The sequence below is a fragment of the Pseudoalteromonas sp. 10-33 genome (genome assembly GCF_001469195.1).
GTDB lineage: Bacteria > Pseudomonadota > Gammaproteobacteria > Enterobacterales > Alteromonadaceae > Pseudoalteromonas.
This window is the reverse complement of sequence record NZ_LOFI01000011.1, coordinates 1-46,205: the sequence shown is the minus strand read 5'-3', so window position 1 is coordinate 46,205 and position 46,205 is coordinate 1. Positions and strand designations below refer to the sequence as shown.

40 protein-coding genes, 2 tRNA genes, 1 other RNA gene and 2 pseudogenes are annotated in these 46,205 nt (G+C 40.4%); 32 read left to right on the top strand and 13 right to left on the bottom strand.

The window, feature by feature from the left end; all coding sequences use genetic code 11:
• Both ATS76_RS07860 and ATS76_RS07855 read left to right on the top strand, forming a co-directional pair.
• Window positions 1–1,181 (top strand): efflux RND transporter periplasmic adaptor subunit (locus ATS76_RS07860; RefSeq protein WP_082664332.1); only part of this gene is annotated, 1,181 nt, incomplete at its 5' end.
• Complete coding sequence (locus tag ATS76_RS07855; protein ID WP_058551694.1) at window positions 1,178–4,261, top strand: efflux RND transporter permease subunit; 3,084 nt, start codon at window positions 1,178–1,180, stop codon at window positions 4,259–4,261. The genes ATS76_RS07860 and ATS76_RS07855, both read left to right, overlap by 4 nt.
• A 156-nt stretch (window positions 4,262–4,417) precedes the next feature.
• Here the strand turns inward: ATS76_RS07855 and ssrS are convergent.
• Window positions 4,418–4,600, bottom strand: a non-coding RNA gene (gene ssrS / locus ATS76_RS19000) — 6S RNA.
• Window positions 4,601–4,793: 193 nt separating this feature from the next.
• Here ssrS and ATS76_RS07850 point away from each other — a divergent pair.
• Genes ATS76_RS07850 through ATS76_RS07835 form a run of 4 tightly spaced genes read left to right on the top strand, consistent with a single transcriptional unit; the run spans window position 4,794 to window position 9,079 of the window.
• Window positions 4,794–5,357 (top strand): UPF0149 family protein, encoded by a 564-nt coding sequence (locus ATS76_RS07850; RefSeq protein WP_058551693.1) that lies wholly within the window; start codon window positions 4,794–4,796, stop codon window positions 5,355–5,357.
• Between the two features lie 34 nt (window positions 5,358–5,391).
• Entirely contained in the window at window positions 5,392–6,714 is a 1,323-nt protein-coding gene (gene pepP, locus ATS76_RS07845) for a Xaa-Pro aminopeptidase (protein ID WP_058551692.1), read from the top strand.
• A 14-nt stretch (window positions 6,715–6,728) separates the two neighbouring features.
• Entirely contained in the window at window positions 6,729–7,916 is a 1,188-nt protein-coding gene (gene ubiH / locus ATS76_RS07840) for a 2-octaprenyl-6-methoxyphenyl hydroxylase (protein ID WP_058551696.1), read from the top strand.
• Window positions 7,913–9,079 carry an FAD-dependent monooxygenase gene (locus ATS76_RS07835; protein WP_058551691.1) on the top strand — a complete coding sequence of 389 codons (1,167 nt, stop codon included), beginning with the start codon at window positions 7,913–7,915 and terminating at the stop codon, window positions 9,077–9,079. The genes ubiH and ATS76_RS07835 overlap by 4 nt, the downstream gene beginning before the upstream one ends.
• Before the next feature lie 280 nt (window positions 9,080–9,359).
• On the opposite strand, the gene ATS76_RS07830 is transcribed toward ATS76_RS07835, so the two are convergent.
• Window positions 9,360–10,559 (bottom strand): alpha/beta hydrolase-fold protein, encoded by a 1,200-nt coding sequence (locus ATS76_RS07830; RefSeq protein WP_058551690.1) that lies wholly within the window; start codon window positions 10,557–10,559, stop codon window positions 9,360–9,362.
• A 367-nt stretch (window positions 10,560–10,926) separates the two neighbouring features.
• Here ATS76_RS07830 and rpsF point away from each other — a divergent pair, with 367 nt between their 5' ends.
• The 9 genes from rpsF to alr all read left to right on the top strand — a co-directional run bounded on the left by rpsF (window position 10,927) and on the right by alr (window position 17,122).
• The gene (gene rpsF / locus ATS76_RS07825; RefSeq protein WP_006793724.1) at window positions 10,927–11,268 is read left to right on the top strand and encodes a 30S ribosomal protein S6; all 342 of its coding nucleotides are present in this window, start codon (window positions 10,927–10,929) and stop codon (window positions 11,266–11,268) included.
• Window positions 11,269–11,312: 44 nt separating this feature from the next.
• Complete coding sequence (gene priB / locus ATS76_RS07820; protein ID WP_006793722.1) at window positions 11,313–11,630, top strand: primosomal replication protein N; 318 nt, start codon at window positions 11,313–11,315, stop codon at window positions 11,628–11,630.
• Between the two features lie 12 nt (window positions 11,631–11,642).
• A complete protein-coding gene (rpsR, locus tag ATS76_RS07815; RefSeq protein WP_006793721.1) occupies window positions 11,643–11,870 on the top strand; it encodes a 30S ribosomal protein S18 in 228 nt (75 codons plus the stop codon).
• A gap of 35 nt (window positions 11,871–11,905) precedes the next feature.
• Window positions 11,906–12,358, top strand: a complete 453-nt coding sequence (gene rplI / locus ATS76_RS07810) for a 50S ribosomal protein L9 (RefSeq protein ID WP_006793720.1) — start codon at window positions 11,906–11,908, stop codon at window positions 12,356–12,358.
• A 229-nt stretch (window positions 12,359–12,587) separates the two neighbouring features.
• A complete protein-coding gene (locus tag ATS76_RS07805; RefSeq protein WP_039038449.1) occupies window positions 12,588–13,136 on the top strand; it encodes an RNA polymerase sigma factor in 549 nt (182 codons plus the stop codon).
• A complete protein-coding gene (locus tag ATS76_RS07800) occupies window positions 13,123–13,608 on the top strand; it encodes a hypothetical protein (protein ID WP_058551689.1) in 486 nt (161 codons plus the stop codon). Before ATS76_RS07805 ends, ATS76_RS07800 begins: the two co-directional genes overlap by 14 nt.
• 9 nt (window positions 13,609–13,617) lie before the next feature.
• Window positions 13,618–14,553: a DUF4097 family beta strand repeat-containing protein gene (locus tag ATS76_RS07795; RefSeq protein WP_006793717.1), complete on the top strand. Its 936-nt coding sequence runs from the start codon at window positions 13,618–13,620 to the stop codon at window positions 14,551–14,553.
• A gap of 110 nt (window positions 14,554–14,663) precedes the next feature.
• A complete protein-coding gene (gene dnaB, locus ATS76_RS07790; protein WP_006793716.1) occupies window positions 14,664–16,043 on the top strand; it encodes a replicative DNA helicase in 1,380 nt (459 codons plus the stop codon).
• Window positions 16,043–17,122, top strand: a complete 1,080-nt coding sequence (gene alr / locus ATS76_RS07785) for an alanine racemase (RefSeq protein WP_006793715.1) — start codon at window positions 16,043–16,045, stop codon at window positions 17,120–17,122. Before dnaB ends, alr begins: the two co-directional genes overlap by 1 nt.
• 14 nt (window positions 17,123–17,136) lie before the next feature.
• Here alr and ATS76_RS07780 read toward each other — a convergent pair whose 3' ends face one another.
• The gene (locus ATS76_RS07780; protein ID WP_006793714.1) at window positions 17,137–17,376 is read right to left on the bottom strand and encodes a DUF2960 domain-containing protein; all 240 of its coding nucleotides are present in this window, start codon (window positions 17,374–17,376) and stop codon (window positions 17,137–17,139) included.
• A gap of 108 nt (window positions 17,377–17,484) precedes the next feature.
• Between ATS76_RS07780 and ATS76_RS07775 the strand changes: the two genes are divergently transcribed.
• Genes ATS76_RS07775 through ATS76_RS07765 form a run of 3 tightly spaced genes read left to right on the top strand, consistent with a single transcriptional unit; the run spans window position 17,485 to window position 19,204 of the window.
• Window positions 17,485–17,736, top strand: a complete 252-nt coding sequence (locus ATS76_RS07775) for a YkoF family thiamine/hydroxymethylpyrimidine-binding protein (RefSeq protein WP_006793713.1) — start codon at window positions 17,485–17,487, stop codon at window positions 17,734–17,736.
• A gap of 34 nt (window positions 17,737–17,770) precedes the next feature.
• The gene (gene pnuC / locus ATS76_RS07770) at window positions 17,771–18,394 is read left to right on the top strand and encodes a nicotinamide riboside transporter PnuC (protein WP_008131932.1); all 624 of its coding nucleotides are present in this window, start codon (window positions 17,771–17,773) and stop codon (window positions 18,392–18,394) included.
• A gap of 3 nt (window positions 18,395–18,397) precedes the next feature.
• Complete coding sequence (locus tag ATS76_RS07765) at window positions 18,398–19,204, top strand: phosphotransferase (RefSeq protein WP_058551688.1); 807 nt, start codon at window positions 18,398–18,400, stop codon at window positions 19,202–19,204.
• Here ATS76_RS07765 and ATS76_RS07760 read toward each other — a convergent pair.
• Window positions 19,201–19,383, bottom strand: coding sequence for a hypothetical protein (locus tag ATS76_RS07760; RefSeq protein WP_006793710.1), 183 nt, complete (start codon window positions 19,381–19,383; stop codon window positions 19,201–19,203). The two genes, ATS76_RS07765 and ATS76_RS07760, sit on opposite strands and share 4 nt — an antisense overlap.
• A gap of 247 nt (window positions 19,384–19,630) precedes the next feature.
• Here ATS76_RS07760 and ATS76_RS07755 point away from each other — a divergent pair.
• The 3 genes from ATS76_RS07755 to ATS76_RS07745 all read left to right on the top strand — a co-directional run bounded on the left by ATS76_RS07755 (window position 19,631) and on the right by ATS76_RS07745 (window position 23,603).
• Window positions 19,631–19,705, top strand: a tRNA-Arg gene (locus ATS76_RS07755).
• A gap of 213 nt (window positions 19,706–19,918) precedes the next feature.
• Window positions 19,919–22,135, top strand: coding sequence for an EAL domain-containing protein (locus ATS76_RS07750; RefSeq protein ID WP_058551687.1), 2,217 nt, complete (start codon window positions 19,919–19,921; stop codon window positions 22,133–22,135).
• 199 nt (window positions 22,136–22,334) lie between these two features.
• Window positions 22,335–23,603, top strand: coding sequence for an HD-GYP domain-containing protein (locus ATS76_RS07745; RefSeq protein ID WP_058551686.1), 1,269 nt, complete (start codon window positions 22,335–22,337; stop codon window positions 23,601–23,603).
• Here the strand turns inward: ATS76_RS07745 and ATS76_RS07740 are convergent.
• Entirely contained in the window at window positions 23,563–23,886 is a 324-nt protein-coding gene (locus ATS76_RS07740) for a hypothetical protein (RefSeq protein ID WP_082653626.1), read from the bottom strand. The two genes, ATS76_RS07745 and ATS76_RS07740, sit on opposite strands and share 41 nt — an antisense overlap.
• Before the next feature lie 284 nt (window positions 23,887–24,170).
• Here ATS76_RS07740 and ATS76_RS07735 point away from each other — a divergent pair, with 284 nt between their 5' ends.
• Window positions 24,171–25,448, top strand: a complete 1,278-nt coding sequence (locus tag ATS76_RS07735) for an outer membrane protein transport protein (RefSeq protein WP_058551685.1) — start codon at window positions 24,171–24,173, stop codon at window positions 25,446–25,448.
• Between the two features lie 111 nt (window positions 25,449–25,559).
• Here ATS76_RS07735 and ATS76_RS07730 read toward each other — a convergent pair whose 3' ends face one another.
• The 3 genes from ATS76_RS07730 to pepA all read right to left on the bottom strand — a co-directional run bounded on the left by ATS76_RS07730 (window position 25,560) and on the right by pepA (window position 30,576).
• Entirely contained in the window at window positions 25,560–28,415 is a 2,856-nt protein-coding gene (locus ATS76_RS07730; RefSeq protein ID WP_058551684.1) for a valine--tRNA ligase, read from the bottom strand.
• Window positions 28,416–28,468: 53 nt separating this feature from the next.
• Entirely contained in the window at window positions 28,469–28,915 is a 447-nt protein-coding gene (locus tag ATS76_RS07725; protein WP_058551683.1) for a DNA polymerase III subunit chi, read from the bottom strand.
• A gap of 149 nt (window positions 28,916–29,064) precedes the next feature.
• Window positions 29,065–30,576, bottom strand: coding sequence for a leucyl aminopeptidase (pepA, locus tag ATS76_RS07720; protein WP_058551682.1), 1,512 nt, complete (start codon window positions 30,574–30,576; stop codon window positions 29,065–29,067).
• Between the two features lie 309 nt (window positions 30,577–30,885).
• On the opposite strand from pepA, the gene lptF reads away from it, so the two are divergent.
• Both lptF and lptG read left to right on the top strand, forming a co-directional pair.
• Window positions 30,886–31,998, top strand: a complete 1,113-nt coding sequence (gene lptF / locus ATS76_RS07715) for an LPS export ABC transporter permease LptF (RefSeq protein ID WP_058405109.1) — start codon at window positions 30,886–30,888, stop codon at window positions 31,996–31,998.
• Window positions 31,995–33,062, top strand: a complete 1,068-nt coding sequence (gene lptG, locus ATS76_RS07710) for an LPS export ABC transporter permease LptG (RefSeq protein WP_058405108.1) — start codon at window positions 31,995–31,997, stop codon at window positions 33,060–33,062. Before lptF ends, lptG begins: the two co-directional genes overlap by 4 nt.
• A gap of 82 nt (window positions 33,063–33,144) precedes the next feature.
• Here lptG and ATS76_RS07705 read toward each other — a convergent pair whose 3' ends face one another.
• The gene (locus ATS76_RS07705) at window positions 33,145–33,645 is read right to left on the bottom strand and encodes an RDD family protein (RefSeq protein WP_058551681.1); all 501 of its coding nucleotides are present in this window, start codon (window positions 33,643–33,645) and stop codon (window positions 33,145–33,147) included.
• A gap of 326 nt (window positions 33,646–33,971) precedes the next feature.
• Between ATS76_RS07705 and ATS76_RS07700 the strand changes: the two genes are divergently transcribed.
• Window positions 33,972–34,056 (top strand) — tRNA-Leu (locus ATS76_RS07700).
• 223 nt (window positions 34,057–34,279) lie between these two features.
• Here the strand turns inward: ATS76_RS07700 and ATS76_RS07695 are convergent.
• Together ATS76_RS07695 and ATS76_RS07690 are read right to left on the bottom strand one after the other, a co-directional pair.
• On the bottom strand, window positions 34,280–36,184 hold the full coding sequence (locus ATS76_RS07695) for an EAL domain-containing protein (protein ID WP_058551680.1): 1,905 nt from the start codon (window positions 36,182–36,184) through the stop codon (window positions 34,280–34,282).
• Window positions 36,185–36,196: 12 nt separating this feature from the next.
• Window positions 36,197–37,327 carry an FIST signal transduction protein gene (locus ATS76_RS07690; RefSeq protein WP_058551679.1) on the bottom strand — a complete coding sequence of 377 codons (1,131 nt, stop codon included), beginning with the start codon at window positions 37,325–37,327 and terminating at the stop codon, window positions 36,197–36,199.
• 268 nt (window positions 37,328–37,595) lie between these two features.
• Here ATS76_RS07690 and ATS76_RS07685 point away from each other — a divergent pair, with 268 nt between their 5' ends.
• The 3 genes and pseudogenes from ATS76_RS07685 to ATS76_RS18990 all read left to right on the top strand — a co-directional run bounded on the left by ATS76_RS07685 (window position 37,596) and on the right by ATS76_RS18990 (window position 40,638).
• Window positions 37,596–38,597, top strand: a complete 1,002-nt coding sequence (locus tag ATS76_RS07685) for a fatty acid desaturase (protein WP_058551678.1) — start codon at window positions 37,596–37,598, stop codon at window positions 38,595–38,597.
• Between the two features lie 229 nt (window positions 38,598–38,826).
• Window positions 38,827–40,131, top strand: a complete 1,305-nt coding sequence (locus ATS76_RS07680) for a M20 family metallopeptidase (RefSeq protein WP_058551677.1) — start codon at window positions 38,827–38,829, stop codon at window positions 40,129–40,131.
• Between the two features lie 93 nt (window positions 40,132–40,224).
• A pseudogene (locus ATS76_RS18990) lies at window positions 40,225–40,638 on the top strand (GFA family protein).
• Between the two features lie 90 nt (window positions 40,639–40,728).
• On the opposite strand, the gene ATS76_RS07670 reads toward ATS76_RS18990, so the two are convergent.
• Window positions 40,729–42,789, bottom strand: a complete 2,061-nt coding sequence (locus ATS76_RS07670; RefSeq protein ID WP_058551675.1) for a TonB-dependent receptor — start codon at window positions 42,787–42,789, stop codon at window positions 40,729–40,731.
• Between the two features lie 99 nt (window positions 42,790–42,888).
• Complete coding sequence (locus ATS76_RS07665; protein ID WP_058551695.1) at window positions 42,889–43,572, bottom strand: substrate-binding periplasmic protein; 684 nt, start codon at window positions 43,570–43,572, stop codon at window positions 42,889–42,891.
• A gap of 118 nt (window positions 43,573–43,690) precedes the next feature.
• On the opposite strand from ATS76_RS07665, the gene ATS76_RS07660 reads away from it, so the two are divergent.
• From ATS76_RS07660 to ATS76_RS07645, 4 genes and pseudogenes are all read left to right on the top strand, one after another.
• Entirely contained in the window at window positions 43,691–43,939 is a 249-nt protein-coding gene (locus tag ATS76_RS07660) for a TIGR03643 family protein (protein WP_058551674.1), read from the top strand.
• A gap of 81 nt (window positions 43,940–44,020) precedes the next feature.
• A pseudogene (locus ATS76_RS07655) lies at window positions 44,021–44,385 on the top strand (hypothetical protein).
• An 18-nt stretch (window positions 44,386–44,403) separates the two neighbouring features.
• Window positions 44,404–45,483, top strand: coding sequence for an endonuclease/exonuclease/phosphatase family protein (locus ATS76_RS07650; RefSeq protein ID WP_058551673.1), 1,080 nt, complete (start codon window positions 44,404–44,406; stop codon window positions 45,481–45,483).
• Window positions 45,484–45,982: 499 nt separating this feature from the next.
• A partial coding sequence (locus ATS76_RS07645) for an IS3 family transposase (protein WP_058551672.1) occupies window positions 45,983–46,205 on the top strand: 223 nt, incomplete at its 3' end.

Sequence of the window (46,205 nt, the reverse complement as noted above, 5' to 3'; positions counted from 1 at the left end):
AAAAAATAATTGTTCCTGCCGCTATTATCATAGCTACACTTTTTTTAGTGATGTTTATTAAAGGCAATCCACCAACCGCATCACGTTTTTCAGCGCCACCGAAAGCAAAAATTAATGTTGCAGTAAAGCCATTACAGTTAATTGACTACCCAGTTGAAATTGATAGTTTTGGTACGGTTAAACCGCGGACTCAGAGTATGTTAGTGGCTCAAGTTTCTGGTCAAATTATCGATATAAATGAGCAGTTTCGCGAAGGTGGCTTTTTTGCCAAAGATGATGTGCTATTGCAACTAGATGATCGCGATTTAAAAGCGGAAGTTAAATCTGCACAAGCTAACTTATTAAATGCAGAGCAAAGTTTGTTAGAAGAGCAAGCTCGTGGTCGCCAAGCATTGACCGACTGGCAGCGCTTAGGGAATGAGTCTGAACCAAGCATATTAGTGCTTAGAAAGCCGCAGCTAGCAGCAGCCCAAGCACAGGTTTTATCAGCTCAAGCACAGCTAGAAAAAGCACAACTCAATCTTGAGCGCACTAAAATTAAAGCGCCCTATGCTGGACGAGTATTAAACCGCAGTGTCGACCTAGGTCAGGTGGTGTCTAATAACATGCAGTTAGCGACTATTTATGCCACTGACAGTGTTGAAATACGCTTACCAATCAAAAATAAAGATCTGCCTTTTATTAATTTACCAGAGCAATATCGAGATGGTGCCAAAAATCAGCGTGGCTCAGCGGTTAACTTCACTTCTGATTTAATTGGCGAGCAACAATGGCAAGGCCAACTTATTCGTACTGAGGGCGCAATAGATGAAAGCGCCCAGCAATTATATGTAGTGGCTAAAATTAACGACCCTTATAAATCAACCAGTGATAATCAATACCCAGTAAAAATAGGCCAATACGTTAAAGCTAAAATTAATGGCAAAGTCGCCTCTCAGGTACTCGTTATTCCTAATAGTGCGATATATCAAGGCAGTTATGTTTATGTAGTAGAAAATGACGTATTACAGCGCAGAAATATCACATTAGCGTGGCAAAATGCACAGCAAGGCATTGTAAAAAAAGGTTTAGAAGCTGGTAGCCAGTTAGTGTTAACACCGCTTGGGCAGGTAAGTTCAGGTACACCTGTACAGGTAATGGGTGCTACTCCTAAGGCACAAAAACGAGGAGAGCAGCCATGATCGCTTGGTTTACTCGTAACCATGTGGCTGCCAATTTACTGCTCATTAGTATTGTGTTGGGTGGATTATTCAGCCTTTCTTCTAAATTGCCTTTAGAAGTATTCCCTTCGTTTGTTTCTGATCGGATTAATATTAGCGTGAGCTTACGTGGTTCAACCCCTGAAGATGCTGAAAAAGGGGTCACCATACGTATAGAAGAAGCATTACAAGATCTCGAAGGTATTAAACAAATATCAAGTCGCTCTTCAGAGGGATCATCACAAGTCAGTGTCGAAGTTGATACCGGCTACGATGAGCGTGAACTGTTAGCGGATATAAAAAGCCGTGTTGATGCCATTAATACCTTTCCAGCCGATGCAGAAAAACCAGTAATAGGGTTAATCCAGCGTAAGCGTGAAGTAATTGCTGTTACAGTTTCAAGCGACTACAACGAAAAAGAAACCTTAGAATACGCAGAGCAAGTACGTGATCAATTGCTGCGAATTCCGGCTATTACCCAAGTTGAACTAAGCGGCGTACGCAACTACGAGCTGGCAATTGAAGTAAGCCAAGATACGCTGCGCCAATACGATTTAACCCTGGCACAAGTATCTAGCGCTATTGCTAATTCAAGCTCAGATATTTCTGCCGGTAATCTCAAAACAGAGGGCGGTGATGTACTTATTCGCTCAAAAGGGCAAGCCTATCGAAAAGATGAATTTGCCAACATAGTGATAAAAAACCAGGCTGATGGCACCATTATTCGTTTAAGTGATATCGCAACCATTAACGATGACTTTGAAGAAACCCCCGTGCGCACCCGCTTTAATGGTAAGCAAGCGGCTTTTATCGATGTGTATCGTATTGGTCCGCAAAGTGCGATAGAAGTGGCTGATGCAGTTAAGAATTATATTACCAGTGAGCAAGCTAATTTACCGCAAGGGTTTTACCTGAGCTATTGGGATGATGACTCTGAGGTAGTAAAGAGTCGTATTGCAACACTGACTAGTAATGCCTTACAAGGTGGTATTTTAGTACTGGGATTGCTGACTTTATTTTTAAGACCAGCCATTGCGTTTTGGGTGTTTATTGGTATCCCGGTTTCGTTTATGGGTGCATTTATGGCAATGGCGGCATTTGGTGTCACCATTAATGTTATTAGCTTATTCGGTTTTATACTCGTGCTGGGGATTGTGGTGGACGATGCCATTGTCACTGGGGAAAACGTGTATACCCACTTGAAAACAGCTAAATCCGGTGAAGAGGCTGCCATAAAAGGGACTCAAGAAGTCGCTACGCCCGTTACTTTTGGTGTACTTACAACCGTAGCTGCTTTTTTACCCTTAGGTTTTATAGAAGGCGCTCGTGGCGCTATTTTTGCGCAAATTCCGGTGGTGGTTATTCCTGTTTTACTATTCTCTCTTATAGAGTCTAAATTTGTCTTACCTGCGCATTTAAAATATATCAAACTGCGTCAACAAAAAGGCGAAGGCTCTAAATTGGAACAACTTCAACAGCGTTTTGCAGATGGTTTTGAACACGCCATTTTAAAATATTATCAACCGGTATTGGGTTTAGCACTGCGTAATAAATTGGCTACAGTCAGTTTATTTATGGGCGTATTTTTAATTATTTTAACTATGATCACCAGTGGTTGGACTAAGTTTATTTTCTTCCCACGTATCCCAAGTGAAACTGTACGCGTTAATTTAACTTTTCCTGCAGGCACCCCGTTTGAAGTTACCAATAAATACATTATTGATATGTCAGATAAAGCCAGAGAGCTTCAGCGTAAGTATCAAGATGAAGAAACAGGGCAAAGTATTATCCTTAACATTTTAGCCAGCACTGGTGGAAGAGGAGGGGCTGCTAACTCGGGTAGTGTGCGCTTTGAAATCACCCCAGCAGAACAGCGAGAGTCAGATATCGGCTCGCGTGAATTGGTAAAAGAGTGGCGGCAACTTATAGGCATAGTGCCAGGAGCTGAAAGCTTAACATTCAGAGCTGAGATAGGCCGAAGCTCAAACCCTATAGATGTTCAATTATCGGGTAATTCTATTAGCACACTTCAAACTGTTGCTGAGCAAATTAAACAACGTTTAGCGACGTACCCCAGTGTATTTGATATTGCCGATAGCATGTCTGACGGTAAGGAAGAGCTGCAAATAGAGTTAACAGAGCAAGGATTAGCCCTTGGGCTAAATAGGGTTGATGTATCAAGGCAAGTGCGTAACTCATTTTTTGGTGTACAAGTGCAACGCATTCAACGCGGGCGCGATGATGTGCGCGTTATGGTGCGCTTACCTATAGATGAAAGACGCTCAGTTGCTGATTTAAAAGATATATTAATACAAACGCCTAATGGTGGGCGAGTGCCGTTATCGCACGTAGCCACTTTAGTACCGGGTCAAAGCCCATCAACTATTACCCGTATTGATCGTTACCGTACGCTTAATGTATCGGCAGATGTAGAAAAAACCGATACCAATATGACTGTTTTACAAGCCGATTTAAAGGCTTATTTAGATGAGTTAGTTCAACAGTACCCAGGTGTTAGCCACTCGCTTGAAGGCGAAGCGAAAGAGCAGCGCGAATCGTTTGGTTCGTTACTGTGGGGAATGATCTTTGTCTTCTTTGTCATTTATGGATTACTCGCCATTCCCTTTAAATCATACTTACAACCGCTGGTGGTGATGAGTATTATTCCTTTTGGCATGATAGGCGCGGTAATCGGTCATTGGATAATGGAGATGGAGCTTACCATAATGAGCTTACTAGGCATGCTTGCGTTAATTGGTGTGGTTGTGAATGACTCGTTAGTACTGGTTGATTTTATTAATAAGAAGCGCAGTGAAGGGCTCGATTTAATGGAAGCGGTTAAAACTGCTGGCGTAGCGCGTTTTCGACCGGTTATGCTCACTAGTTTAACCACTTTTATTGGTTTAATGCCATTGCTGTTTGAAAAGGCAACTCAGGCGCAGTTTTTAATACCTATGGCGGTAAGCTTAGGGTTTGGGATTATTTTTGCGACCTTTATTACTTTATTGCTAGTCCCAGTCAATTACATGTTGATGGAACGTTTTCAGGGCTGGTTTAAATAATATTAAAACGGGTTAATACAAAAGCTGTAGGTATTTAATTGCCTGCAGCTTTTTTTGTTTTTAGCTGTACAAAATTGAGAGTTTTTTTCGTTAGATGGATAAGCGTAGGTAGATGAAGAAGTTTGAATGTTCGTGTGAGAACGCAGTTAGATAATGATGTTCCCCAAGATACGGTACTCGGTTTCAGTCCTGAAACCAGAAGGTTTCAGGGCGGGAATCTGCGGTTTACCGTAGGCTTCTCGGTACATGCCAAGCTTGCACAATAGTAGACGAACAGAAACCCTGGTATAAAATTTATCGGCTCAGGGACTTAACCCAGCTCCAGTATCCCAGGGAACAAATTAAGTATATAAGACATAGTCCAATCCTTAAACCCAAAACGTAAAATATTAAGCTATTCGCTTAGTTTTTCTGCATCTTTAACTTACTGTTTACTTTATTGCGTGGTTTTTGAGCTTGATCATACAATTAATTGGAGTTGCTTTTTATCGAGTGGTAGCATTGCTTTAACTAGCAAAGTGAAGACTTGATTATGAACGATTTACCAGATTACGAAAAAGCCCAACTACTTTTAGAAAAAAACGAAATATTTGTCTCTCCTGCCGAAGCGCATGGTGTTATTAGTGGTTTATTAGCATGCGGTCTAAGCATTGATGACAAAGAGTACCTAGGTCTTTTAAGCGATGTATTTAACGATGGTGAATCGTTCAGTAACGGTTTAAAAACGTTTTTTGGCACTATTTATAAGCAAGTTGTTGCAAGCTTTAATGATGAAGAGTTTCAGTTTGATTTATTTTTACCAAGTGATGACGAAACACTCATCGATCAGGCTAATGGCCTCGTATCATGGGTATCGGGATTTATGCTTGGTTTTGGTTTAAAGCAAAAAGACTACGGTAAGCTGTCGGCCGACGTGAAAGAAGTTATTAGCGACTTTAGCGAAATAACACGCCTAGATACGACTTTCGAAGAAACTGAAGAAGATGCTAACGCACTGCACGAAGTGATTGAATACGTACGTGTATCGGCACTACTTTGTTTTGCTGAGCTGGGTAAAGAGCAAAGCAGCCAAAATGATAAAAAAACGCTTCACTAAACTTAATTAAAAAAGTACTACGGGTTAGCTAATAATGGTTGAAATACAAAAGTCAGAGTTTAAAGCACGCAGAGAGCGCCTACTTGCACAAATGGATGATAACAGCATTGCGCTGATCCCGGCTGCTAGTGAAGTCACGCGAAGCCGTGATACTGACTATGCTTTTAGACAAGACAGCGACTTTTTTTATTTAACCGGTTTTAACGAGCCCGATGCTGTACTCGTGCTTTGTAATAACAGCGATACACCCAGTACCCTTTTTTGCCTTGATAAAGACAAATTAGCTGAAATTTGGCATGGCCGCCGTGTTGGTTTTGATAAAGCTAAAAGCGACTATTTATTTGACAAAGCCTACCCATTAAGTGATTTAGAAGAGCAGCTGCTTGAACTGCTAAATGCTAAAAATGCGATTTATTTTGCACAAGGAGCTTATGCTTCATTTGATAGTAAAGTGTTTTCGTTATTAGGTACATTGCGAAGTGGTGCTCGAAAAGGCCTTAAAGCACCCAGTACGTTAAAAGAAATACGCGGCCTTATTCATGAAATGCGTTTGTTTAAATCGCCGGGCGAAATAGAGGTAATGCGAGAAGCCTGTGAGATTAGCGCCCGTGGACACATGCGTGCTATGCGTTTCTCACATGCAGGGGCAACTGAATTTCAATTAGAAGCAGAGCTTCATCATCATTACGCAATGAACGGTGCGCCCCATCCAGCTTACGGCACAATAGTAGGAAGCGGTGATAACGCTAACATTTTGCACTACACGCAAAATAGCGATGTGCTTAAAAATGGCGACCTAGTATTAATTGACTCAGGTTGTGAGCTACAAGGCTATGCCGCCGATATTACGCGTACTTTTCCCGTAAATGGCAAGTTTAACGAACAGCAAGCCGCGCTTTATAACATTGTACTTAAAGCACAAGAAGTGGCTTTTGAAGAAATTAAACCCGGCGGGTTTATGTCGCATGCCAATAAATTAGCAATGGAAATATTAACCCAAGGTTTGCTTGATTTAGGTATTTTAACCGGCGACTTTGATGAACTAATGGCGCAGCAGGCATGTAAAGACTATTACATGCATGGCCTTGGGCATTGGCTGGGGTTAGATGTGCACGACGTAGGCGACTATAAAATAAATAATGTTGAGCGAGCATTTGAACCCGGGATGGTTTTAACTATAGAGCCTGGGCTTTACATTAGCGAAGATTCAAACGCGCCACAAAAATACAAAGGTATTGGTATTCGTATTGAAGATAACTTACTCGTTACCGAGTCGGGCTTCGACAACTTAACCATTAGCGTGCCTAAAACAATCAGTGAAATAGAAGCGCTAATGCAAAGCGCTAAAAACGCATAAGCTTGGAGAGTAAAGTGGCTAAGCAGTTTGATGTTGTAGTAATTGGTGGTGGTTTAGTCGGCGCGAGTTGTGCACTGAGTATAAGTAAAAAAAATCCCAGCTTAAATATTGCAGTGATTGAAGCAAATCAGGTAACCACCGATTATCACCCAAGCTTTGATGACAGAAGCATCGCACTTGCCCAGCAATCGGTAGAGTATTTACAAAGCCTCAATTTATTTGAAATAAATGCTCCCTATGCAGCGGCCATAAAAAACGTCAGCGTGTCTGATAAAGGGCATTTTGGTAAAACCCATATACAGTGTGATGAATTTGCTAAACCCTCTTTAGGGTATGTTGTTGAGGTTAATCCGTTTGGGCGCGCGCTTTATCAGCGATTAGTGCAATCAAACATGAGTTTATTTTGCCCCGATAGCGTAACCGATATAAAACAAACGTTGTATAGCAACGTACTGACTTTGCAAAGTGGCGAACAACTTAACGCTAAGCTAATTATTGTAGCCGATGGCGCGCAATCTCCCACACGCCAACTAATGGGCCTTAATTTTAATACCCAGCCTTATGAGCAAGGCGCTATTATCGCCAATATAGAAGTAGCTGCAGGACATAATAACCATGCCTTTGAGCGCTTTACCCAGCATGGCCCAATGGCACTATTGCCAATGAGTAACAACCGTTATTCATTAGTATGGTGTATGGAAAAAAGCCAAACCGATTCGTATATGGCTTTAAATGAAATCGAGTTCTTAAGTGCATTACAATCAGCCTTTGGTTACCGCGCAGGGCAATTTGTTAAAGTAGGCATGCGCGCAAGCTACCCGCTGGTTTATGGGCAAGCCGAATCGCTAATAGCTCATCGAACGGTGGTTATTGGTAATGCTGCCCATGCTATTCATCCTATTGCGGGGCAAGGCTTTAATTTAGGCCTGCGTGATGTACAAGTACTGAGTGACTTAATTGCCAATAGCCCTAATGAGTTAGGGAGCTATGCGTTTACACGCGAGTACGAACAGTTGCGCCGCCAAGATATAAATACGGTGATGACCTTAACTGATGCATTAGTGAGGTTATTTTCAAATTCATCTCGAGTATTAGCGCTAGGTCGCAGTATTGGTTTGTTTTCGATGGATTTATTTCCCGCATTAAAAGCCCCATTAGCAAAACAGCTAATGGGGCAAGTTAAACAAGGTTCACGTTTATGAAGCAAACACAGGTTTGTATTGTTGGTGGTGGTTGCGTAGGGCTAACGTTAGCTCTGGGTTTAGCTAAGGCTAATATTAGTGTAGTGGTACTCGATGCGGCATCAACACAAGCCCCTCCAAATAATGAATACGGATTACGCGTAAGCGCATTGAGTATTGCAAGCCAAACATTATTAGAGCAGCTAAACGTATGGCCACACATAATCGCAGAGCGAGCGTGTGCCTATACGCATATGGATGTTCATGATGCGGACAGCTTTGGTAGAATAACCTTTAATAACGAACAACTTGAGCTTGATCATTTAGGGCATATAGTTGAAAACGACATTATTCGCTTTGCACTTATAAAAGCGCTTGAGCAGCAAAGTAGTGCAACGCTAATGTTTGATACCGAGTATCAGCAAATACACCAGGGTGAATCAGATGTATTTATAACCCTTAAAAGCGGCGAGCCTATTATTGCTAAGCTGCTGGTGGCGGCTGATGGCGCAAATTCAGCTATTCGCAAACAATTTAATATGGCGCTCAGCTTTAAAGATTACGACCACCATGCGTTAGTCGCAACAGTTAAAACTAAAGAGTCACACGACAATACTGCTCGCCAAGTGTTTTTACCAACGGGGCCGCTAGCGTTTTTACCATTGAGCGATGAGCATACCCATTCAATTGTATGGTCTACCAGCCCCAACCATTGTGATGATTTGTTAGCAATGGACGACACCGCCTTTAATAAAGCGGTAATGGCTGCAATAGATGGGCAATGCGGTTTATGTGAAGTGCAAAGTAAACGCGTAGCATTTCCACTTAAAATGCGTTACGCCCAGCAATGGGTGAGCGGCAAGGTGGTATTAATGGGTGATGCAGCGCACACCATTCACCCATTGGCAGGGCTGGGTATGAACCTAGGCCTAAAAGACGCCGCGTATTTAATTGAGCTGCTGACAAGTGATAGTAAAGAATTTGCCAGCACCCGCACGCTTCGTGATTACGAGCGTACCCGCAAGCTCGACGCACAAAAACACATAGCCATGATGCAGGGGCTTAAAGAGTTATTTGAAGGTGCTAACCCGGTTAAAAAGCTAATACGCGGAGTTGGGCTGTCACTCGTTGATAACCTAGGCCCAATAAAAAACCTATTCGCCAAAGAGGCGATTGGTAAATAAATAGGTTGTGAAGAGCGAAGCGAAACCAAACGAGAAAGTAAGTGGTCAGTTTTTAGCAGTCAGCTTTCAATAAAACCCGATGTTTAGTTTAAACATCGGGTTTTTATTTTTAAGCGGCTTTAAATAAATTAAAAGCTGCGCTTTTCACGCGAGCAAGCTCGGCGTCTACAATAAATCTTAATACCGAGTTTGGTTCTAACTGTAGGCGTTTAGCTTGCTGACGCGCGAGCATCGCTCATAATTACTATCGTTAGTTAAAAAGCGCTTTGCGTTAAATCAGTTACAAATTGGCTTGTGCTTCATTCACCATATCTTGCAGTGCATCGATTAAGAGTGGGTCACGCGAGTTTTGTTTAGCAAGCTTTAGTGCATGTTTCATGCTAGTAACGGCTTCCTTAAACTGCTTATTTGCAGTATAGCCTTGCGATAACCGCATGTGGGAGTAAGCGGCATTAGGGTAATCGCGAGTAAAGTGTATAAGGGTAGTTATCGCTTTTTTTGTGTTGCCAAATTTTTGCTGGCTATGGGCAAACTCTACGTACACATCTTGTGGAATTTTAAGCTCAAATCCGTACTTATCACTCAGTGCTTGATAGTAACCTGTAATAAGCGATACATCAGCGAATTTTCCGTGCTCGTCAGTTACTTTAAATATCAGGTCGCTAAATAGGTGAATAAGGCTATCGCTAAGGGCTGGAAGTATAGTGCCCATATGACTAAAAGTAGGGTAATGCTTATATTCCCATTTAAGCTGTGTGGGCATTTGTTGTTCTAAATTGACTAACGTATTTAATGCGCCTGTATAAAAACGCGCGCCTTCACTCGCTACACTAATAAATAACGCTTGGGCGCCTTTAGGCTGTTTAGTGTATTTAAGAATGTTATTTTTTAACTCTTCATCACTCCACCAACTGTTTGGGCTTATAGCGATGTAGTTGTTAAATAATTCAGGCTGATTAACTAAAGTATAAAGCGCTAATGTACCTGCATTAGAGTGACCAATTAAAGTGCTGTAGCCGTTAGTTGAGTAATTACTGTTTATGTAGGGCATGAGTTCGTCAGACACAAACTTTAAAAAGTTGTCGGTTTGCCCAGCCTCCGGCCATTTATTTTTAACAAAGGTTTGAAACTCAGTTTTAGGCTCACCTTCTACTTTAGGTAAGTAATCACGAACGCGGTTAGTTGTATCAATAGCAACAAGCATGGCATTAGGTATTTGCTCGTAATCAACAAGGGATTTTATAACGCCAGACGCCGTATGAAAGTGCTCAACACCATCAAGTAAATAAATAACATAAAGTGGTTGGTCGTCTTTTACAGTGTCAGGTATAAAAATTCTGATTGGTCTATCTTCGTTAAGTATTTTTGATTGTAGAACAACTTTTTTACCAACGGTTATATCGGTTGTAGCGGTGTTTGAATAGCTAAAAAAAGAGGTGCTAAAAGTAAGTATCAAGGCAAGCGATAATAAGAGTTTCATAAATATCCTTATTTAATAATGTGTTGCTTAATAATTGCACGGCTTTAGATTTGAGTAAATGTTTATGTTTAAGATGAAAGCGTAAAGTTTAAGTTATTAAAGCTGCGTTTTCATGCGAGTAAGCTCGGCGTCTACTAACAAACCCCAAAACACTTAGCTTTATTGCAGCAGTTGATATAAAACGGGCGGATAGTAATGCCATGTTAGTGGCTTTAACACTTATCTATTAAAGCTTAAAAAACCTGCTTGCTTAATTATCCTACTAAGCGTAAAATGCGCGCTCATTTCGGCTTTTAAACTATTAATTCCTTGCCTTAAACCGACCGGCCGAAACGGTAGAAGGCTCTATTAACCGTAAGGAATATCCATGCGTCATTACGAAATCGTATTCATGGTTCACCCAGATCAGAGTGAGCAAGTTGCTGGTATGATCGAACGTTATACTGGTTCTATCACTGAAGCTGGTGGTTCAATCCACCGTCTTGAAGATTGGGGCCGTCGTCAATTGGCTTACCCAATTAACAAGCTTCATAAAGCTCATTATGTTCTTATGAACGTTGAAGCACCTACTGAAGTAATCAGCGAGCTAGAAACTACTTTCCGCTACAACGATGCAGTGCTTCGTAACTTAGTTATCCGCACTAAATCTGCAGTAACTGAAGCGTCTCCTCTTGCAAGAGAAGAGAAGAAAGAAGCACCAGCTGCTTAATTGTTTTGAGTCCAAGCATGGCGTTTAACTGGCGGTAAATATAAATGGTTAGCCCTTTTATGAATCAGCTGGTTTTATCTGGGGTAGTTTGTAAAACACCCAAGTTAAGCCAAAGCCCTGCTGGCATCCCGCATTGCATTTTTGTTTTAGAACATAAATCGATGCAAACCGAAGCAGACCTTAACCGTAATAGTTATGTAAAGCTTCAGGTTGTTGCCAGTGGAAAGCAAATGCAACAACAGACTCAACATTTGCACGTTGGGCAGGCATTGCAAGTGAGTGGTTTTTTAAATCGCCACGAAGGTCGTAACGGCCTTAGCCAATTGGTTTTGCATGCTCAGCATATAGAAAGAATTATTTGAGGAATTAATCTCATGGCACGTTATTTCAGACGTCGTAAGTTCTGCCGCTTTAAAGCGGAAGGCGTACAACAAATCGATTACAAAGATCTAGCTACTCTTAGAAACTATGTTACAGAAAGTGGCAAAATCGTACCTAGCCGTATTACAGGTACTAGCGCTAAATTCCAGCGCCAGCTAGCAACTGCTATTAAGCGTGCTCGCTACTTAGCCCTTCTTCCATACACTGACTTACATAAGTAAGCAGCGGATTAACAGTTTTTAAAAGGTGTAGAAACATGCAAGTTATTCTACTAGATAAGATCGCTAACCTAGGTAGCCTAGGTGAACAGGTTGTAGTTAAATCTGGTTTCGCACGTAACTTCCTTTTCCCTCAAGGTAAGGCAGTTCCTGCGACTAAAGCTAACATTGAAACGTTTGACGCTCGTCGCGCAGAACTTGAAGCGAAAATCGCTGAACAGTTAGTTGCTGCACAAGCACGCGCTGAAAAACTAGAAGCATTAGCAGAAGTTACTTTAGTATCTAAAGCTGGTGACGAAGGTAAGTTATTCGGTTCAATCGGTACTCGTGACATCGCTGACGCTATCTCAGCTGTTGGTGTTGAAGTTGCTAAGTCAGAAGTTCGTTTGCCTCTAGGTACTATCCGTGAGACTGGTGAATTTGACGTATCAATTTCTGTTCACACAGACGTAACGGCTACTATCAAAGTAATCGTAATCGCTGAAGCTTAATTTTTAATTAAGCGACAAAAGCCGTGCTTTTAGCACGGCTTTTTTGTGCCTAAAATTCAGTTTTTTTTATTAATGTGGTACTGCCTCCTAATACTCTTCTTACTTAGAATTTAAATTCTTTAAATTTATTTTCATTTCATTCAAACCTTTTACCGCTGTTATTGCGTCTAACTTATCAATACACTGGAAATGGTACCAATACCATAATAATTAAAAGGTGATATCACGGATGTTACACGTTAAACCCGATCAACCCGCTGAATGCGAAAATGCATTGATTGAGCGCGTAAAGTCGGGTGATCAAAGTGCATACACAATGCTTTACCAATTGCATATTAAACGCGTTTACGGTTTGTGCTTGCGCTTATTAGCTGATCAGTCACACGCTGAGGATGCTGCGCAAGAAGTGTTTGTTCAGGTGTGGCACAAAATAGCAATGTTTGATGGTCGTTCGCAGTTTTCTACTTGGTTATACAGTGTGGCGAGTAATATTGCGATTAACTACTTACGTAAACAAAAGAGCTGGGTACAAAAAGTCGTTAGCATTGAACAAGGCGGTATGGATGAGCAATCGGCTAAAGACTGTAAAGGCTTAAACGGCTTAGATAAGCTAATTGTTAGGTTACCTGAGCGTGCACGCATGGTGTTTGTATTGTTTGCGGTAGAAGGTTATCGACATGAAGAAATAGCAGAGCAGTTGGGTATTGCCGTTGGATCAAGCAAGTCACAATATCATCGAGCAAGGCAGTTATTACAAGAGTGGTATGAAAATGAATAAACCAAACTTTGACGACTTTTTAGATAAATCATTAAACACGCTTGATAAAGAGATAACGCCACAAAAAGATCTGTGGGCAGGTATAGAAAGAGCCATTGTAAATACCAATGAGCCTGAGCAATCAGCCGTTACTTTATGGCCAAAGTTAAGCGCAATGGCGGCATGTATCGTCGCTGCACTAGTGGCGCTCAATATGTTTGTAATCAACCCTAAACCACAACCGGTTGTGGCCATAAGTGACTATTTTGCACAGCAAAAGCAAAGCTTACTGGTGCAGTATAAAAATCAAGACGCCTTAACCGATAATTGGCAAACACAATTACAAGAGCTTGAGGAGGCAGAGTATGCCATTAAGCAAGCACTTAAAAACGAACCCCAAAACCAGGCATTGCTAACAATGTTAGCGCAGATTTATCAACAACAACTTGATTTGATTAATAAGGTGCATGCACCTCGTTGGCAAAGTATTTAGGAGAAAAACATGAAAGCAATTTTACTAGGATTAAGCTTATTTCCACTTGCTGTACTTGCAGGAGAAAAAATTGATAAACAAATAGAGGTGCCAAAAGAGGGTACTGTTTTTATTGAGAATCAGCGTGGTGATGTAAGTATTGCTGGTTGGGATAAAAGCGAGTTTAAAGTAGTGGGCGAGCTTGACGATAAGGCAGAAGGTTTTGAGCTCGAAACAAGAGGCGACAATACATATTTTGTTGTGAAAATGCCACGTAAAATGGGCTGGGGCAGTAATGGCGATGGCTCTAAACTAACTATTTTTATGCCGCATAGCAGCGCATTAGACTTTCGTGGTGTTAATGTATCGGTAATAGCTAAAGCACTTAAAAATGGTGCAGAAGTAAATGTGGTTAATGGTGAAATTACCGCACAAAATTTAGCAGGTAATATTAAGCTAACCAGCGTTAACGGTGATGTGAATGCACAAAGCCTGAGCGGTAATATTCAATTTGAAACGGTAAATGGCGAAATAAATGATGAACAGTCTAGTGGTGAGTTACGCTTTAGCGCTGTGAATGGTGATATTAAGTCGTCATCAAGCGCGAGCGATGTTCGTCTTGAAAATGTGAACGGTGACATAAACTTTAAGCTGGCTAGCATCAAAAACCTACGTATAAACACTGTAAATGGTGAAGCTGAAGTTCGTATTGGTGAGCTACTGGACAGTGCAGATGTACGTTTCGAATCAGTAAGTGGCGATGCAGAGTTTTTCTTCCCTACTAATGTATCGGCTAAATTTGAGATTGAAGCCCATGCCAATGGCAAAATTATTAATGAGCTTAGCGATGACAAAGTAAAAAAAGCCAAATATGGCCCAGCCAGTGAGCTTGAGTTTGTTATTAATGGCGGCAATGCAGACGTTGAAATGGATACTATAAGTGGCCGTATTGAGCTTAAAAAGTAAATCGTAAACTTTTGAGTTACAAAAAGCAGGAAAAGATTTCCTGCTTTGCTATTTGCACAACCCCGGCAAGTCGATAGAATAGAGCCATTCAATTTTAGTACTGTGAAGTTATGGCCAAACCAGATAAGCAAGTCGATACCCTTAAAGTTCCTCCCCATTCAATAGAAGCTGAACAATCTGTTTTAGGTGGCTTAATGCTTGATAACCAAGCATATGACCGCGTGGCCGAACTTGTTGTATCTCAAGATTTTTATACTCGCACGCACAAGCTGATTTTTGAAGCAATGACAGAGCTTGCAGAGTTGGGTGATCCAATCGATTTAATTACGATTTCTGAAAGCCTTGAAAAAAATAATAAACTGGCAGGAATTGGTGGTTTTGCTTACTTAGCCGAAATAGCCAAAAATACACCGAGTGCCGCTAATATCGATGCATACGCTAATATTGTGCGAGAGCGTGCGGTTGTGCGTGAAATGATTGGTGTAGCAAATGAAATAGCCGAGGCCGGTTTTAATACCGAAGGGCGCACAAGCCATGACTTATTAGATTTTGCCGAGAGTAAAGTATTTAAAATTGCTGAGCAGCGTTCAAAAAGCACCGAAGGTCCGCAAAGCATACACAACATACTCGAAAAAACTGTTGATAAAATAGAAGAGCTATACCAATCTCCGCAAGATGGTGTAACAGGCGTAAGTACCGGCTATGCTGACTTAGATAAAATGACCACAGGCTTACAGCCTTCAGATTTAATTATTGTTGCAGCACGTCCTTCAATGGGTAAAACCACCTTTGCGATGAACCTTGCAGAGCATGCGGCAATGACACAAGACAAGCCTGTGCTTATTTACTCATTAGAGATGCCCTCTGAGCAAATCATGATGAGGATGCTGGCATCACTTGGTCGTATTAACCAAACTAAGGTACGTACTGGTCAGCTAGACGATGATGATTGGGCGCGTCTTTCATCAACCATGGGCTTGTTGATGGAAAAAGGTAAAATGTACGTTGATGATGCATCAGGGTTAACACCTACCGATGTTCGCTCACGTGCACGTCGTATTGCGCGCGATCATGGTGGTATCAGTATGATCATGGTTGATTACCTTCAGCTTATGCGTGTGCCGAGCTTGTCGGATAACAGAACCCTTGAAATTGCAGAAATTTCACGCTCTCTTAAGTCACTAGCAAAAGAATTAAAATGTCCGGTTGTTGCACTTTCGCAGCTAAACCGTACGCTTGAGCAACGTGCTGATAAACGCCCAATTAACTCAGATTTACGTGAATCTGGCTCGATAGAGCAGGATGCCGATTTAATCATGTTTATATACCGTGATGAAGTCTACAACGAAGACAGTACTGAAAAAGGCATCGCCGAAATCATCATAGGTAAACAGCGTAACGGTCCAATTGGTAAGGTGCGCTTGACGTTCCAAGGGCAGTTTTCTCGCTTTGATAACTACGCAGGTCCTGCGATGGATGACGAGTATTAATGCGCTTAGCGACTGCTGAAATTAATTTAACGGCACTTGCGCATAATTTAGCGCAGGTAAAGCGTTTTGCACCAAACAGTAAAGTTATGGCGGTATTAAAAGCCAATGCTTATGGCCATGGTTTGGTTAAAATTGCACAACATTTAAATGATGCAGACGCATTTGCAGTAGCACGTATAGATGAAGCTTTAGCGCTTCGAGCTGGCGGGTTAACAAAACCGATTGTGTTACTTGAAGGCTTTTTTAATAAAGACGATTTACCTATTTTATTGGCCAATAACTTTCAAACTATTATTCATGATGAGTATCAGCTTGCCGCTTTGGAAGAGGCTGAGCTTGAAGCGCCTTTATTGTGCTGGCTTAAAGTAAATACCGGCATGCATCGCCTGGGTATTGCCCCAGAGCAGTTTGATGAATTTTATAAGCGCCTGCAAAAAACACCCAATGCCAATAACACCGTTAATTTAATGACCCACTTTGCATGCGCGGACGATGTAAATAACACCAAGACAGCACAGCAAATTTCACAGTTTGACTGCCTAGTAAATAATATTAACCAAGCACATTGCTTATCTAACTCGGCAGGCATTATTGCTTGGCCGAATGCTCATGGCGATTGGGTACGCCCTGGTTTAATGTTATATGGGGTATCACCTATGGCAAACGCATTGGGTGAGCAGCACCAGCTTAAACCCGTTATGCGTTTAACGACACGTGTTATAGCAGTGCGCCATGTTCCAGCTAACGAGGCCGTAGGATATGGTGGGCGTTGGAAAAGCGATAAAGCGACTCAGTTAGCTGTGGTTGCTATGGGATATGGTGACGGTTACCCGCGACATGCAAAAGAGGGTACACCAGTGGTTATTGGCAAGCAGCGCTATGGTATTGTAGGTAGTGTGGCAATGGATATGATTAGCGTAGACATAGGCCAAAACGAGCACAACATAAAAGTAGGCGACAGAGTCACAATGTGGGGCCCAGAGCTACCAGTAGAAGAAATAGCACAGTGCGCCGATACCATTCCTTACGAGCTTTTGTGTAATATTACACCGCGCGTAAGTTATGAGTATCAGCCATAATTAAATAGTGATAATTACTCTTTAATAAAGTAAATATCACTAAAGCCCATGCGGGCAAATTCTTGATCACGAAAGTTACGAACAGAAGCTGACCCTTTAGAGGTCATTTCTATTTGCTGTACCATGCTTAAGTAATTCGTTAAATCAATGCCTTCGGCAGCAGCAATTGCTTGATACATGTCGTGGTATTTATCTTTAGCAAAATTTATTTCGCGTGGTTGGTTTTTAAATTTATAGGTTATTCTGCGTGCCATATTACGCTCATTGTAATTGAGTATTAAAGCGATTTTACACTGTATTTAGTAGCGGCTCTAGCATTGAATGACACGATATAACTAGGCACTCAAACCATAGGGTTAATAATGAAATTATCAGTAGAGATTAGTAAGTACCCACTTCACCAAGATTACATTCCTTTTATCAAAGGCTTTATTGATCGATTAAACGAATACGATGGTTTAAAAGTGATTACTAATACACTATCGACACAAATTTTTGGCGATTATGATTTAGTGATGCAAGTACTCAATACCGAAATTAAACGTTCATACGAAGAGTTTGGCAAAGCTATTTTTGTGTGTAAGTTTTTGTCTGGCGATTTATCGCCTCAGTAGTTTTTTCGCCACAATTTAACGGTAACAGCACACTATGGAATTTATAACAAAAACGTTAAGCGGTTTTACTGCCATGTCGCACTGGGAATATATTGCGGTTGTGTTATCAATTGCTTATTTATTGTTGGCGATAAAAGAAAGCCTGTGGTGCTGGCCTGCTGCGTTTTTTAGTACGCTAATTTATACTATTATGTATTGGAATGGCGCATTGCTAATGGAGTCATTACTCAACTTTTATTACATGTATATGGCTGTATTTGGCTGGGTTGTGTGGCGAAAAGGTAAAGCTAATAATAACAACCTGAGTATTAGTTCTTGGTCTATGGAACGTCATGCGCTTTTAATCATACTTACCTCTATTGCGGCAACAGGCATTGGGTATTTTATGACTAACTATACACATGCTGATTTTGCCTACCTCGATAGCTTTACAACCTGTTTTGCCGTTGTGACGACTTATTTAGTTGCGAAAAAAATTCTTGAAAACTGGCTGTACTGGATAGTCATAGATGCAGCCTCTATGTATTTATATTACGAGAAAGGCTATTACCCAACGTTAGCGCTTTTTGTGTTCTACACCATTATGGCAGGGTGGGGCTTTAAAACTTGGTACGAAGAATACGAGCAAAGCCAAGCTAAGCCACTCGCACAGCTTTAATTTATGAGTGATTACACTGGGCTTATAAACAAATGTCGTGCGTTTATAGCGCCAAGGGACGTTATTTCACATGTGCCTTTATCACAAGGTTTAAGCAACGAAAACGTATTAATAAATACCATTCAAGGGAAGTATTTATTAAAGCGTTACAAAGACCATTGGCCAGAAAATGCCTTAGAGGCGCAGCGTATTCTGAGTGCGTCGAATATATGTCCTTCCCCCGTATGGCTTGATAAACAAAACCTGCTTGCTGTATTTCATTACTTTGACGGTAGCACCGCAACTGACTTATTAATCGATGATGTTATTAAAAAGCTTGCTGCTGTTCATGCTTACTCGATTGTCACTGAGCCTATGGATATAGCCCAAGAGCTAAACGGCTATAAATGTTCATCTGTGTATATTAAGTATCAGCAAAAAATTAATGCAGCGGTTAACTTTATTACAGCTATGCCTATTGAGCTTGGCTTTTGCCATAATGATTTAATTAAAGACAATATAATAGTGAATGAGTCAGGCGCATACTTAATTGATTTTGAGTACGCGAAAACAAACGACGTGTATTTTGATTTGGCCGCACTAAGTATTAGTTTTGAGCTCAATGAACAGGTTGATAACGCGCTATTAGATAGTTACGTTAAATATAAAGATGAACAAGTAGGGTTTGTGAAATCAACGGATAAGCTTAATTGTTATAAGCTTTTATTTTTGGTTTTAAGTATCGGTTGGTATGAGCAGCGCGACATAAGAGCTCCAGCAAAAAAATTACGCGCGCAGCTGCTAAAATTTAGTGCAGCATGTGGCTTTTAAAGGCCACCAAAACGCGCTGCTAATTCTTTATATTTCGCTACTTCATCTGCATCAAACTGCGGTTCGCCGTTTTCATCCTCTGACTTAGCGATTAATAAACTTTCACGTGCAAGACGTTTTACGCGCTCTTCTTTTACACCTAAAAACTCAGCAACTTGCTCAGTAGACATCAAACTCATTATTACTTCCTCTCATTAAATATTTTTATTTCTGTGACAATGATAGTTAAAATGTTGCTAAAGCGTAACTATTTTTATCGAATATTAATAAATAACGCGTTTTTATAAAATAGTCACATGTTTTCTTTAAAAGTGCCTAATTAATAATCATATAAACTAATGTCGCTAGCATTTGTGTAAAGATGGCTTTATCATTGGCGCATGCTAATACATTGATATCGCGAGTTGATGTGGCGGCAGCAAATGTGCTCTCGTGGTGAAATGGATATCACGTGGCCCTCCGGAGGCTGAGTTGTAGGTTCGATCCCTACCGAGAGCGCCATTTGATATTTATTTAACCTTGCTCAATACCTTACCTGTATTTTTATATTTCCTCTCTAAGTATTAGCTATCTTGCTTAAATAGACTTTAGTGCCTATTGTTTTGATTATGATAAATATCTATTTATGCCATTGGTGCGTTGTGTTTTTGCTATTCAAATACATCAACAGGCAAAGGTGTATTAATACATTCGTATTTTTGGGAAATACAATAAATGGATAGTATTGAGCAGCTTAAATTTGACCTAGAAAAGGCATATGCCAAAATATCTGAGTTAGAAAAAAATGCGTGTTGTAATGATTTATTTTTAACTATATTTAACTCCTCCCCGGTTCCATTTGTATTGAGTGACGTTAAAAGCACAATAATTCATGCCAATGATACGTTCGTTAATTTGTATGGTTATGGGGCAAGCGAAACCTCCACATTAGATGCATGGTGGGTCAAAGTACTTCCCAACAATCATTATCGTGAGTGTGTGCTCCGCTCGTGGCAAACAAAACGAATCGATTCAGAAAAAATGAATACCCGTTTTGAGCCAATGCAGCTTACTATACAGTGCAAAAACGGGTTTGAACGTACTGTACTTGGCAGTGCTGTCCCCTTAAAAAATGAGGGAGCCAGTATTATTTTAAATATTTTTTATGATATTACTGAACTTGAGCATCAAAATGACCAAATACGAGATCTATCCAATGTCATTACTGAATTAACCCTTTCTTTAGAGCAGCAAAAAAAAGAGCTCATACGTGAAAAACAAAAAGCCTCAGCAAACACAGAGCGGTTAAGTTTAGCCATGAAGGGCGCTAATGATGGGCTTTGGGATTGGGATATAGCTAACGAAAAAATGTATTACTCACCGCGATGGAAATCGATGTTGGGGTATAAAGAAGACGAGCTTGCAAATAGTTTTGCTACATGGGAAATGCTTGTTCACCCTGACGATCTTGCTCCAGCAGTTGCTAAAATGCATTCATTTATGGAATCTAAAACTAAGCACTATGAAGCTGAGTTTAGAATGCGCCATAAAAACGGTAGCTATGTAAATATTTTGTCTCGTGCTTTTGTTGTTGAAAGTGAGGAAGGTGAAATTACTCGTTTAGTGGGCACTCATGTAGATATAACAGCAAGAAAAAAATCAGAAGAGAAACTCAGTTACCAATCATCTCATGATTCACTCACTGGTTTAGCAAATAGAAGAGAGTTTAAGCGTCGCGTTGAGCTTTTATTATCAGTGCCGGCTGAAACTCGAGTTGATCATGCTTTATGTTACATGGACCTTGATCAATTTAAAGTGGTTAACGACACCTGTGGTCATTTAGCTGGCGATGAGTTACTGCGTCAGCTCGGTTCTTTATTGCAAAAAGTAGTAAGAAAAACAGATGTGGTAGCTCGCTTGGGAGGGGATGAGTTTGCCGTGTTAATGGAAAATTGCTCATTTGATAACGCCCATCGTGTAACTAGCTTAATTCAAAAGGAAATAGAGGATTATCGATTTGTTTGGGAGGAACGCAGCTTTCGTATTGGTGTAAGTATGGGGTTGATTCAAGTTACCGATAAATATGTGGATTTTACAGAGGTGCTAAAGTTAGCCGATGTTGCTTGTTATATAGCAAAGGAGAAGGGACGAAATAGAGTTCATGTTCATTACGATGATGATGAAGAGCTAGCAGTGCGCCAAGGCGAAATGCAGTGGGTAAACAGGGTTCAGGATGCAATAGATGAAAACCGCTTTAAAATATACGCACAATTAATTGAGCCACTCGCTTGCGATAAAAATAAACATTATGAATTGCTATTGCGCATGGTCGATAAGCAAGGAGGTATAATTCCACCCGGCGCTTTTTTACCTCCTGCAGAGCGTTACCAATTGATTGTAAAAGTAGATAGTTGGATGATAAAAAACGCGTTTAGAATGATTCTAAATAACGCCGAATTTCTCAAAGGGGTTAATTTCTTGTCTATTAACCTTTCTGGGCAGTCACTTACTAATGAGGATTTTTTAAAATTCGTTACAGAGCAACTCAAGCTATTGGGGGAGCACAGTGTAAAAATTTGTTTTGAAATAACCGAAACAGCCGCAATTTCGAACCTTGAACTTGCTAGTAAGTTTATTACCCAATTAAAAGTGCTAGGGTGCCGCTTTGCACTAGATGATTTTGGTAGTGGATTATCATCATTTGGGTACCTGAAAAACCTCAAGGTTGACTACCTTAAAATAGATGGGATTTTTGTTAAAGATATAGCGGTCGATCCGATTGATCATGCAATGGTAAAATCAATAAACGAAATTGGCCACGTTATGGGTATGAAAACCATTGCTGAGTTTGTCGAAACTTCACAAATTAAGCAAATCCTATTAGAAATGGGTGTAGATTATGCACAGGGTTATGCAGTGCATAAACCGCAGCCAATTGAGAAACTCTTCTAAGTTATAAACACATTTAACTTCGAGCGGCTTGATCAAAACCACTTATCTTATTGTATTATGTATTTATTTAAATGTGTTTTTTAAGTGGGTTATAAGCAATCCTTTATAGTCATTTATTAACGTAAATGAAACAAATGTTAGACTTTTAGAGGTGTAAAATGCTATCTATGGTGTTTATTTACCTATTTTAAAAACCTCTATGCTTATTACTTTACCTATCACTGAACTTGTTCCCGGCATGTATGTCGATAGCGTAACTAAGCAGCATGAAGGTGTTAATGGAATAAAAATAAAAACCAGTGGTTTGGTTCGTGAAAAATCAATAATAAAACGTTTAGCAACAGAAGGTGTGCTTGAGCTATTAATTGATTTTACTAAAGGCGATGCAGCCATTCCTGCTAAGTACAAGCCAACTTCTCAGTTGCCTGCAAAAAATAAAAACTCAGCGCCTACAAAGCTAAATGACCAAACAAATACAAAGTCTGCCAAGGTTAAATCAAAACCTGTAAATACTCCTGCAAGTATAACCCTTGAGCAAGAGTTTGCTTCAGCAAGCGAAGGTTACGAGCGCCACAGCAAAAAATTAAAATCGTTATATGGTGATATAACTGCAGGCATGGCCGTCAATGTAAAAGTACTTGATGAAATAGCTAATGAGATAGTTAGCTCTGTTTTTCGTAATACTAACGCTATGACCATACTTACTCGCGTAAAAGACAAGCATAATTATAACTGGCGACACATGATTAACTGCGCCATTTTTACCGCGGTGTTTGCTAAATACTTAGGGTACAAGCAAGGGGTTGTTCAGCAGTTGGCAATGGGTGCATTACTCCATGATTTAGGCCAAGCTAAAATACCGCAAGGTATACTTTCAAAGCCTTCTAAATTAACTGATTTTGAAATGAGTGCGGTAAAAAAGCATGTATCGCAAGGGCTGATATTAGCAAAAGAGGAGGAAGGAGTAACGCCAGTCATGTTGGACATGATAGTAAATCATCATGAACGATTAGATGGCTCTGGTTACCCCAGAGGTGTTGACGAAAAAAAGCTGAGTCGTGCTGCGCGTATCATGGCTATTGTTGATGTATATGATGCGATGACAGCTGATAAGCTATACAAAGAAGGCGATGAACCTATTAATGCATTACGCCATTTGTTGGCTAATAACACGCTATTTGATGCTGAATTAGTGCAGCGCTTTATAAAGTGTTTAGGAGTCCACCCTGTGGGAAGTATTGTGAAATTAACTAACGAGCGTTTGGCTATCGTGTTAGAGGGAAACACCCAAAACCCAATAAAACCAAAAGTTAAATTATTTTACAATGCAAAGCATAATCATCACGTAACGCCTAAAGATATAGATTTGAGTATTGACAACCAAGAGCTTAAAATTTTAGCGAGTGTAAAGCCGATGGATTATCAAATTAATTTATCTCGTTTACTAAAAGATCATCTGCTCGTTTAGTTTTAGTGCATTGGCGTTTTTGGTTTGCCTGAGCCGATATAAATGCGCCTAAAAAACAACTTCCCATTAGTACTAACCACAGCAAAGTGCCAAGCTCTACATGAAGGGCTAAGCAGCAAAATATGAGCGATACAGCAGCACTTAACATAGCCCCCAACCAGTAACGATTAACAGGATTATCGCATTGCCCGGCCTGTGTGCATGCGCAGTAATTTGCCTTATAAAAGAAAAATACACTGGCTCCGCAAAAAAGAAGACCCACCATAATTAGAACAATCAGCACAGTTTTAAACCTTTGGTTATTTTAAAAAGAGTTTAAAATGCAGTGTATTTTATGTCAATCCAAATGATAATTAATTACATTTAGAGTAATTGCTCTAATAACATATTTCTTGTCCGATGAGTTTTAAATAGTTGTTAAAATGTAGTTAAAAAACGTGTTTTTTAGGTGTTTTTGGTGTGATCATGAAGTTTTTTTATAAAAATTAATGTAGTGTAGCCGGGTTTTGAACATAAGTAACAACACACATAGCTACCCAAACAGTGAGTTTGGTTAAGGACACAACAATGAAATTTTCTAAAACGCTTATCGCAGCCTCGCTTGCATTTGTTTCAGCTGACTCTTTTGCAGCTGCGTTTCAACTAGCTGAGCAAAACGCATCAGGTTTAGGCCGTGCCTATGCAGGTGAAGCATCTATTGCAGACGACGCGTCTGTTGTTGCACGTAATCCTGCTTTAATGACTTTATTTAAAGATAAGCAACTAAGTGTTGCTGCTATTGCCGTTGTTCCAGATGTGAGCCTTGAAGGCACCGGCACAAACAATGGCATTGACGCGAACGCATTAGATGACGACAGCATTGCTCCTAGCGCTGTTATTCCAGCAACGTATTTCACTATGCCAGTAAACGACAGAGTATCAGTTGGTTTTGGTGCATTTGCTAACTTTGGTCTAGCGACAAAATTTGATGACGATTACGTGGCAGGTCAAATTGCCGGTGAAACAGAAATTGTTACCGTTAATATGAATGCAAGCGTTGCCTACAAAGTAAGCGAGCAGTTCAGCTTTGGTATTGGCTTAAATGCAATCTATGCAGAAGCTAAAATTATTCGTAAGTTTGGTGCATCTGCGTTACCAATCCCAGCCTCAACAGATGCAGTAAACCTTGAAGGTGACGATATTGGTTACGGCTTAAATGTTGGTGTAATGTACCAATTAGACGAAAACAGCCGTTTTGGTTTTAACTACCGCACAGAAACTGATATCACGTTTGAAGGTGAATACTCAAACGAGCTACCTTCTGCATTTATTCCTGGTGGATTAGACGGACAACTTGAACTTCCTGGTTCGGTTGAAATCATGCTACCTGCTATTGCTGAGTTTTCTGGTTCGCACCAGTTAGATGAAAAGCTAGGCCTACACTACAGTGTATTGTGGACTGGTTGGAGCAGCTTTGATTCATTAGAAGCGCAAGTAACTGCGCCTACGGGTGATAAGTTTAGCGCATTTGAAAAAACAGAAGACTTCTCTGACGCGCTTCGTTACTCAGTAGGTACTGACTACCAGTACAACGAAAACCTATTGTTGCGTGCAGGTATTGCGTTTGACGAGTCACCTGTATCACAACAGCATTTATCAATCTCTATTCCTGATACAGACCGTTTTTGGTTCTCGTTTGGTGGTAACTATACGATTGATAAAAACTCAAACGTTGATCTAGGCGTAAGTATTATTCGTGGTAAAACACAAAACTACACTGAAAAAGACAACTTAGGCTCGCAGTGGTCTTTTGAGTCTAAAGGTCATGCTACGCTTATTGGCGCGCAGTACAACTACACGTTTTAATGTAGAAGTGCCTTTTGGTTAATCACAGGGCACAAAAAAGCCGCTCACTTATTAAAGTGAGCGGCTTTTTTAATGCCCATTAAATGATGTTAATAGGCATTTTATGAAAGTTTATAAGCTTTCTATTTTAGTTTTTTGCTCAAGTAGCTTAGTTTTAGCATCGGTGAATTCAGCTAATTTAGCGTTTTCTTTAGCAAGTACCGCTTCAGGTGCATTGTTTACAAACTTTTCGTTCGCTAGTTTGTTTTGCACTTGTGCTAAGCCTTTTTCAGCTTTTTCAAGTTGCTTATTAATACGTGCAAGCTCAGCTTCTACATCAATTAAGCCCGCCATGGGGATCATAATTTCAAGGTTGCCAACATAAGAGGTTGCACATGCTGGCGCGTCGTCTTTGTTTTCAAGCATCGTAAACTCTTCAAGTTTAGCCAATGATGCTAAGAATGATTTGTTCTGCTCAATGCGGCGTATATCATCGCTTGATGCGTTGGCAAGTAACACGCTAAGCGGTTTACTTGGGCTAATATCCATTTCACCACGAATATTACGAATCGCTAAAATGAATTGCTTAACCCACTCTAAATCGTCCATTGCTTGTGCATCAACGCTTGCTTCATTATAAACAGGGAAGCCTTGTACCATAATGCTAGTGCCTGTAGTTTCAAGGCCTGCAAGTGGTGCTACACGTTGCCAAATCGTTTCTGTGATGTATGGCATCATTGGGTGCATTAAGCGCAGTAAACTTTCAAGCACGGTAATTAGCGTATGGCGTGTACCACGTTGCTGCGCATCATTACCTTTAAACAATACTGGCTTGGTTAGCTCTAAGTACCAATCACAAAATTGATTCCACGTGAATTCGTAAAGCGTGTTAGCGGCTAAGTCAAAGCGGTAGTTATCAAGGTGCTCTGTGTAGGTTTTAACGGTTGCTTCATATTGGCCTAAAATCCAACGATCAGCAAGTGAGTACTCTTTTTCAGCATCATTTGCAAAACCACAGTCTTGCTCTTCTGTGTTCATTAATACGTAACGGCTTGCGTTCCATAATTTGTTACAGAAGTTACGGTAGCCTTCAAGGCGGTTCATATCCCAGTTAATATCACGACCAGTAGATGCCATTGCCGCTAAGGTAAAGCGCAGTGCGTCAGTACCGTGTGCTTCAATACCATTTGCAAATACTTTGCGGGTATCTTTTTCTATTTTTGCAGCAAGTTTTGGCTGCATCATATTGCCAGTACGCTTTTGTACTAAGTCTTCAAGCTCAATGCCGTCAATCATGTCTAGTGGGTCAAGCACGTTACCTTTTGACTTAGACATTTTATCGCCATTGTCATCGCGTATTAAGCCCGTTACATACACAGTTTTAAATGGCACTTGTGGCTTGCCGTTTTCATCTTTTATAAAGTGCAGCGTCATCATGATCATGCGCGCAACCCAGAAAAAGATAATATCAAAGCCCGTTACCAACACGTCAGACGGGTGGAAGGTTTTTAAATCATCTGTATTTTCTGGCCAACCTTGGGTTGAGAACGTCCACAGTGCAGATGAGAACCACGTATCAAGTACATCTTCGTCTTGGCTTAGCGCAACATCATCTGCAATGTTGTTGTCGCGGCGTACTTCTGTTTCATCGCGACCAACAAATACGTTGCCTTCGCTATCGTACCAAGCTGGAATACGGTGACCCCACCAAAGCTGGCGTGAAATACACCAATCTTGTACGTCGTTCATCCACGAAAAGTACATGTTTTCGTATTGCTTAGGTACAAATTGGATGTCGCCGTTTTTAACTGCGTCTTTTGCAGGTTCAGCAAGTGGCGCAACACGTACATACCATTGGTCGGTTAGTAGTGGCTCAATTACTACACCAGAGCGGTCGCCGTAAGGAACGGTTAGGCCATGGTCTTCAATTTTTTCAAGTAGGCCAAGTTCTTCAAATTCAGCCACAATTGCTTTACGTGCAGCAAAACGGTCAAGGCCATGAAAGCGCTCAGGAATTGGCGCATCAAGTTCAAGCTCTTTACCGTCAAAGGTGTATGTTTCACCTTGCGTTAAAATAGCGGCGTCTTTATCAAAAATGTTGATCATCGGCATTTGATGACGCTTACCTACTTCATTATCGTTAAAGTCGTGCGCTGGGGTTATTTTTACACAACCCGTGCCTTTGTCTTTATCGGCATGTTCATCGGCAACAATTTTAATACGACGATTAACGATAGGTAGTAAAATGTCTTTACCAATTAAATCTGTGTAGCGCTCATCATCTGGGTTTACTGCAACACCTGAGTCACCTAGCATGGTTTCTGGACGCGTAGTAGCCACTACAATGTAGTCTTTACCGTCTTGTGTTTTAACGCCATCGGCTAATGGGTAACGTAAGTTCCACATGTGGCCTTGTTTGTCTTTGTTTTCAACTTCAAGGTCTGAAATAGCGGTGTGTAATTTTGGATCCCAGTTTACGAGGCGTTTACCGCGGTAAATTAGGTTTTCTTTATGAAGGCGTACAAACACTTCTTTAACGGCTTCAGATAGGCCATCGTCCATAGTAAAACGTTCACGGTCCCAATCAACTGATGCGCCAAGGCGACGAAGCTGCTTAGTAATTGTGCCGCCAGATTCGTTTTTCCATTCCCAGATTTTATTTATAAAATCTTCGCGGCCTAAATCGTGGCGTGTTTTACCTTCTTCAGCATGCAGTTTACGCTCAACCAACATTTGCGTTGCAATACCTGCGTGGTCAGTACCTACTTGCCATAATGTGTTGTTACCTTGCATACGTTTAAAACGCGTTAGGGTATCCATTATTGTATCTTGGAAGGCGTGGCCCATGTGTAAGCTACCAGTAACATTTGGCGGCGGGATCATAATTGAATACGGTACGCCTTGGCCAGATGGCTTAAAGTAGCCTTTTTGTTCCCAGTCTTGATATAGAGACTGTTCAATATCTTGCGGATTGTAGGTTTTATCCATTACACAGAACCTTAAATAAGTACTTAAATTAGTTGGTTGGTTTGCCTGAGTGGCTAGCTATTAATATCTTGCGTGGTGAGATTGGCACCGAGTTGGCGTAGCTTTTTAAAGCGCTCGCGGGCTGCTTGTTTAGCAGCAGGTTCTACGGGGACAAAATCAAAAACTTGGTTAAATCGACGAATATAATCCGGTAATTGGGTGGCCAAGTTTATTAAAACTTTACGGTTGCCAACAGGTGGCGTAATACCAATTTCTACAGGGGCTCCGCCTTTGGGGCCTTCACCTTGTAAATTGTGTGGTACAAAACTGTCTGGGTCGAATGCCCAAATTATTTCATCAATGGCGCAGGCGGTTTCGTTGTCGTTTACACAAATAAAAACACGTTGCCCATTTCGATACTGATCGGCTGCAACTTGTGCAGCCAAAGCAAAATGATCACCAGCCTGAGCTTTAGACTCATCCTGTTGCTTTAGAACGAAAAATTTAGCGTTCATGTTCATTGTATCGGGCTTTCCCATGACATTGAATGCGTACTAGGTTAATACACATAAATTAAGAGGCAGATTTTGCCATATAACGGGGTTTGCTTCAATTAATACACAAATAAATAAGGCGCCGTGTGGCGCCTTATTTTTAGCTAAATAGGTAATTAATCTTGCGCTGCTTCGCTTACACCCGCTCTGTTTAATAAATACTGAGTTAGCATAGGAACAGGGCGGCCAGTAGCGCCTTTATTTGCACCACTTCGCCATGCAGTACCTGCTACATCTAAATGTGCCCAATTATATTTTTTGGTAAACTTAGATAAAAAACACGCCGCAGTAATTGTGCCAGCCGCACGGCCACCTAAGTTGGTAAAATCAGCAAATGGGCTTTCTAGTTGATCTTGATAGTCGTCCCATAGCGGTAGTTGCCATGCACGGTCGCCACTTTGCTCAGACGCTTTTAATAAGTCGTGGGCAAGGGGGTTATGGTTTGCAAGCAAACCCGTTGCATGAGCACCTAATGCAACAATACATGCACCTGTTAGTGTTGCTACGTCAATTACTGTATCTGGGTCAAAACGCTCAACGTAGGTTAACGCATCGCATAATACTAAACGGCCTTCAGCATCGGTATTAAGTACTTCAACCGTTTGCCCCGACATCGTTGTTAAAATATCACCAGGGCGATAAGCATTTGAGCTTGGCATGTTTTCACAACCGGCTAAAATACCTATTACGTTTATAGGTAGCTGCATTTGCGCAAGTGCACGCATTGCGCCAATAACACCCGCGGCCCCCCCCATGTCGTATTTCATTTCATCCATGCCTTCGCCAGGTTTTAATGAGATACCGCCTGAGTCAAACGTTAAACCTTTGCCAACAAGTACTATTGGCGCTTGATCATCGTTTGCACCTTTGTAGTTAATAACCGACATGACAGATTCGTTATCACTACCACGGCCAACCGCTAAGTATGAGTTCATACCAAGCTCAGCCATTTTTTCTTCGCCAATAATGTCAACGGTGATGTTATCAAAATTGGTAGCCAGCTCTTGAGCTTGTTCACCTAAGTAAGCGGGGTTACAAATATTGGGTGGCATGTTTGCTACGTCTTTACATAGTTTACTGCCAGCTGCAATTGCTAAGCCATGCTCAATAGCGCTTTCGCCAATAGTGAGTTCGCGGCGTGTGGGTACGTTAAATACAATTTTACGAAGTGGACGACGCGGGTCTACTTTTTTACTTTTGAGCTGATTAAACGTGTATAGGCAATCTTGCGTTGTTTCAACTGCCTGACGTACTTTCCAGTAAGTATCTCGGCCTTTGACGTGCTGCTCTGTTAAAAAGCATACTGCTTCCATAGAGCCTGTATCGTTTAAGGTATTTATTGTTTTAGAGATAATTTGTTTATATTGCTTGTCATCAAGCTCGCGCTCTTTACCACAGCCTACAAGTAAAATACGCTCGCTTAATACGTTAGGGACATGATGCAATAATAAAACTTGTCCAGGTTTCCCTTCTAGGTCACCACGGCGAAGTAGATTTGAAATATAACCATCACTGATTTTGTCGAGTTGTTCACCAATGGGGGATAACCTGCGTGGCTCGTAAACGCCAACGACTATACATGCGCTGCGTTGCTTTTCTGGGCTACCACTTTTTACGCTAAATTCCATTGTTGCTCCTGGTTGTGAGTCATTTAAGCTATTAAATAAGACCAAAAATAATATTTTCTAGTATTAGCTGCTCAGCTTATGTAGAGATAATACTCATTTTAGCTGATTTTTACCGACTCTTACTGTGTAATTGAACTTTATATGCTTAAGGGCTACTAATGCAACATTATATCTTGCACTTAGGTAGGATAATTAATTTTGATGGCTTATAATAATACCCTATTTGTCGGTATAAACTGTTCAAAATAGCTATTTAACTATTCGACACTCACTATTGTGGTGAAATACTAAGTTTAACAGGGGCGAGCATTGCTTATTTTTCGTTATTTGACCGCTGAGGTTTTAAAATCGCAGGTCGCCGTATTTTTAACTTTAATGACCATTTTTTTATCACAAAAGCTGGTGGTTATTTTAGGTGACGCATCAGAGGGGAGCATTCCTGCCCAGTTAGTGCTGTCGATGATTGCGTTAAAGTTACCACAGCTTGCCTCGCTGATTCTTCCATTGAGTATATTTCTAGGCATTATTTTAGCCTATAGCCGTATTTATGCCGATAGCGAAATGACGGTATTAAAAGCATGTGGTGTGAGCGAATGGTATGTAGTGCGTGTAACTTTAATATCAAGCGCAGGTTTGGCGCTTTTGGCTGGCGCATTAACTATGTACCTAGCGCCATGGGCCAGTGAACAAGAATATCAATTAAAAGAGCAAGCTAAAGCTGACGCGGGGCTATCAGCACTAAGGGCCGGTCGTTTCCAAGAAACAGGTAACGAAAAAGCCGTGGTGTTTATCCATAACATTGAGAATGGTGGAAAAGAGCTAAACAAAGTGTTTGTTGCACAGCTGCCAAATAGTGATAACGATGAATTAGCTCGACTAGTATACGCAGAGCAAGGCGTGGTAATTGAAGCGCAAAACGGCGAGCAACAGTTAGTGTTAACCGATGGAAAACGATACGAAACCGACGGCACAACGGCTGCATTAAACCTGACCGAGTTTGATGGCTATAGTGTGCAAATTCGCGAACAAGAAATAGAACATCAACGCCGTAAATTAGAAGCCGTGCCAACTAATCAGTTACTCGCCATTAACACCCCTGAGTCTATTGCACAATGGCAGTGGCGTATCGCTATCCCTCTTTCTATTCCGCTGCTTACTTTGCTAGCAGTGCCGCTAAGTGTGGTTAATCCTCGTCAGGGTAAATTTGCTAAATTAGTACCTGCTATCAGTTTGTATCTTGGGTATTTTATTTTATTAAACGCCGCTAAATTTGCGATAGAAGATGGCAAAATACCGCCGTCAATTGGGCTTTGGTGGATTCACTTGAGCGCGTTATTTATTGGTGGCTTATTAATTATTAAAGGTCGACCAATTGGTGCTTTGCTTAAAGCTGTTGTTACTAAGCGGGAGCTAAGCTCATGATGAAAACACTCGATTGGTATTTAGGCCGCAGCATTTTACAAACGACAGGCTTTGCTTTGTTGGTTTTAGTTGGGATCAGCACCTTAATTAAATTTATTGAACAGTTAAAATCGGTAGGGCGTGGTAGTTACGATTTGATTACAGCCATGCTGTATACGTTGTACAGTATTCCTGGTGATTTAGTGGTGTTTTTTCCTATGGCTGCATTGATTGGTGGCTTAACAGGGCTTGGTGCGCTTGCTTCAAATAGTGAATTAGTGGTTATGCAAGCTGCGGGTATGTCGCGGTTGCAAATTATTGGTTCGGTGATGAAAACCGCCATGTTTATGGCCATTTGTATGATGGCGCTTGGCGAGTGGGGCGCGCCAGAGGCACAGTTACGTGCAAAAGAAATGCGAAACCAAGCGATACATGGCGGTGATGTGTTTAGCGCGCAAAAAGGGGTTTGGGCGAAAGATGGAAATAACTTTATAAATATAGAAGATGTGGACGAAAGCGGTAAGCTTAACGGTTTGCACATGTACTATTTTGATAATTCGCTTGAACTGACTCAAATTACTAAAGCTAAAGAAGCAATTAGCCGAAAAGATGGGTGGCTTTTACGTGATGTAAACAAAGTCATTATTACGGATGAGTTAATTACTACTGAGCTACATTCAGAAGAGTTTTACCCATCGCAACTAACCGCCGAAAAGTTAGGGGTTGTATCTGTAAAGCCCGAGTCGCTATCGTTTACAGGGTTATGGTCGTACTTAAGTTATTTAGAGCAAAACGAGCAAGATACCAGTACTTACGATCTCGCTCTTTGGCGTAAGTTTATGCAACCTGTGTCGGTTGCGGTTATGTTACTGGTTGCGCTGTCGTTTATATTTGGCCCATTACGTACAGTAACTATGGGCGCACGTATAATCATGGGAGTGGTTACAGGCATTGTATTTCATTTAACAAACGAGATATTTGGTCCCGTGGTGATGGTTTACCAAATACCTGCCATAATCGGCGCCGTGCTGCCTAGTGTTATTTTTATAGGCTTTGCGACTTACTTGATGAATAAACGGGTATAAGCGCTTATATTTAAAAACAAAAAGGATGACTATTAGTCACCCTTTTTGTTTTTAAATGATTATATCATTATGTATTTACAGGCTAATCGAGCTCGCGGTATATGCGTTTATTCTCTTCTTTTGAAAGCGCAACAACCTCTGTTTTAGATAAGTAATCTTGTAATGCTTTTTTATTTTTAAAATCAACTAACACGACTAAGTTGCCTAAACCAAGTAACGCGCTCAGACAGCGAATAACGGATTGCGACCAGCTAATTAAATTACCGTCGTTAGTTTGCACTCTTAAACGCCATGCTCGCATACCAATTGTTTGCCCACTTTTGGTCCAAAAGTAACTAAAAAAGATAACATTAACGCCCACAAATAACGCACTGCGAATGCCATCTAGTAAAGGCGAATTTTCTATAAATGCAGCAGGGTCTTGGCCTTCTGTTTGTTCAATAAGGCCCGTTGAAATTAACACTTGGATTGCAGCAAAGTACAAAATAGCGGTTAGCATAGATAACGAAATGACGACTAAAGAGTCGTATATAAGCGACGCAAAACGGCGCCAAAAACCAGCACGTGGAAACTCACCCGACATAAAAATACTCTCACTGTTAATGTGTGGCTAGTTTAGCAAAAAAGCGCAAAAATACTAAGCGCTATAGTATGTTGGTATCATTTAACTCTAGGTTTAAACAATATCCGTATTTTTAAAAGTACTTTACTTGCATGGTGCTTTAATTTTTAAATGTTAATAGTTGCCTAAATGTTAAGCGGTTGATCATGCTTATGTAATAAAAGGCTTGCTGCTAACCCTATTGTTTGTATAATGCTTGGCATAGAGACGAGGGAACATAAATAATCCTAAGCTCTAAAGTGGTTTTTCTTTATCTTCTCGTGTTTAGAAGGTTAAAGAAAAATGATGCCAGCGTGATGAAATTGGTAGACATGGGGGATTCAAAATCCCCTTCCGAAAGGAGTGCCGGTTCGAGTCCGGCCGCTGGTACCACTTTTTATAACCTCTGCTAGATTTAGCAGGGGTTTTTTTATGTCTGAAATTTGTGATTACGGACTCGAGTGGCACTCAAGTGCACTGCTATAAGTTAAAGTCCGGCCGCTGGTACCACTTTTTATAACCTCTGCTAGATTTAGCAGAGGTTTTTTTATGTCTGAAATTTGTGATTACGGACTCGGCACTCAAGATGATATTTTAAAATATGATGCATTAAATTTTAAATGGTCATATCGCTTTGCGTGGGCTGTTTTTGTATTAGTTTTGTAAATGAATCAGAAGGCATAGGGCGGTACATAAAAAATCCTTGCGCCATCTCGCACTGCGCCTTTGATACGTAATCGAGAGTTTCTTGATCCTCTATTCCCTCTGCAATAATAGCTAAATCCAAATTATGACCAATATCGATAATACATTTGGCAATGGCAGCGCTTTGTTCATCAGTGATTACATTTTGTAAAAACGATTTGTCTATTTTTAAATAATCGATAGGTAATAACTGTAAATAACTAAAAGAGGAGTAACCTTTACCAAAATCATCTAGCGCAAACGCAACACCATAGTGCTTTAGCTTATGCATGGTTTTACTCATCTTCTCTTTATTTTCCATAAAAATAGATTCAGTCAACTCAATAATTAATTGATTGCCACTAATTGTTGAACTCGAGATGCTTTCAATAATGTAATCAATAAAGTGCTCATCTTGAAACTCAATAATTGATAAGTTAACCGCAAGTTTTAAAGGCGTTATGTTCTCTTTTTGCCATTGTTCTAATAGCGATATAGCCGAGCTAATAGCAAATTCACCTATTTTTTTTATTAACCCGGTTGATTCAGCAATAGGAATAAATAAATCGGGCGGTACAGACTCTCCGCTAGCCGTAAACCAGCGCATCAAAACTTCTGCTCCCAAAATCTGATTGCAGTCTAAACCTATTTTAGGCTGTAGATATATTTCTAATTCTTGATTATTTATCGCTTTACGAAGTTCGCGCTCAATATCCATTTGTTCACGGGCATGCGCTTCTAGTTTTCTGTGATAAAAACGGTATGCATTTTTGCCATTATTTTTGGCATCATACATCGCCATATCGGCGTTACTCAGTAAGGAGTCGGGCGTAATACCATCTTGTGGGTACAGTGCAATTCCAATGCTTGATGATACATATTGAGGTCGCCCATTTATAATAAACTCTTTACTTATTGTTTCTAACAATGCGTCACAAAGGTTTTCAATATTATTTTTTGACTTAACAAGCTCAACAAGTATTACAAACTCATCTCCACCTATTCGGGCAAGTGTGTCTTGCTCTCTTAAACGGTGGTTAATACGCTCTACCATTTTAATTAGTAGTTCGTCCCCGCCTTTGTGGCCCTCAGTGTCGTTAACTCGCTTAAAGTTGTCTAAGTCTAAAAAGAGCACTGCGGTCATCGAGTCATCACGTCTTGCGAGCGTTAATGAATGCTCAAGGCGGTCCATAAATAATTGACGGTTTGCTAATCCAGTTAGGGCGTCATGGTAGGCTTGAAAATGAATGATTTCTTCATGTTCTTTTTCAACGCTGATATCACGAATACAAAATACACGACCAATAAGTTGGCCATTTTTAAGCTGAGGGAGTGAGCGGTAACTATAATGTTTGTCGTCGATAGATTCAAACTCGCCACTCAATGCCTGTTTTGAGTCTGCTTTTAATTGCGCGATAATGTCGGCGCTTTTGTTGCCTTTTTTTATTACTTTATCTATTTGGCTAAAATAATTATATGCGTCTAAATTAAAGCGCTCGAAGAACTCTCTGGCCATTATATTGGCGCTCACAACGTTACCTTTTAGGTCTAGCACAGTAACTTGTTCGCCTATAGCGTCAAATGTTGCATTAAGCACACTAATTGAATGTTCTAATTGTTGCTGTGTATCTGAAAGCTCATTAAGCTGGTTTTTAAGTAAATCATTGCGTTCGTTTAATTCGTTAGACGTAATAAATAATGACCGCTCTAAAATATTAATTTCGCGCTCATTCAGTTCATAAGCATCAGATACCCGCGATATAATATCGGTATACTCTTGAACAAAGCTTTCATCAACCTTACTACGTTTTAACTGGCGTGCTAGCAGTTTATGCAACTTGTAAACCTCTTAGTCTTCAGTTAGCAAGGTGAGTGTCATGGTTTGATTATGTAAATGACACGGGCCAAAAGGAACATGAGGCGATAACTCCCCGTAAGAGTAAAACCCGGTTCTAGTGCAGTTCTCGGGAAGTAAGTCTGCGATTGTTTCAAGTTCTTCTTCAATTAATTGGTCAAGTATCATTCGTCGACCAACACAGCTCACTAAAAGCGCAAGAGTTGGCTGGTTACTGCCCATCATGTGTATGGCGGCTTCACCCGCTTGTTGTGCTCCATCAATTAGATTTTCGTAGTTTGCGCGCATTAGTTGGCATTTAGCCCCTTCAGGAAGATTACCTGCAAAGGTCATGCTTTTTTTATCTTCATCAATACTTAAAATGGTTCTGACTACGGATTGTTCTTCACCAACTTCTTGCATAGATAGCGGGAATAATAAAGCAGAGCTTGGCAGCCCGTCAGCGTATTCACCTAGCATCGTTTTGTACAATTCCAGTGAAGGACTGTGGTCTATTTCATAAAGGGTATTTTTAGTTGATTTGGTAATTTCGCGTATAGGGCCAAATGGTTTCCACCCGCCCATGGTGCCATGGCTAATATTTAACTTTTCGCCATAAAACCCAACAAGAACTACCAAGCCTTTAGTTACGTTATCATTGTGCCATACTATGGTTTCTTTAAAGCGAGCCTGATCACCCGCTAAGCCACCAGTTACAAGTACGTTTTTAGGTAATGCGCCAGTAATACTCTCAATGAGCTCGCTGCCGTTTATAAGCTGCCCATCAGAAACAACAAACACATAACGTAAGCCATTATGATCTAATTGATTTACAAGTGCGGCGCCCAAAGAGCTTGAGTCAGCATAGTTACTAATGTTATCTGACTTGGCAACAACATGACTTTTCTCAAAGTGGACGGCGGTCAGCGCTATACTTTCGTCGTGTATTTCACTACCTTGAATTTCTCCGCTGGTAGAACACCCTACAATTTCAGCCTCAGGAAAAGATGATTTTAATTGTGACAACATGTGTGATGTTGCCATGGCATGTTTGTCACCAAAAGCAAATACTAATGCAGCATCAGATTCTTTAGGTAGCGACGTGTGCCATTTGCCTTCTTTATAAATAGATTGAAAAGTGTTCATAATTTAAAGGCTTTCCCGTACAACTATGTTATTTATAATATAGGTTATAGGGTAAATGCAGGTAAATCCACATTTGTTACGTTTAATTAACGCTCTTTTATAGTGTTTACCATTTTATAAATTAAGTATTTAACCCTTTTAGATAGGAAATTAGGCTTAACATTTAAAAATTGATTTTTTGCTTAAATACAATGAAATCCAACTTAAATGTTTTAGCGTACAATATAACTAAGTATCATGTTTACAACACGGTTTTAAGAACGTTCATATGACTCAGCTAAGTGCCAAACAAAATATTCAAGCAATTGTTAAAGCTATAAAAGCCGAAGAGGCAGTACTTCGCCAAAAATACCCTTTGCTTGCTCATCAAAATACCATTGGGCTTGTTATATTATTGCTCTCGTTGAGTGCTTTAATTGGTGTTGGGGTTTTGTATTACCTTGCCATTATACCTGCATGGGCTTGTATTATTTTGGCAGCTATGGCGGCTTCGATTTCTCACGAACTTGAGCATGATCTCATTCATAAACAGTATTTTAGTAACCAGCGCTTAATCCATAATTTTATGATGTTAACGGTTTGGTTAATGAGGCCAAACACAATCAGCCCATGGTATCGCCGCAAAATGCATTTACATCATCATAAAACATCGGGTACGGAGCAAGATCTCGAAGAGCGCTTAGTGGGCAATGGCATTAAAAATCCATTTATGCGTGCGCTTGTTATTGTGGACGGTTTGATCGGTTTAGTTATTAATACCAAACGTTTTAGTAAAGAAATTAAAGGATTTAGTTTTTTAAGTGTGTTTAATGCGGGCTTTCCAGTAACAACTACATACTTTATTATTTTGTATAGTGTAATTATATTCCATACAGTTGACTTTTTTGTACCGATTGAAGCAAGCACCCCAGCTCTAGCGTTAGAGGTTATAAATGTGTTTGAATTTATGATGATTGTGTTAATTGTGCCAAATATAGTGCGCTCAAGCTCGCTTAATTTTGTTACCTCAAGCATGCACTATTATGGCGGCGTAAATAATATGCTTGAGCAAACACACGTAATTACAAGCCGTTTGTTTATGCCGTTTCACCTTTTTTGCTTCAATTTTGGTAAAACGCACACTATTCATCATTTTGTACCAAACCAACCTTTTTATCTGCGCCAAATGCTAAGCAAAAAAATCCTCGACGTAATGCGCCAGCACAATGTACGGTTTAACGACTTTAACAGTATAAAAAATGCAAATGCTTACGACCCTCAAGCTAGTTAATACAAAAAGCCTGAGTTTGATTATTAAAACCAATTGTATGCGCGATTGGTTTTTTTGTTTTAATTACATTTAACATTTAAATTCAATTTTAGTATCGCAGAGTAAATCTATGTCGTCTGTGCGGTTTAAGGATAGTGTATTTAAAATGGTGTAGGCTATAACTCAACAGCACTCTTCTATAACACTAAATCGGTTGTTGGGTTTCATTAAAATAATAAAGGAAAATAGGATGAAAAAATCACTACTTTCAGTGGCATTGGGTCTTGCTGCGCTTGGTGCATTTAACGCAAAGGCAAACCTTGATCAGCACGTTAAAAATGTAGAGCAGCAAGTAATAGAATGGCGACGCGACTTTCACCAAAACCCAGAGTTGGGTAACCGCGAAACGCGTACCGCAGGTATTGTGGCTAAACATTTGAAGTCGTTGGGTATGCAAGTACAAACCAACATTGCTTACACCGGCGTAGTGGGTATTTTAAAAGGCGCAAAACCGGGGCCTACGGTAATGCTACGTGCTGATATGGATGCACTGCCTGTAACCGAAAAAACAGATGTACCCTTTAAATCAACAAAAACAACAAACTACCGCGGTGTAGATGTGGGGGTTATGCATGCCTGCGGGCATGACACGCATGTCGCCATGTTGATGGGGGCAGCACAAGTATTGGCCGATATGAAAAGCGAGCTTCACGGTAATATTATGTTTGTGTTTCAGCCTGCAGAAGAAGGCGCACCCATAGGTGAAGAAGGTGGTGCAGAGTTAATGCTAAAAGAGGGGATATTTACTAAATATAAACCCGACGTGGCATTTGGTCTTCACATAACATCGAGCCTACATACGGGAAAAATTGGATATAGAAGCGGCCCAGCTATGGCAAGTTCTGACAGGTTTGAAATAACGGTTAATGGCCGACAAGCGCATGGTTCAGCTCCTTGGACGGGTGTAGATCCTATTGCAGCAGCTGCGCAAATAGTAACGGGCGTTAATCATATTGTGAGCCGCCAAGTAAACATAACCAAAGAGCCAGCAATAGTCTCGTTTGGCAAAATAGCAGGTGGGGTGCGTAACAATATAATCCCTGAAAAAGTTGAAATGGTAGGTACTATTCGCAATTTTGACATGAATAATAGAGCACAGATTTTTGAAAAAATAAAAACAACGGCCACACATATTGCTAAGTCGTCGGGAGCAACAGCCGATGTACATATTCACGAAGGCTACCCGGTAACGGTTAATAACCCAGCCCTTACTGCGCAGATGCTACCAACCCTTGCAAAAGCGGCGGGTAAAAATAACGTAGTGGAAATGGATAAAATTACCGGTGCAGAAGACTTTTCGTTTTATGCATTAGAAATCCCCAGTGTATTTGTATTTTTAGGTGGTACGCCAAATAGCCAAGATTTAAAAACGGTACCAAGTAATCACTCACCTTATTTTTATGCTGATGAGTCATCATTTAAAGTAGGCACTAAAGCATTGAGCCAGTTAGCGGTCGATTACTTAGAAAGTAAAAAGCAGGCTCCTAACAATTGAGTTAGTAAAAGTCATAAGCTAACTCAATGTATTTTAAGCGCAGTACGTAAAGATGTGTGAAGGCTCTATAGGCCTATGTTAGAGGATTACTATATGAAAATCACAGGAAGCTGTTTTTGTGGCGATATAACTTACGAGGCCACGTCACAAAATAATAATGTAGTAGTGTGCCACTGTAGTGATTGCCAACGCATGTCGAGTGGCCCATTTAGAGCCGTTGTGATTGCAGAGCCTAATTCGGTTAATTTTACAAAAGGGTAACCTAAAGAGTATGTAAAAACAGCGCAAAGTGGCAATAAGCGAGCGCAAGGTTTTTGTGCCAATTGCGGCACATCACTTTATGCAACAAATGAGTCACCTATCGATCGCAAATATGGGCTGCGCATAGGGGCGATTGATCAGCGCGATTTATTTACACCTTCAATACAAATTTGGACGAAGTCAGCACTGCCATGGCTTGATGATTTACATCATGTTGATGCATTTGATAGCACCCCACAAAATTAGTCCTGTAAATGCTTGATTAAACGCATGCTTGTAATAAAAAACAAAACGACTTATAGCGCATATAAGTCGCTTTGTTTAAATAAGCTTTATTTACCAAGTGTACGATGCCGATAACATTGCATTGCGTGGTTTACCCGGGAAGTATCTATCGCCAGTAAAACTGGTGTAATCAGCTCGCTCAGCATAGGTTTCGTCGGTTAGGTTAATAATACGAGCCAAAACATCAACATTTTTAGTTACTTGCCATTGGGCTCTAAAACTTAAAACAGAGTGGCCTTCGTATTTATTTAAGTTTTCGGGGTCTGTGTAATAGTTTCCAACATGATGCCACTGTAATGCAAACCGTGCATTACTAAACGCTTGCCAAGTAACATCGAGGTTTGCGATGTTGCGAGGCGCCGTATCTATGTCGTTGCCATTTATGTTTAAACCATTAATTATCTGATCATTTGTGTAACTGTGTTTGGCATGTGTGCCTGCAAAGTTAACCGACACATTATTTGTTAATTGATAATCAAGCTCAAGTTCAACCCCTCTATGGCGAGAGCTGCCATCATTTACAGTGAAAAAGTCGCTATCACGATAAATAGTATTGTGTTTACTCATAGCATATACAGATAAGCCGTAATTAAATTTACTGTATAATCCTTTTATACCAAACTCAGCGTTGTTAGCTATTTCTGGGTTTAAATTAGCGGTGGTTTGCTCGCGTTGTAATTGATATAACTCAGCAGCTTGTGGCGCTCGGTAACCGCGAGAAAAGTTAGCGTAAAACGTGTTATTACTGTTGTACTGGTAACTTATTCCAAGTTTAGGTGAGGCATTACTAAAGCTATTTATAGTGCTGGCAGGGCGGCTGTACCTACAGCCTCCAAACCCACACTCGCTGCCGTCTTCTTTTGTTCTGCCCGCAAGCATATTATTTGTGTAGTCGTACTGCATGTGTTCGTAACGCACCCCTGCGGTTATCAGCCATTTATTTAATTGCCAATCTAGTGATGCAAATGGTGCATAGAGGGTCGCATTAACATCGTAATCATAATGCTTACCTTGTGGCACGGTAGCGACTAAAAATGCCGATCCTTGCGTTGCCTCATTTTGACTTTGTAAAAAGTCGGCTTGGGTGTACTCGCCATCTAAGCCTAAGTTCAGAGTTACATTGTTATTTATACTGTGCTTATAAAGCGATTGAACCCCAATACCTGTTTGACTGTTTTTTTCAAGCGGTGTGCCTGGCAAAAAATGTTTAAAAAAGTCCATACTTTGATCGCGCATATACACAGTGGTAGAAAGTACATCGTTATTGGCTAATTGCCATGTTGCATTGCTCCACGCTCGAAAAGATGTTGCCTTTCTAAAGGCATCGGGGTCGAAGTTTTGTTGTGCTATATCTTCATTTTTATAGCTTTCAAATCCAGTAATAAAACCAGCTGTTTGCTGATCTAAATGTGTATAAGTTATACCCGATGTAAGCAATAAGTTATCACGCTCTAAACGATGACGAATGTTTACTTTTTGCTGCTTAACACTTTCATCATCACGATATCCGGTATCGTCAGTAATGCTAGCGTTTATGCCAATTCCGCTGTTCCCATAGTCTTGCCCTGCACGTAATTTAACGCGTGCATAGCCATATGAGCCATAATCTACGCCCAATAAACCGCCGCCTTGAGTTGTGTCGGGTGTTATTACATTAATAACACCATGCACAGCATTTGAGCCGTATAAAGCTGAACCCGGCCCTTTTAACACCTCAATACGTTTGGCCATTTCACTATGCGATTCAAATAGCTCGTTAATATTACAAAAACCCGCAGCGCGAAGCGCTATTCCATCTTCTAAAGTTAGCACACCACCACATGCGCCAGCCCCAGACAAAACTGGCGAGCGAAGCGCAGGTAAATACTCTTGGCCATTGCCGCGTTGCACATTAGCACCAGCAACGCGTTGCAGGGCTTCTTCAATGTGAGTAGGTGCAATGCTCTTAAGTTGCGCCTCGGTTAGGGTAGAAATAGACAATGGAAGGGGTGTAGAAAGCGCTTCGACCCTCGATGCTGTGGTGGTAATAACTTCAATTGAGTCTGTACTTTTCTGATCAGCAACAACAGCTTGGCTAAACGGCAAAATGAGCGGCAAACAATAATATTTCATACATACCTAAAACGTTGTGAAAATAGCTTAGGTTGATGATATGTGGTTTTTGTATGTATTTAAACTTGTTGCGTTAAAGCACATACTAACGCTAACCAATTAGCGGTCATTAAAGCGTTTAATTTGTTCATTAATTATGTTTATGTCGACGACACCTGGTTTAAATGCAATATAAACAGGTAAGCTGGATTCATGGAACTGACGAGCGTGAATGCCGACACTGTTTTTTGCAAACCAAAGCCCAGCTTGATAATTAGTGATTATAAAATCAACACGCTTTTTTTCTAATAACTTGAAAGAATCTGACGTTGAAAGTGTATGCATTATATTTTTAGGCAATATTTTGTATTTATCAGCTATTTCATTAGGTAAGGCAACGCCTCGTAGCATAGCTATTCTAGTGTGAGAAAAGTCTTCATTATTTAGCGAGTTTTTATTTAAAGCAAATAGTCCAAACTTGGTGACATGTGTAGGGTGCTGAGTAAACTCTAAATGTTTTTCGCGTAGTGTATTTGTTGCCAAGGAAAAATAACAGTCGTAATAGTTTAGAATCATTTCTTTTTTTACACGTGCCCAAGGTAAGTGTATTACTTTAATGTTTAAACCTAAGCTTTGCTTTAAGTAATTTATCAGATCAATGTCTGAGCCTGTAAATGTGTTTTTTTGCTCGTCGAAAATAGTATAAGGCGGGTAGTGAGTTGTAACGCAGCGCAATGTTTTACCTGGCTCAGCAAAGGCTAACGATGACGCCGTTAAAGCGAAGATTAATAAAATAAAGCGCATAACTATCAAATCCATTTTCTTTTAAGTATATAACCTATTTTTTAATTTTAAAGTGACTCATGAAATTGATGATCTATGCGTTTTTTTAACGCGTATATAAACATTTTTGGAAGGCATTATGTTTGACGCAGAGCAGCAATCACGCATCATAGAAATGGCATGGGAAGACAGAACACCCTTCGAAGCCATTGAGCAGTTATACGGATTAAAGTACCCTCAGCTCGTTGTTTTTATTCGAGATCATATTTCTAAGGGAAGCTTTAAAGTGTGGCGTAAGCGCCACGCAGGGCGTAAAACTAAGCACTTAAAGTTACGCGATCCCGCTATTATGCGCAGTCATTGCAAAACCCAGTACAAACACCGTTAACACCGTAAATTTAAGCGCTATTTCATTTGATGTTCATCCTAGCTTGTTAGTCTTAGATGACTTTTAGCACTGGAGATACTTATGAAAGCAGCTATTTATATCGCACTCATCACACTTGCGCTGTCATCTGTTGGGGCACAAGCTAACCCAAACAAAGACAATCATGGCCAGAACCAAGGTAAAAGGTTGGCCATAAAAAACACAAGCATCATGATAATAACTCTCTTTCTAAAAAAGAGAAAAAGCAGCTACTTCGTGCAGGGTGGACCCCACCGGGTAAAAGTAAGCGTTACCATACCGGCGACATTTTAGAAGTTGATATATACAAACGTGGTAGAGTTGTTGAACGTTCGAAAAATAATGGTACTGTAAGTATTGAAATCGACCGTAAAATTATTCACTTAGTACACGACACACGAGAAATCTTATCAATTTTGAACCGTTAATATAAAGGGATTTAAGTAATGCTTACATTGCTGGCTGTAACTGCAGGCTTTTTTTTACTGGTTACGTTATTACCTATGTCATACAGCCAACACTACTTGGTTAGAAGTTGCGACTTTGTTCGCTTACAAGTGTTTTATATTGCTAGTTTTATATTTGTTAGTTCACTATTTTTGTTATGGCTAAATAGTGATACGCATTATATTTATATTACGCTCGCATCTGTAATTATTATGGTTTTACAAGGTAAGTGGATCTTTCCTTATACTTGGCTTGCAAAAAAAGAAGTACAAAGCGCGAGCAAAAACAGCGAGCACAGTATAAGAATTATGTCGGCTAATGTGCTTATGTCAAACCACAATAGTGAGCAACTAATAACCTTGGTAAATCAGCATAAACCTGATTTACTCATTACCCTTGAAAGCGATAGCTGGTGGGAAGAAAAGCTATCGGTGCTAAAAAAAGATTACCCTTACTATATTGAATGCCCGAAAGACAACCGCTACGGTATGCATTTATACAGCAAATTTAAATTACTCGATGCCCAAATATGTGAATTAATAGAAGACGATATTCCTTCAATTCATATTTTATTTGAAAACGACGAAGGCCTAAAAATGCAAGGGCACTTTATTCACCCCGCACCACCTAGCCCAACTGAAGAAGATTCATCGCGTCCGCGTGATAGCGAATTAATCATGGTTGCCAAAGCGGTAAAAAATCCAACTCGCCCAACCATTGTAGCGGGCGATTTAAATGATGTAGCTTGGTCGCGCAGCACACGTTTATTTATGCAAATAAGTGGCTTTTTAGATCCCCGTAAAGGTCGCGGTTTTTATAACACATTCCATGCTGGTTACTTTTTTATGCGCTGGCCGCTCGATCACCTATTTCATAGCCAAGGGTTTAAAGTAAAACGTATTAAGCGCCTCGCAAAATATGGCTCAGACCACTTTGCGCTGCTTACTGAGCTTTCTTATGAAAATGCCAATCAGCAGTCATTAGAGGACAAACCCGACAAGTTAAAGCAAGAGGAAGTAGCAGAACTGACTATGAGCAAAGCCGATAAGCGAAAAGTCCCCAGGTTTGAGAATAGCTAGCTATTAGTTTTTAGCTGTTAGTTGAATACGTTTTAACTTAAACACTCAGGTTTGATTCATGATATTTTATCAAACTTGATTACTTCATCAGCTAGTGTAGGTCGGATAAGCGAAGGGCCATCCGACACAGTAAAATACCTTGCCAGTTATAATCAATATTTTATGTTGTCGAGTGGCTCAGGGCGTGAAGTTGCCTTTCAGGTTTAACTCGTTTCTACCCCAAAACGAGTTAATTCAAATGCTCTAATGGCGGCTTTGAGCGATAACCAGACATTCAGGTGGGTTGTAATTGTCTTCGTAATAATAAAAGAATACTTTCCCTTTTTCACATGTTTAAATAAGCATAATACTTATAACTGGTAATAACTTACACTATTTGTTATTAATATAAGTTCACAAAATGAGGATGTTTTCGCACTAAAATAAGAAAAGTGTTGTGATTCAATGAAACCGGACACCAATTTAGGTGGTATTATTACCACTCAAACTGAGGTGTTCTATGACAAAACAACGTCGCTCTTTTTCTCAAGAGTTTAAACTTGATTCAGCAAAATTAGTCCTTGATGAAGGATACTCATTCCCTGAAGCTGCTCGCTCACTAGAAGTCGGTGAAACAGCTCTTCGTCGCTGGGTTAAACAATTACAAGATGAGCGTGGTGGCACAACACCAAACTCTAAAGCTCTTACTCCTGAACAGCTTAAAATTCAGGAGCTTGAAGCTA

Coding starts and splice junctions, on each gene's coding strand:
- ATS76_RS07855 (WP_058551694.1), top strand. CDS start 1,178: ATGATCGCTTGGTTTACTCGTAACCATGTGGCTGCCAATTTACTGCTC.
- ATS76_RS07850 (WP_058551693.1), top strand. CDS start 4,794: ATGAACGATTTACCAGATTACGAAAAAGCCCAACTACTTTTAGAAAAA.
- pepP (WP_058551692.1), top strand. CDS start 5,392: ATGGTTGAAATACAAAAGTCAGAGTTTAAAGCACGCAGAGAGCGCCTA.
- ATS76_RS07835 (WP_058551691.1), top strand. CDS start 7,913: ATGAAGCAAACACAGGTTTGTATTGTTGGTGGTGGTTGCGTAGGGCTA.
- ATS76_RS07830 (WP_058551690.1), bottom strand. CDS start 10,559: ATGAAACTCTTATTATCGCTTGCCTTGATACTTACTTTTAGCACCTCT.
- rpsF (WP_006793724.1), top strand. CDS start 10,927: ATGCGTCATTACGAAATCGTATTCATGGTTCACCCAGATCAGAGTGAG.
- priB (WP_006793722.1), top strand. CDS start 11,313: ATGGTTAGCCCTTTTATGAATCAGCTGGTTTTATCTGGGGTAGTTTGT.
- rpsR (WP_006793721.1), top strand. CDS start 11,643: ATGGCACGTTATTTCAGACGTCGTAAGTTCTGCCGCTTTAAAGCGGAA.
- rplI (WP_006793720.1), top strand. CDS start 11,906: ATGCAAGTTATTCTACTAGATAAGATCGCTAACCTAGGTAGCCTAGGT.
- ATS76_RS07805 (WP_039038449.1), top strand. CDS start 12,588: ATGTTACACGTTAAACCCGATCAACCCGCTGAATGCGAAAATGCATTG.
- ATS76_RS07800 (WP_058551689.1), top strand. CDS start 13,123: ATGAAAATGAATAAACCAAACTTTGACGACTTTTTAGATAAATCATTA.
- ATS76_RS07795 (WP_006793717.1), top strand. CDS start 13,618: ATGAAAGCAATTTTACTAGGATTAAGCTTATTTCCACTTGCTGTACTT.
- dnaB (WP_006793716.1), top strand. CDS start 14,664: ATGGCCAAACCAGATAAGCAAGTCGATACCCTTAAAGTTCCTCCCCAT.
- alr (WP_006793715.1), top strand. CDS start 16,043: ATGCGCTTAGCGACTGCTGAAATTAATTTAACGGCACTTGCGCATAAT.
- ATS76_RS07780 (WP_006793714.1), bottom strand. CDS start 17,376: ATGGCACGCAGAATAACCTATAAATTTAAAAACCAACCACGCGAAATA.
- ATS76_RS07775 (WP_006793713.1), top strand. CDS start 17,485: ATGAAATTATCAGTAGAGATTAGTAAGTACCCACTTCACCAAGATTAC.
- pnuC (WP_008131932.1), top strand. CDS start 17,771: ATGGAATTTATAACAAAAACGTTAAGCGGTTTTACTGCCATGTCGCAC.
- ATS76_RS07765 (WP_058551688.1), top strand. CDS start 18,398: ATGAGTGATTACACTGGGCTTATAAACAAATGTCGTGCGTTTATAGCG.
- ATS76_RS07760 (WP_006793710.1), bottom strand. CDS start 19,383: ATGAGTTTGATGTCTACTGAGCAAGTTGCTGAGTTTTTAGGTGTAAAA.
- ATS76_RS07750 (WP_058551687.1), top strand. CDS start 19,919: ATGGATAGTATTGAGCAGCTTAAATTTGACCTAGAAAAGGCATATGCC.
- ATS76_RS07745 (WP_058551686.1), top strand. CDS start 22,335: ATGCTTATTACTTTACCTATCACTGAACTTGTTCCCGGCATGTATGTC.
- ATS76_RS07735 (WP_058551685.1), top strand. CDS start 24,171: ATGAAATTTTCTAAAACGCTTATCGCAGCCTCGCTTGCATTTGTTTCA.
- ATS76_RS07730 (WP_058551684.1), bottom strand. CDS start 28,415: ATGGATAAAACCTACAATCCGCAAGATATTGAACAGTCTCTATATCAA.
- ATS76_RS07725 (WP_058551683.1), bottom strand. CDS start 28,915: ATGAACATGAACGCTAAATTTTTCGTTCTAAAGCAACAGGATGAGTCT.
- pepA (WP_058551682.1), bottom strand. CDS start 30,576: ATGGAATTTAGCGTAAAAAGTGGTAGCCCAGAAAAGCAACGCAGCGCA.
- lptG (WP_058405108.1), top strand. CDS start 31,995: ATGATGAAAACACTCGATTGGTATTTAGGCCGCAGCATTTTACAAACG.
- ATS76_RS07705 (WP_058551681.1), bottom strand. CDS start 33,645: ATGTCGGGTGAGTTTCCACGTGCTGGTTTTTGGCGCCGTTTTGCGTCG.
- ATS76_RS07690 (WP_058551679.1), bottom strand. CDS start 37,327: ATGAACACTTTTCAATCTATTTATAAAGAAGGCAAATGGCACACGTCG.
- ATS76_RS07685 (WP_058551678.1), top strand. CDS start 37,596: ATGACTCAGCTAAGTGCCAAACAAAATATTCAAGCAATTGTTAAAGCT.
- ATS76_RS07680 (WP_058551677.1), top strand. CDS start 38,827: ATGAAAAAATCACTACTTTCAGTGGCATTGGGTCTTGCTGCGCTTGGT.
- ATS76_RS07670 (WP_058551675.1), bottom strand. CDS start 42,789: ATGAAATATTATTGTTTGCCGCTCATTTTGCCGTTTAGCCAAGCTGTT.
- ATS76_RS07665 (WP_058551695.1), bottom strand. CDS start 43,572: ATGCGCTTTATTTTATTAATCTTCGCTTTAACGGCGTCATCGTTAGCC.
- ATS76_RS07660 (WP_058551674.1), top strand. CDS start 43,691: ATGTTTGACGCAGAGCAGCAATCACGCATCATAGAAATGGCATGGGAA.
- ATS76_RS07650 (WP_058551673.1), top strand. CDS start 44,404: ATGCTTACATTGCTGGCTGTAACTGCAGGCTTTTTTTTACTGGTTACG.